54 protein-coding genes and 2 pseudogenes (2 of these 56 only partly in view) are annotated in these 55,917 nt (G+C 70.2%); 27 read left to right on the forward strand and 29 right to left on the reverse strand.

Annotation, left to right across the window (positions count from 1 at the left end; genetic code table 11):
• A protein-coding gene (locus ABZ027_RS06870) for an SDR family oxidoreductase (RefSeq protein WP_356765119.1) crosses the window boundary here: on the forward strand, positions 1-661 show its 3' portion. The gene continues 128 nt to the left of window position 1, outside the view; only the last 661 of its 789 coding nucleotides appear in the window; the start codon falls outside the window, past its left edge; its stop codon occupies positions 659-661.
• A 299-nt stretch (positions 662-960) separates the two neighbouring features.
• Here the strand turns inward: ABZ027_RS06870 and ABZ027_RS06875 are convergent, their stop codons facing one another.
• Positions 961-1,995 (reverse strand): aldo/keto reductase, encoded by a 1,035-nt coding sequence (locus ABZ027_RS06875; protein WP_356765121.1) that lies wholly within the window; start codon positions 1,993-1,995, stop codon positions 961-963.
• 60 nt (positions 1,996-2,055) lie between these two features.
• On the reverse strand, positions 2,056-2,382 hold the full coding sequence (locus tag ABZ027_RS06880) for a nuclear transport factor 2 family protein (RefSeq protein ID WP_356765123.1): 327 nt from the start codon (positions 2,380-2,382) through the stop codon (positions 2,056-2,058).
• Positions 2,383-2,542: 160 nt separating this feature from the next.
• Here ABZ027_RS06880 and ABZ027_RS06885 point away from each other — a divergent pair, with 160 nt between their 5' ends.
• Positions 2,543-2,899, forward strand: a complete 357-nt coding sequence (locus tag ABZ027_RS06885; protein WP_356765125.1) for a MazG-like family protein — start codon at positions 2,543-2,545, stop codon at positions 2,897-2,899.
• Between the two features lie 60 nt (positions 2,900-2,959).
• Here ABZ027_RS06885 and ABZ027_RS06890 read toward each other — a convergent pair whose 3' ends face one another.
• On the reverse strand, positions 2,960-3,160 hold the full coding sequence (locus ABZ027_RS06890; RefSeq protein ID WP_356765386.1) for a hypothetical protein: 201 nt from the start codon (positions 3,158-3,160) through the stop codon (positions 2,960-2,962).
• The gene (locus ABZ027_RS06895) at positions 3,144-4,373 is read right to left on the reverse strand and encodes an RNA-guided endonuclease TnpB family protein (protein WP_356765127.1); all 1,230 of its coding nucleotides are present in this window, start codon (positions 4,371-4,373) and stop codon (positions 3,144-3,146) included. Before ABZ027_RS06895 ends, ABZ027_RS06890 begins: the two co-directional genes overlap by 17 nt.
• Positions 4,374-4,667: 294 nt before the next feature.
• Between ABZ027_RS06895 and ABZ027_RS06900 the strand changes: the two genes are divergently transcribed.
• Both ABZ027_RS06900 and ABZ027_RS06905 read left to right on the forward strand, forming a co-directional pair.
• Positions 4,668-5,111, forward strand: a complete 444-nt coding sequence (locus ABZ027_RS06900) for a hypothetical protein (RefSeq protein ID WP_356765129.1) — start codon at positions 4,668-4,670, stop codon at positions 5,109-5,111.
• A complete protein-coding gene (locus tag ABZ027_RS06905) occupies positions 5,108-6,763 on the forward strand; it encodes a multicopper oxidase domain-containing protein (protein WP_356765131.1) in 1,656 nt (551 codons plus the stop codon). The genes ABZ027_RS06900 and ABZ027_RS06905 overlap by 4 nt, the downstream gene beginning before the upstream one ends.
• 102 nt (positions 6,764-6,865) lie before the next feature.
• Here the strand turns inward: ABZ027_RS06905 and ABZ027_RS06910 are convergent, their stop codons facing one another.
• Positions 6,866-7,681 (reverse strand): AfsR/SARP family transcriptional regulator, encoded by an 816-nt coding sequence (locus ABZ027_RS06910; RefSeq protein ID WP_356765133.1) that lies wholly within the window; start codon positions 7,679-7,681, stop codon positions 6,866-6,868.
• Between the two features lie 268 nt (positions 7,682-7,949).
• Here ABZ027_RS06910 and ABZ027_RS06915 point away from each other — a divergent pair, with 268 nt between their 5' ends.
• The 6 genes from ABZ027_RS06915 (at position 7,950) to ABZ027_RS06940 (ending at position 13,161) form a co-directional block, all read left to right on the forward strand.
• Positions 7,950-8,558 (forward strand): response regulator transcription factor, encoded by a 609-nt coding sequence (locus tag ABZ027_RS06915; protein WP_356765135.1) that lies wholly within the window; start codon positions 7,950-7,952, stop codon positions 8,556-8,558.
• Positions 8,559-8,857: 299 nt separating this feature from the next.
• Complete coding sequence (locus ABZ027_RS06920) at positions 8,858-9,448, forward strand: ABC transporter ATP-binding protein (RefSeq protein WP_356765137.1); 591 nt, start codon at positions 8,858-8,860, stop codon at positions 9,446-9,448.
• Entirely contained in the window at positions 9,445-10,287 is an 843-nt protein-coding gene (locus ABZ027_RS06925; RefSeq protein WP_356765372.1) for an ABC transporter permease, read from the forward strand. Before ABZ027_RS06920 ends, ABZ027_RS06925 begins: the two co-directional genes overlap by 4 nt.
• A gap of 116 nt (positions 10,288-10,403) precedes the next feature.
• Complete coding sequence (locus tag ABZ027_RS06930; protein WP_356765139.1) at positions 10,404-11,297, forward strand: squalene/phytoene synthase family protein; 894 nt, start codon at positions 10,404-10,406, stop codon at positions 11,295-11,297.
• Between the two features lie 18 nt (positions 11,298-11,315).
• Complete coding sequence (locus ABZ027_RS06935; protein ID WP_356765141.1) at positions 11,316-12,290, forward strand: polyprenyl synthetase family protein; 975 nt, start codon at positions 11,316-11,318, stop codon at positions 12,288-12,290.
• A 295-nt stretch (positions 12,291-12,585) separates the two neighbouring features.
• Positions 12,586-13,161 carry a transposase gene (locus ABZ027_RS06940; protein WP_356765374.1) on the forward strand — a complete coding sequence of 192 codons (576 nt, stop codon included), beginning with the start codon at positions 12,586-12,588 and terminating at the stop codon, positions 13,159-13,161.
• Here ABZ027_RS06940 and ABZ027_RS06945 read toward each other — a convergent pair.
• Entirely contained in the window at positions 13,118-13,384 is a 267-nt protein-coding gene (locus tag ABZ027_RS06945; protein WP_356765143.1) for a hypothetical protein, read from the reverse strand. The genes ABZ027_RS06940 and ABZ027_RS06945 overlap by 44 nt on opposite strands.
• 124 nt (positions 13,385-13,508) lie before the next feature.
• On the opposite strand from ABZ027_RS06945, the gene ABZ027_RS06950 reads away from it, so the two are divergent.
• Positions 13,509-14,252, forward strand: a complete 744-nt coding sequence (locus ABZ027_RS06950; protein ID WP_356765145.1) for a hypothetical protein — start codon at positions 13,509-13,511, stop codon at positions 14,250-14,252.
• A 48-nt stretch (positions 14,253-14,300) separates the two neighbouring features.
• Positions 14,301-15,380 carry a hypothetical protein gene (locus tag ABZ027_RS06955; protein WP_356765147.1) on the forward strand — a complete coding sequence of 360 codons (1,080 nt, stop codon included), beginning with the start codon at positions 14,301-14,303 and terminating at the stop codon, positions 15,378-15,380.
• Between the two features lie 59 nt (positions 15,381-15,439).
• Here the strand turns inward: ABZ027_RS06955 and ABZ027_RS06960 are convergent, their stop codons facing one another.
• The 4 genes from ABZ027_RS06960 to ABZ027_RS06975 all read right to left on the reverse strand — a co-directional run bounded on the left by ABZ027_RS06960 (position 15,440) and on the right by ABZ027_RS06975 (position 20,752).
• Positions 15,440-16,627, reverse strand: coding sequence for a histidine kinase (locus tag ABZ027_RS06960; RefSeq protein WP_356765149.1), 1,188 nt, complete (start codon positions 16,625-16,627; stop codon positions 15,440-15,442).
• A 95-nt stretch (positions 16,628-16,722) separates the two neighbouring features.
• A complete protein-coding gene (locus ABZ027_RS06965; protein ID WP_356765151.1) occupies positions 16,723-18,258 on the reverse strand; it encodes a SagB family peptide dehydrogenase in 1,536 nt (511 codons plus the stop codon).
• Positions 18,259-18,287: 29 nt separating this feature from the next.
• Complete coding sequence (locus tag ABZ027_RS06970; protein WP_356765152.1) at positions 18,288-20,567, reverse strand: TOMM precursor leader peptide-binding protein; 2,280 nt, start codon at positions 20,565-20,567, stop codon at positions 18,288-18,290.
• Positions 20,564-20,752 carry a hypothetical protein gene (locus ABZ027_RS06975; protein ID WP_356765154.1) on the reverse strand — a complete coding sequence of 63 codons (189 nt, stop codon included), beginning with the start codon at positions 20,750-20,752 and terminating at the stop codon, positions 20,564-20,566. The genes ABZ027_RS06970 and ABZ027_RS06975 overlap by 4 nt, the downstream gene beginning before the upstream one ends.
• Positions 20,753-20,994: 242 nt before the next feature.
• On the opposite strand from ABZ027_RS06975, the gene ABZ027_RS06980 reads away from it, so the two are divergent.
• From ABZ027_RS06980 to ABZ027_RS06990, 3 genes are all read left to right on the forward strand, one after another.
• Positions 20,995-21,351 carry an SCP2 sterol-binding domain-containing protein gene (locus ABZ027_RS06980; protein ID WP_356765156.1) on the forward strand — a complete coding sequence of 119 codons (357 nt, stop codon included), beginning with the start codon at positions 20,995-20,997 and terminating at the stop codon, positions 21,349-21,351.
• Between the two features lie 53 nt (positions 21,352-21,404).
• Positions 21,405-22,979, forward strand: coding sequence for an acyl-CoA carboxylase subunit beta (locus tag ABZ027_RS06985; protein WP_356765376.1), 1,575 nt, complete (start codon positions 21,405-21,407; stop codon positions 22,977-22,979).
• 102 nt (positions 22,980-23,081) lie between these two features.
• On the forward strand, positions 23,082-23,507 hold the full coding sequence (locus tag ABZ027_RS06990) for a DUF3291 domain-containing protein (RefSeq protein ID WP_356765158.1): 426 nt from the start codon (positions 23,082-23,084) through the stop codon (positions 23,505-23,507).
• 94 nt (positions 23,508-23,601) lie between these two features.
• Here ABZ027_RS06990 and ABZ027_RS06995 read toward each other — a convergent pair whose 3' ends face one another.
• The 9 genes from ABZ027_RS06995 to ABZ027_RS07035 form a co-directional block, all read right to left on the reverse strand.
• Positions 23,602-24,228: a hypothetical protein gene (locus ABZ027_RS06995; RefSeq protein WP_356765160.1), complete on the reverse strand. Its 627-nt coding sequence runs from the start codon at positions 24,226-24,228 to the stop codon at positions 23,602-23,604.
• Positions 24,229-24,230: 2 nt separating this feature from the next.
• Complete coding sequence (locus tag ABZ027_RS07000; protein WP_356765162.1) at positions 24,231-24,977, reverse strand: SDR family oxidoreductase; 747 nt, start codon at positions 24,975-24,977, stop codon at positions 24,231-24,233.
• A gap of 24 nt (positions 24,978-25,001) precedes the next feature.
• Positions 25,002-25,859, reverse strand: a complete 858-nt coding sequence (locus ABZ027_RS07005) for a lysophospholipid acyltransferase family protein (RefSeq protein WP_356765164.1) — start codon at positions 25,857-25,859, stop codon at positions 25,002-25,004.
• 7 nt (positions 25,860-25,866) lie between these two features.
• The gene (locus ABZ027_RS07010) at positions 25,867-26,901 is read right to left on the reverse strand and encodes a hypothetical protein (protein WP_356765166.1); all 1,035 of its coding nucleotides are present in this window, start codon (positions 26,899-26,901) and stop codon (positions 25,867-25,869) included.
• 100 nt (positions 26,902-27,001) lie between these two features.
• On the reverse strand, positions 27,002-27,919 hold the full coding sequence (locus tag ABZ027_RS07015) for a hypothetical protein (protein ID WP_356765168.1): 918 nt from the start codon (positions 27,917-27,919) through the stop codon (positions 27,002-27,004).
• An 8-nt stretch (positions 27,920-27,927) separates the two neighbouring features.
• The gene (locus tag ABZ027_RS07020; protein WP_356765170.1) at positions 27,928-30,819 is read right to left on the reverse strand and encodes a beta-ketoacyl synthase N-terminal-like domain-containing protein; all 2,892 of its coding nucleotides are present in this window, start codon (positions 30,817-30,819) and stop codon (positions 27,928-27,930) included.
• Positions 30,806-31,642 (reverse strand): 4'-phosphopantetheinyl transferase superfamily protein, encoded by an 837-nt coding sequence (locus ABZ027_RS07025; RefSeq protein ID WP_356765172.1) that lies wholly within the window; start codon positions 31,640-31,642, stop codon positions 30,806-30,808. The genes ABZ027_RS07020 and ABZ027_RS07025 overlap by 14 nt, the downstream gene beginning before the upstream one ends.
• A complete protein-coding gene (locus ABZ027_RS07030; RefSeq protein ID WP_356765174.1) occupies positions 31,614-36,617 on the reverse strand; it encodes an SDR family NAD(P)-dependent oxidoreductase in 5,004 nt (1,667 codons plus the stop codon). The genes ABZ027_RS07025 and ABZ027_RS07030 overlap by 29 nt, the downstream gene beginning before the upstream one ends.
• A 16-nt stretch (positions 36,618-36,633) precedes the next feature.
• Complete coding sequence (locus tag ABZ027_RS07035) at positions 36,634-37,824, reverse strand: pyridoxal phosphate-dependent aminotransferase family protein (protein WP_356765176.1); 1,191 nt, start codon at positions 37,822-37,824, stop codon at positions 36,634-36,636.
• Between the two features lie 246 nt (positions 37,825-38,070).
• Between ABZ027_RS07035 and ABZ027_RS07040 the strand changes: the two genes are divergently transcribed.
• The 6 genes from ABZ027_RS07040 (at position 38,071) to ABZ027_RS07065 (ending at position 43,339) form a co-directional block, all read left to right on the forward strand.
• A complete protein-coding gene (locus tag ABZ027_RS07040; protein WP_356765178.1) occupies positions 38,071-38,649 on the forward strand; it encodes a sigma-70 family RNA polymerase sigma factor in 579 nt (192 codons plus the stop codon).
• A gap of 11 nt (positions 38,650-38,660) precedes the next feature.
• On the forward strand, positions 38,661-40,148 hold the full coding sequence (locus ABZ027_RS07045; RefSeq protein WP_356765180.1) for a DHA2 family efflux MFS transporter permease subunit: 1,488 nt from the start codon (positions 38,661-38,663) through the stop codon (positions 40,146-40,148).
• Positions 40,149-40,464: 316 nt separating this feature from the next.
• Positions 40,465-40,677 (forward strand): acyl-CoA carboxylase subunit epsilon, encoded by a 213-nt coding sequence (locus ABZ027_RS07050; protein ID WP_356765182.1) that lies wholly within the window; start codon positions 40,465-40,467, stop codon positions 40,675-40,677.
• 60 nt (positions 40,678-40,737) lie between these two features.
• On the forward strand, positions 40,738-41,223 hold the full coding sequence (locus ABZ027_RS07055; RefSeq protein ID WP_356765184.1) for a MarR family winged helix-turn-helix transcriptional regulator: 486 nt from the start codon (positions 40,738-40,740) through the stop codon (positions 41,221-41,223).
• Between the two features lie 99 nt (positions 41,224-41,322).
• Complete coding sequence (locus ABZ027_RS07060; protein WP_356765186.1) at positions 41,323-42,834, forward strand: MFS transporter; 1,512 nt, start codon at positions 41,323-41,325, stop codon at positions 42,832-42,834.
• 19 nt (positions 42,835-42,853) lie between these two features.
• Entirely contained in the window at positions 42,854-43,339 is a 486-nt protein-coding gene (locus ABZ027_RS07065) for a pyridoxamine 5'-phosphate oxidase family protein (RefSeq protein WP_356765188.1), read from the forward strand.
• A gap of 36 nt (positions 43,340-43,375) precedes the next feature.
• Here the strand turns inward: ABZ027_RS07065 and ABZ027_RS07070 are convergent, their stop codons facing one another.
• Positions 43,376-43,843 (reverse strand): hypothetical protein, encoded by a 468-nt coding sequence (locus ABZ027_RS07070; protein WP_356765378.1) that lies wholly within the window; start codon positions 43,841-43,843, stop codon positions 43,376-43,378.
• 175 nt (positions 43,844-44,018) lie between these two features.
• Between ABZ027_RS07070 and ABZ027_RS07075 the strand changes: the two genes are divergently transcribed.
• Both ABZ027_RS07075 and ABZ027_RS07080 read left to right on the forward strand, forming a co-directional pair.
• Positions 44,019-44,309 carry a type II toxin-antitoxin system prevent-host-death family antitoxin gene (locus ABZ027_RS07075; RefSeq protein ID WP_356765190.1) on the forward strand — a complete coding sequence of 97 codons (291 nt, stop codon included), beginning with the start codon at positions 44,019-44,021 and terminating at the stop codon, positions 44,307-44,309.
• Entirely contained in the window at positions 44,302-44,754 is a 453-nt protein-coding gene (locus ABZ027_RS07080; RefSeq protein WP_356765192.1) for a PIN domain-containing protein, read from the forward strand. The genes ABZ027_RS07075 and ABZ027_RS07080 overlap by 8 nt, the downstream gene beginning before the upstream one ends.
• Before the next feature lie 84 nt (positions 44,755-44,838).
• Here ABZ027_RS07080 and ABZ027_RS07085 read toward each other — a convergent pair whose 3' ends face one another.
• Both ABZ027_RS07085 and ABZ027_RS07090 read right to left on the reverse strand, forming a co-directional pair.
• Entirely contained in the window at positions 44,839-46,308 is a 1,470-nt protein-coding gene (locus tag ABZ027_RS07085) for an APC family permease (protein ID WP_356765194.1), read from the reverse strand.
• Between the two features lie 96 nt (positions 46,309-46,404).
• The gene (locus tag ABZ027_RS07090) at positions 46,405-47,142 is read right to left on the reverse strand and encodes an FCD domain-containing protein (protein ID WP_356765196.1); all 738 of its coding nucleotides are present in this window, start codon (positions 47,140-47,142) and stop codon (positions 46,405-46,407) included.
• A gap of 276 nt (positions 47,143-47,418) precedes the next feature.
• Between ABZ027_RS07090 and ABZ027_RS07095 the strand changes: the two genes are divergently transcribed.
• From ABZ027_RS07095 to ABZ027_RS07105, 3 genes and pseudogenes are all read left to right on the forward strand, one after another.
• Positions 47,419-48,876, forward strand: a complete 1,458-nt coding sequence (locus ABZ027_RS07095; RefSeq protein ID WP_356765198.1) for an amino acid permease — start codon at positions 47,419-47,421, stop codon at positions 48,874-48,876.
• 220 nt (positions 48,877-49,096) lie between these two features.
• Entirely contained in the window at positions 49,097-50,020 is a 924-nt protein-coding gene (locus ABZ027_RS07100; RefSeq protein ID WP_356765200.1) for a hypothetical protein, read from the forward strand.
• A 44-nt stretch (positions 50,021-50,064) separates the two neighbouring features.
• Positions 50,065-50,480, forward strand: a pseudogene (locus tag ABZ027_RS07105) (transposase); the annotation flags it as partial.
• 8 nt (positions 50,481-50,488) lie between these two features.
• Here ABZ027_RS07105 and ABZ027_RS07110 read toward each other — a convergent pair.
• From ABZ027_RS07110 to ABZ027_RS07130, 5 genes and pseudogenes are all read right to left on the reverse strand, one after another.
• Positions 50,489-51,583 carry an alanine racemase gene (locus ABZ027_RS07110; RefSeq protein ID WP_356765202.1) on the reverse strand — a complete coding sequence of 365 codons (1,095 nt, stop codon included), beginning with the start codon at positions 51,581-51,583 and terminating at the stop codon, positions 50,489-50,491.
• 271 nt (positions 51,584-51,854) lie between these two features.
• Positions 51,855-52,849, reverse strand: a pseudogene (locus tag ABZ027_RS07115) (transposase).
• Between the two features lie 125 nt (positions 52,850-52,974).
• Complete coding sequence (locus tag ABZ027_RS07120) at positions 52,975-53,175, reverse strand: type II toxin-antitoxin system VapB family antitoxin (RefSeq protein WP_086800714.1); 201 nt, start codon at positions 53,173-53,175, stop codon at positions 52,975-52,977.
• A gap of 132 nt (positions 53,176-53,307) precedes the next feature.
• On the reverse strand, positions 53,308-53,502 hold the full coding sequence (locus ABZ027_RS07125; RefSeq protein WP_356765204.1) for a DUF397 domain-containing protein: 195 nt from the start codon (positions 53,500-53,502) through the stop codon (positions 53,308-53,310).
• Positions 53,499-54,356, reverse strand: coding sequence for a helix-turn-helix transcriptional regulator (locus ABZ027_RS07130; RefSeq protein ID WP_356765206.1), 858 nt, complete (start codon positions 54,354-54,356; stop codon positions 53,499-53,501). The genes ABZ027_RS07125 and ABZ027_RS07130 overlap by 4 nt, the downstream gene beginning before the upstream one ends.
• A gap of 143 nt (positions 54,357-54,499) precedes the next feature.
• Between ABZ027_RS07130 and ABZ027_RS07135 the strand changes: the two genes are divergently transcribed.
• Positions 54,500-54,922 carry an ATP-binding protein gene (locus tag ABZ027_RS07135; protein WP_356765208.1) on the forward strand — a complete coding sequence of 141 codons (423 nt, stop codon included), beginning with the start codon at positions 54,500-54,502 and terminating at the stop codon, positions 54,920-54,922.
• Between the two features lie 47 nt (positions 54,923-54,969).
• On the opposite strand, the gene ABZ027_RS07140 is transcribed toward ABZ027_RS07135, so the two are convergent.
• Together ABZ027_RS07140 and ABZ027_RS07145 are read right to left on the reverse strand one after the other, a co-directional pair.
• Positions 54,970-55,362 (reverse strand): hypothetical protein, encoded by a 393-nt coding sequence (locus tag ABZ027_RS07140; RefSeq protein ID WP_356765210.1) that lies wholly within the window; start codon positions 55,360-55,362, stop codon positions 54,970-54,972.
• Positions 55,362-55,917 carry the end of a DUF4132 domain-containing protein gene (locus ABZ027_RS07145; protein WP_356765212.1) on the reverse strand. It continues 1,955 nt past the right edge of the window, so the window shows 556 of its 2,511 coding nt (coding positions 1,956-2,511); the start codon falls outside the window, past its right edge; its stop codon occupies positions 55,362-55,364. Before ABZ027_RS07145 ends, ABZ027_RS07140 begins: the two co-directional genes overlap by 1 nt.

Raw genomic sequence — 55,917 nt, forward strand, 5'->3', positions numbered from 1 at the left:
GCCTCAGACCCTGGAGGAGACAGCGGGGCTGGCACTTGCGGCACCCGAGGGCTCCACGGGTGCCTCGATCCCCGTGCGGACGGACGTGTCGCGACCGGAGGAGGTGGCCGCGCTGTTCGCCGCCACCGTGGAACGCTTCGGGCGGGTGGACCTGCTGTTCAACAACGCGGGGACGTTCGGCCCGGGCGGGGTGCCGGTCGAGGAGCTGGCGTACGACGCCTGGCGGCACGTGGTGGACACCAACCTGAACGGGGCGTTCCTGTGCGCGCAGGCCGCCTTCCGGCAGATGAAGGAGCAGGACCCGCAGGGCGGCCGGATCATCAACAACGGGTCGATCTCGGCGCACACGCCCCGGCCGCACTCGGTGGCCTACACCGCGACCAAGCACGCGCTGACCGGCCTGACCAAGTCGCTGTCCCTGGACGGTCGGCCATACCACATCGCGGTCGGGCAGATCGACATCGGCAACGCGGCCACCGACATGACCGCGCGGATGCCGACCGGGGCCCTCCAGGCGAACGGGGAGGTCGTGCCCGAGCCGGTGATGGACGTGGCCGACGTGGCGCGCACGGTGCGGCACATGGCCGAGCTGCCGCTGGAGGCGAATGTGCAGTTCGCGACGGTGATGGCGACGGCGATGCCGTACGTGGGACGCGGCTGAGCCACCCGCGCGGATGGTCACGGGCTCAACTTTTACAAATCTAATTGAACTTTCCACACCCATTCAGGCCAGTCATGCGCCTATGCTCTACACGTCCTCCACGAGAGCTTCACACTTGGAGGAGGCGGCTTCCGCTGCCTGCTCCCGAGGGGGGAGGCGGCAGCCGTTCCACCGAACCGGGTGGGGGTGGACCTCGCGTGGGACCGCGGGGTGCGCACCGGTGCGGAGGAACGGCTGCCGCTTTCAATCGGCTCTGCGGTGTTTCTCACTCTGCGGTGTTTCTCACTCTTCGGCGTTTCTCAGCGCCCGATGATCCGCTCGACCTCGGCCAGCTGCTCCGCGGTGAGTGGCCCCTTCGCCAGCGCGCCAGCGTTCTGCTCGGCCTGCGCGACCGAACGGAAGCCGGGAATCGGTACCGTGCGGGGGCTGCGCGCCCACAGCCAGGCGAGGGAGCCCTGCGCGAGCGTACGGCCGTCGCTGGTGAGGATCTCCCGGAGCGCGTCGACGCGGGCGAGCCAGTCGGGGGCCGCGCCGGAGCCCTCGTCGAACCCCTGGAGCCAGGCCGGCGGCCGGCTGCGGATGTCCCCGGCCTCCAGCGCGCCCTGGCGTTTCCCGGCCAGCAGCCCCATGGCGAGCGGACTGCGGTTGATGCTCGCCAGGTTCGCCTCCTCGCACAGGGCGATCATCTCGGGCGCGTCCTGCAACACGTTCATCGTGTGCTGTACGGCCGTGCAGTGCTCGCCCTCCGCGAAGACCGCCGCCCGGGTCGGATCGTCGGTGCTCCAGGCGTACGCCCTGATCAGTCCTTCGCGTACGAACTCCTCGCAGGCCTCGCGCAGTCGGGCCGCCTGGTCGGGGTCGGCGTCGGAGATGTGCAGCTGGTAGAGGTCCACGTGGTCGGTGCCGAGGCGGGTGAGCGACGCGGTGAGGGCGCTGCGCGCGTGGTCGCTGGAGTCGTCCTGCCCGACCCGGGTTTTGGTGCGCTCGTCGAAGAGGTTGCCCCACTTGGTGGCGAGGACCACGTCGTCCCGGCGCTTGCCGAGGGCTCGGCCGAGGACGCGTTCGCTGTGGCCGGCGCCGTAGGTGTCCGCCGTGTCGAAGAAGGTGACGCCCAGGTCGAGGGCGCGCCGGACCGCCCGCACCGACTCCTCGTCGTCGACCTTGCCCCAGCCCAGCGGCTGTCCGTCCGGCGACTGCCATTCGCCGCCGATCGCCCAGCAGCCGAAGCCGAGGGCGCTGACCTCGAGGCCGCTGCGTCCCAGCGTCCTGCTGGCCCGGGCGATCCCGTCGGAATGAGTGGTTCCGTTGGAATTGATGGTTCCGTTGGTCTCCATGTCCCGGCACGCTAGAAGTTCGAGCGCACACCAACGCAACCCCCGCGTCGCGGGTTTTCTTCAGGCCTGCCCTGTTTCGAAGCGGGAGATCCTGCCGTCGTCCGCCACCGTGAACTGCCACTTGGTGCGCATCTCGCCCCAGGTGTCGTTGCGGTAGCGGGCGAGGATGGCGCGACCGCCCCGGGACTCGTTGTCGACCTCCAGGTGGCCGTGGGAGGAGAAGATCTCCCGGTCGGTCCACTCGTCGAGGTCGCGGTCGAGACCGTCGTCCGCCATGGTCGCCCCAGGGGCGAGAAGCGCCTGGAAGGCGTCGCGGTCATGGGCGTTGACGGCGGCGACGAAGGCCCGGACGGCCGGGTCCCTCAGTCTGGCGGTCTGAATCGTCATGCCAGTCAGCCTCACACCGCTCCCCCGACCCCGCCACCCGAACGGCAGCCCGGGCCCGCCGGACAGGTGTGAGGGTGGGACGTTGGACACCCTTCGACAAGTACCGGCGGTGGGTGAGGGCCGCTGTCGCCGCCGCCCGCCCCCGTGGCAAGCTGCCCGCATGACTGATCAGGCCGATCCGCCGGACGTCCCGGCGGACCTGTGGTCCACCATCGACGACCTGTACGCCTGGCTCGACGCCAACCGCCGGGTCGACGGCCAGGCGGAGCTGCTGCTGCGCGTGCTGAAGCTGTCGGAGGAGGTCGGCGAGGTCTCCGAGGCGGTAATCGGCGCGCTCGGCCAGAACCCCCGTAAGGGCGTCTCGCACACCTGGGAGGACGTCCAGGGCGAGCTGTGCGACGTGGTGATCACCGCCTTGGTGGCCCTGCGCACGCTCACCCCGGACACCCGTGACGTTCTCACCCGGCACGTGGCCCGGGTGCGGGAACGCTCGCTGGGGTCCGCGTCCGCAGTCTGAGGATGGTGCCCTCGCCGTTGGCGGACAGCAGCAAGCGGCTGGGGCGCACCGCCGGGGCGCTCATTCGGCACCGGCCAGTACGTCGTCTATGCCGCCGTCCCGGCGCCAGCGGGCCAGCAGTTCGTGGAAGACGACCGGGCCGTCGCCGAACTGCTCGCTGCACTCCCGGCCCTCATTGTTGTATTGACATGCTCCTCGGGCTGAAGCCCGAGGATTCTGGCCGTCCCCACCCGAACCGGTGCCGCTACGCGGCACAGACACGGGTGGGGGTTCCATGGCTTCCTGTTTCTTCGCGCTGTGCCAGAACTGGTTCTGGTCTTACCGGCGCTCCGCAGGCCGATGCCGCCAGTCCGGCGGCCTGTTTGACGTTGATCGCGGCGTTGTGGTCCCGGTCGTGGAGGGTGCCGCAGGCGCGGCAGGTCCACTCCCTTACGTGCAGGGGTTTGGGCCCGTCCCGGTGGCCGCAGGTGGAGCACACCTGACTGGTGGGCTCGAACCGGCCGATCTTGACGAACGTCCGCCCGTACCGCTGCGCCTTGTACTGAAGCATGGTCACGAACTGTGACCAGCCCGCGTCGTGCACGCTCTTGGCCAACCTTGTGCGCGCCAGTCCCGAGACCGCGAGATCCTCCACCGCGACCGCTTGGTTCTCGCGGATCAACTGGGTGGAGAGTTGGTTGTGGAACTCCTTGCGCGCATCGGCCACGGCCGCGTGAGCACGGGCGACCTTCACGCGGGCCTTGGCCCGGTTCTTCGATCCCTTCTGTTTGCGGGACAGCTCCCGCTGGGCTTTCTTCAGCTTCTTTTCCGCGCGGCGCAGAAACCGTGGGGAGTCGATCTTCGTGCCGTCGGAGAGGACCGCGAAGTGTGTGAGCCCCAGGTCGATGCCGACGGCGCTGCCCGGCTCCGGCTCGTTCCAGCGCGCCCGGTCCGTTTCGGAGTCGGTGTCGATGACGAACGAGGCGAAGTACCGTCCCGCCGAGTCCAGGATCACCGTCACACTGGACGGCACGGCGGGCAGGACCCGCGACCACGTGACCCTCACGTCACCGATCTTCGGCAGGGACAGCCGCCCGCCCTCGGTGATCTTCCAGCGGGCGTTGGCGGTGAACCGGATCGACTGCCGGGTGTCCTTACGCGACTTGAAACGCGGCGCACCCACCCGCTTGCCCTTGCGCTCCCCTTTGAGGGAGGCGAAGAAATTCTTGTAGGCGCCCTCCACATCCCGCAAAGACTGCTGCAGCACCACCGAGGAGACCTCACCAAGCCAGCAGCGCTCTACCGTGTGCCGGGCCTGGGTGATCAGCCGTTTCGACAGCTCGGCCGCGTTCGGGAACGGCAGGCCCCCGGTGCGGGCGTGCTCCCGGGCCCGTACCGCGTCGTTGAACACCACCCGTGCACACCCGAACGCCCTGGCCAACGCGGCCCGTTGACCGGGCTCCGGGTACAGACGGAAGGCATACCGAAGCTGCATTCGGTGATCGTACGAACACACACCACTCGATGTCGCCGGGAACACCCGTTCCCCGTCTCACTCCTATGACCGCAGTGTGTCCGGCTCCGCCCAAGCGACACCGCGACGCTCCGCGCCGCGGTCACGAGTAAGCGTAATTTTCACCGTGTTCGGCCGGATCGGCTCGTTCGAATCCTGCGAACCTTGCGACTCCCGCGGCCCCCTCGGCTCGGTCAAGCCGGTGTCCAGCGGGCGTTGCCAGACTCGGGGCGGCGCGGCGGCTGCGGATGCCGTCGGCGATCCGGAGTGATGCTGATGTTTCCGTCACCCGACACGGAGACCGAAGCCGAGACGCCGACGCGGGTGGCCAGGCGCTGGCCGCTCACCGTGCTGCGGACCTGCACCTGTGTGCTGCTGTTGCTCACACTGGCGCAGCCCGTACTGGCCGGCCTGTTCATCACCGGCGACACCGACCTGCTGGACGTGCACGCGCTCAACGCCACCCTCATCTCCGTCATGAGCTGGCTCACGGTCGGCGCCGCCGTGACGCTGTGGCGCCCGGGCGGCGGCCCCGCGTGGCCGATCGGGCTGACGCTGCTTGTCGCTTCCCTGGTCGAGGCGCAGGGCGGGTTCGGCTACGCCCGGCAGCTGTCCCTGCACATCCCGCTGGGCGTCGCGCTGGTCGCTGGGCTGACCGCGCAGACGTACTGGGTGTTCGCCCACCGGCCGGGCGGCCGTACGGAGAACGGGAGTCGATGACCATGCGGCCGAGCCGACGGACCCTGTTGAAGGCGGCCACCGCCACCGGGCTGGCCGCGGCGGGCCTCGGCACCGCGGGGTGCGGGGCACTCACCCGCGAGGTGTCGGGGGAGCAACTGTCGAGCCGGGCGCGGCTGCCCGCCCCCTTCCGGGTGCCGCTTCCCGTGCCGGTGACGGCGACCCCCACCCGGGGGCCGGACGGCGGCGACCACTACGAACTGGTGCAGCGTGCGGCCCGGGTGGAGATCCTGCCGGGTCTGCGGACCGAGGTGTGGGGCTACGACGGCCGGTTCCCCGGGACCACCCTGGTGGGCCGGTCGGGGCGTACGACGACGGTACGGGTGCGCAATGAGCTTCCCGTGCCGACCTCCACCCATCTGCACGGCGGAGTGCAGGCCCCGGAATCGGACGGCTCCCCACTGGACCTCGTCCTCCCGAAGGGGTACGGCTCCGGCGCGGGCGCTTCGGCGCACGACGGGCATGGGACGCACGGAGCGCACGGGGCGCATGGCTCCATGGGGGCGCACGGTTCTCAGGGGGAGCATGCCGGGCAGATGCGGACCCGGCCGGGCGACTGGACGTACACGTCGGGAGCCAAGACGTACACGTATCCGCTGGAGCAGCCGGCCACGACGCTCTGGTACCACGACCACCGGATGGACTTCAGCGCGCCGCAGGTGTGGCGCGGGCTGGCCGGTCTGTTCCTGGTGCACGACGACGTGGAGGACGCGCTGCCACTCCCCCGGGGCGAGAAGGACATCCCGTTGATGATCTGCGACCGGGCCTTCGAGGAGGACGGCGCGCTGCGCTACCCGTCCCTGGATCCCTCGCTCACCGGTGAACCGGGCGTCGAGGACGCGTACATGGAGGGGGTGACGGGGGATGTGGTGCTCGTCAACGGGGCGCCCTGGCCGGAGTTGGAGGTCTCCGGCACCCGGTACCGGTTCCGGATCCTCAACACCTCCAACGCCCGCCGCTACCGGCTCGCTCTGGAGCCCGGTCCGCGCGAGGGCGGCGCGTTCACGCAAGTGGGCAGTGACGCGGGGCTGTTACGGCGTCCGGTCACGCACGACACGCTGCCGGTGGCGCCCGGGGAGCGCTTCGACGTGGTCGTCGACTTCGCCGCGTATCCGGTCGGCTCGACCGTCACCCTGGTCAACACCCTGGGGGCGGGAGGCACGCGTTCGGTGATGCGGTTCCGGATCGTCCGCCGGGAGCGGGACACCAGCCGGGTTCCCGAGCGGCTCGCCGGCGTGCCGGTGGCGCGGGCCGAACGGGCGGTGGCCGAACGGCGGTTCGACTTCCGGCTCACGTCCGGGAGCGGCGGGGAGCTGTGGACGATCAATGGCCGGCCCTTCGACAGCGGGCGGGTGCTCGCGCGGCCCCGGCTGGGCACCGTCGAGCGGTGGCGGTTCAGCAGTGACTTCCACCATCCGGTCCATGTGCACCTGGCGCACTTCCTGGTGGTCGCCCGGGGCGGCGGGCCGCCGCTGCCGACCGACGCGGGGTGGAAGGACACGGTGGACGTGCGGCCGTACGAAGTGGTGGACGTACTGGTGCGGTTCCGCGGGCACCGGGGGCGGTACATGCTCCACTGCCACAATCTGGAGCACGAGGACATGGCGATGATGGCGAACTTCGAGGTCGTCTGAGCTCCGGCGGGGTGCCGGTACGTAGCGGCGGCCGCGGAACGACGACGGAGCGACGGCTCGTGGCGAAGTCCGGGTGGGGCCGGACCTCCCACGGCCGTCGGCTCACGCGGCGAACATGTCCAGCACCCTGCGGCCCGGCCCGCGCTGCGGGTGGTCGAGCAGCAGGTCCCCGCCGAGGATGGCCCGCTGGAGCCGCTGGAGCCGGGGCGAGGGGTCCAGGCCCAGGTCCTCCACCAGGCGGTGGCGCAGCTTGGTGAAGGTCGCCAGCGCCTCGGAGGGGCGGCCGGAGCGGTAGAGGGCGATCATGTGCTGGGCGTGCAGACCCTCGTGGAGCGGCTGACGTGCCGTCAGCACAATGAGCTCGGTGAGGAGTTCGGCATGCCGACCCAGGTACAGCTCGGCGTCGATACGGCGCTCCAGCACCCCGAGCCGGCTCTCCTCCAGGCGCACCCGCTCGATCTCCAGCAGGGCGCCGCAGCGGATGTCCGCGAGTGCCGGGCCCCGCCACAGGTCGAGCGCCTCGGTGTACACCTTGACCGCGGCCTCGTCCTCGCCGGTGTCGAAGAGGCGCTGCCCCTCGGCCGCGAGGCGGTCGTACTCCAGTACGTCCACGCAGCCGGTGGGCACGATGAGGCAGTACCCGCCGTGCCGGTAGACCAGGATCTCCTTGGCGTTGCAGCGTCCGCGGACCGAGGCGTCGATCAGGCGGCGCAGCCGCAGGATGTAGGTCTGGAGAGTGGTGGAACCGGTCCGCGGAGGGTTGTAGCCCCAGAGCTCCTCCATGAGCATCGACACCGGCACCACTCGGTTGGAGTGCAGCGCCAACAGGGCCAGGATCTGGCGCATCTTGGCTGCTGACGGTAGGACCGGGGCGCCGTCCTTGTCCGCGTTGAGCGGCCCCAGCAGGGTGATATCCATCTGGTCCCCAGGTGGCTAGGAAGGGACGTACGAGCGCCCTCGGCCCCCGTACTTTGCGTAGTACATCGACAGTCCCATGGGCCGGGCCTCGGCCGACAGTGCAGGCGTCCCCGGTCCGCGGTGACCCGGTCAGGGGGCCGACTATGAAGGATTCACGGGTAGTTGGGCAGAGAGGACGGGCGAGTCGGCCCGGATGTCGTGACCGTTCGAATACCATGCGTGCGGGTACGTGCGCGGCATCACGGCCGTCGGACGGGGGAGGTCTGGCTTGATCCGCATCGTTATCGCCGAGGACATGCACATGGTGCGCGGTGCCCTGGTGGCACTGCTGGAGATGGAACCCGATCTCAAGGTGGTGGCGCAGTTCGATTCCGGCGACCGGTTGGTGCCGACCGCGCTGGAGCTGCTGCCGGACGTCGCGATCGTGGACATCGACCTGCCTGGGCTGGACGGGCTCAGCGCGGCCGACCAGTTACGCACGGCGGTGCCGACGTGCCGGGTGCTGATTCTGACCAGCCTCGGTCGTCCCGGTACCTTCCGGCGGGCCATGGCCGCGAAGGTGTCCGGGTTCCTGCTGAAGGACGCGCCGCCGGACCAACTGGCCGACGCGGTACGGAGGGTGGCGGCGGGGGGCCGGGTGATCGACCCCCAACTGGCGCTGGCGGCCTGGGAGGTCGAGGAGAACCCGCTGACGCGGCGCGAGGTCGAGGTGATGAAACTGGCCGCCGACGGAGCGGAGGCGATGGAGATCGCCACCCGTCTCTTCCTCTCCATCGGCACCGTCCGCAACTACCTCACCAGCGCGGTCACCAAGCTCAACGCCCGCAACAGAGTGGACGCGATCAGAATCGCCGAGGACAACGGGTGGCTGACGTGAGGGGGGCGGGCGCGACGGACGAGTGATCCGTCGCGCGCCGAACAGCGGGCAGCCGCGGGGTGAGCCACGGCCGGTTTCGACACTGGCCCTGCCTAAGAAGCTGGTGTCATTCCGATCTTGCCGGGTGGCAAGCGAACGGAGCGCCGTTTACAGCGCGGTCTTCACCCTTATGGGCTAATCAGCGATCACTCCCCGTTTTTGTCCGTACGTGATGCCTAGCCTTGCCCGTGGCGGCGAGTGGTCAGCAGCGAGTACGTGACACCGTTTACGAGTCCGGGGGCGCGGTGGAGGTCAGGGACGTGCGTCATGCGTACGGTCGTCGTGAGGTTCTGCGGGGCTTAGAGCTTGATCTGCGGCCTGGTGTGCTGGCCGGGATCGTCGGGGAGAACGGTGCGGGCAAGTCGACGCTGTTGAAGATTTTTTCTGGTGAGCTGCGTCCGCAGCGTGGCACGGTCCGTCATGGAGCCGGTTTCGGCTACTGCCCACAGGAGGTGGTGGTCAACGATGCCCTCACGGTGCGCCAGCACCTGAACTTCTTCCGCGTCGCACGGGGGCTGCCGGATCTGCGACACGCCGGGGAGGTCATGGAGGCGCTGCGGTTGACGGAGTACGCCGACGAGCGTGCCGGTCTGCTCAGTGGCGGAACCCGTCAGAAGCTGAACCTGACCCTGGCGCTGATGCATGACCCGCAGGTGCTGCTGCTGGACGAGCCCTACCAGGGTTTCGACTGGGAGACCTACCAGCGCTTTTGGGACTTGGCGGCACGGTTACGGGATGCGGGCCGCTCAGTCCTTGTCGTCTCGCATCTGGCCTATGACGCCGAGCGTCTGGACGAGTTGTGGCGGCTTCAGGACGGCGTCCTGCACCCCACCATGGCGGTTCCGGCGTGAGGCGCCAGCTGCATCTGTATGTGACAGCAGCCCGCTTCGACCTGATCGAGCACACCCGTAACCGGCTCGCCATGGTCCTGGTCGCCCTTTTCATCCCCTCCTGGATCAGCCTGGCGTACGCCGTCATCCCCAGCAGGAGCGTGACCTTCACGCTGCGTGCGACCGGCCGACTCCTGGCACCCGCAGGCAACCAGATCACTCAGATCACCGGTGCCATCAACGCCGTGACCCTGATCACCGGTTTCATGATGTTCGCCGTCACGTTCAACGGCGGACGCTTCGACCGCCGTCTGGCCATGGCCGGCTACCCCCGCATCCATCTTGTCCTGGCCAAGACCACCTCTCTGGCCCTGGCCTGCGGCATCATCGCCGCCTATGCCACCGTGGTGATCTGCACTGCCTGGAGCCCGTGCCAGCCTGTGCAGCTCGCCGCGGCCCTGTTCTGCGGAGCGATGACCTACGGGGCGCTCGGCGTCGTCTTCGGCTCCCTGCTGCGCCGGGAAGTGGAGGGCATGTTCGCCCTGGTCATGACCAGCCTCGTCGATGTCGGCCTGCAAAGTCCCCTGGCCAGCGGCGGCACCAAAAGCGCGGCCGTGCAATTCCTGCCCACCTACGGCACCATGCAGGCCGCCACCGCCGCGGGCTTCACCCACACACCTCTGCCCGGCGATCTGGCCGTCCAGATCCTGTGGTTCGCCGGCGCCGCGCTCCTGGGTTTGCTCGCCTTCCACCGCCGCACCAAAGACGCCCTGACCACACGGCCGCCTTTTCGTCTGCCTTGGCCATCCAGGCACCGGCAGCCTGCGCGCCCGGCACGGGCCACGTCGACACCCCGCTGAGCGGCGCCCCGGTGCGACGGCTCGCACAGGGCCCTTCGACGGGATGGTCGCGCCCTCCACCCAGAGCGAAGCACCGGCCCCGAAAAGCGAGCCGGTTGAGTAGAAGGGGTTGAAAGATGCTGGTAAGGCGATGGCTGGACGCGGCGGGTATCACTGATCCCGTCCTTCGGCACTGCTACACGGTGTGCGTGCGGGAGCTGGCCGGCGCCGACGGAGGGACCGCCCGCTGGCATGGCCTGCGCAGCGCTCCCGCAGCGGCCCGGCCTCACGTGGCGGCACTGCTCGCACACGGGTGCCGTGCCGATCTCTACGCCGACAGCGGCCCGGTCAAAGACCGTCAGCGCAGCTTCACCCAATTCGTCGACGCCACCTGGGCAGCCTTCGCCGCCGGCGGCTCCCACGACCCTGTCCTGCACGCCACGGTCCACACTTACCGGACTTACGGTATGCACCTGTCGGTGATCGAGGACATGTTCAGCGCGATGCAGCGGGACCTCGACTTCCGTGACTTCGCCACCTTCGAGGAACTGCGCCAGTGGTGCATGCAGATGACCGGTGGCCCGATGGCCATGGTCTACCAGGCGATGGGCGCCCCGACCGAACCCGCATATGAACTGCTACTAAGCGAGTTCTCCGTGTCCGCACAGTTGACGGATGCGCTGCGCGACCTGTCGGAAGACCTCGACGACGGGCGCCTCTACCTGCCGTTGGAGGACCTCGACCGGTTCAACGTGCGCGCCGAGGACATCAAGGCCAAACGCTGGACACCGGCTATGGCCGACCTCATCGCGTTCGAGGCCGAGCGCGTCACCGAGCAACTACACAAAGCCGGTGATGTGGACCACGGTCCTGCAAGCGGCATCTGGCGCGCCCGCTGTGAGCACCTGGCCCTGCTCATCGCCGCCGTGCTGGCCGCAGGCCAGGACGTCCTCCACCGACCGGTACAGCCTCCCCTGGGCACGCAGCTCAATGTGTGGCGCCCCCTCATGCGCACCGTGATCCCCTGCTGACCTGCGAAAGGACGCGCCATGTCTCTTGCCGTGCCCCCCGCCGGCGACACGTACATTCCGCTCCTGGAGGCCGAACTGCTGCGCTGGGTGGGCAGCGGCGACAGCCTGCTGGAGCTGGCCTGCCTGGACGCGCTGTTCCCCCCGGGCAAGCTCCTGCGCCCCATGCTGTGCATGGAGTCGGCCAAAGCCGTCGGCGGCACCGCCGACCAGGTGCTGGCCTTCGCGGCCGGCATCGAGTGCCTGCACGTCGCCAGCCTCATCCACGACGACATCATCGACCAGGACCCGGTACGCCGCGGGCGGGCCTCCACCGCCGAGCAGTACGGCCTCGCCGAAGCCCTGGCAGCAGGCGATGGACTGTCGATGGCCGGAGTCGCGGCCCTGCTCAGCTCCGGCCCTGCCGAACGCGTGCTGCAGGCAGCACGGGTCACCATCCAGGCCCTGCGCCGCATGTGCCAGGGCATCATGCGCGAAACGGAAATCCGCGGCGACCTGACCTGCGGAGTGCCGACCGTCCTGAACGTCATGCAAGCCAAGACCGCCGCGCTGACCGGCGCCGCGTGCCAGGCCGGGGCGATCCTGGCCGGAGCAACCCCTCAGCAGCACCAGGCCCTGCGCCAGTACGGAGAACAGCTCGGCATGGCCTTCCAGATCCGTGACGACCTGCTCCCCTACACCGCCGAGGACCAGGTCACCGGCAAGACAGCCACCAGCGACGTCGCCAACCTCCAACCCACCCTGCCCGTCCTGCTCGCCTACGAAGCCGCCGACGTAGCTGACCGCAACCGCCTGACCACCGTATTCCGCGGCTGCACCGACCCCGTCACCGCACACCGGGACATCCTCGCTGTGCTGACACGCACCGGCGCTCTCACCAAGGCGACCCGGATGGCATCCTCCTGCTCAGAGCACGCACGCTCCGAACTCGCCGGCCTGCCACACTCCACCCAGCTCGCCGAACTGGCCACAGCAGCAGCCGACCGCCAGCACTGAGCAGGGTCCGGGACTGACGCGGCGGCCAACGGGCGCAGAGGCTGGGCGATCTCTTCAGCGTCGGCGGCCACAGTTCCTTCAGCTCTCTGACTTGCTGGCGCAGCCGCGTCTCGTTGTCCGGCATCTGGTCGCGGGCGCGTACCTGGTCGTAGAAGCCGTTCTTGAGTAGCTGTTGTCGTTACGATCTTGAGGGGTGTGCGTCGAACGGGAGTCTCGATCGGGTGATCGCGGCCGGTGCCGGGCATGACCGTGGGACAGGGGCTACGCGTTCTTTCGCCGCTGGCGTGACCACGGCCTGGTCCAGGAGCTCCACGACCGTCTGCGCGGTCAGGTCCGCGAGAAGCTGGGCCGGGACACGGAGCCGACGGCCGGGGTGATCGACTCGCAGTCGGTCAAGGCGGACGCCGTCATCGGATCGGACGGCCGCGGCTTCGACGGCGGCAAGCTGATCAATGGGCGCAAGCGGCACGTCGTGGTCGACACGCTTGGCTTGCTGTTGGGCGTGATGGTCACCGCCGCGGACACCGGCGACCGCACCGCCGCCCACATTCTCCTCGAGCAGGTGACCGACGCCCGTCACCGCTTGGCGCTGATCTGGGCCGACGGCGGTTACACCGGCAGCCTCGTCGAGCACTGCCTGGACGCGTTCGCCCTGGTCCTGGCGATCGTCAAGCGCAGCGACGACATGCGTGGCTTCGTGGTGCTGCCCGAACGGTGGATCGTTGAACGGTTCTTCGCGCATCTGATGCGCACCCGTCGCCTGGTCCGCGACTTCGAGCGGTGCACCGCCAGCGCCGAGGCGGTGATCTACTGGTCGGTGATCCTCCTCATGAGGCGCCGCCCGGCCCGGTCACGCCCTGCGCAGGCGTGAACCGCCCTGGCTGCCGCTCGGCCAGCCAGCTGTGGCCCTGCTCGGTCTCCTCGACCGGGGCCAGCGCCTCGCCGACCCGTGAGCGGGCGATGGCCCATTCCTTCCAGTCCCGGTCGGCAAGGTCCAGCTCGGCCTGGATGCGGTCGGCCTCCTCCCGCAGCTCGTCCACCCGGCGGCGAGCAGCGAGCCCGCGCTGTTCCAGCAGCCCCACGAGCGCCGCCATCCACGACCTCCACAGGAGCGGCCACACGATGGGCCACCACTCCCACGGGATCGCCGACCTATGCATGACCAGCGAAAACGCAGTTTTCAAGTTCGGAAAGACAACGCCTTCTAAGCTCCCAGCCATGACATCCCAGAACCCCCTGTCTGCCGACGCGTCCGACGCGCATCCGCTGGTCGTCGAACTCCGCGGCCTGCTCGGCACCGCCACCCCCGTACGGGCGCGCAAGGCGATACGTGAACTGCTCACCGTCCACGACGGCGGGGCCGCCCTCGACCTCGCCGCTCGTTTCGCGCCCACCGCCGCCTACTCCGGTGACCTTCTGTTACGCGAACTGCCCCGCGCCGCCGACCCGGACCGCTTCTGCGAACTCCTCCTCGCCCCCGCTTTCGCACGTGAGGGCCGCACCGAGCTGCGTCTGCGCCGGATCAGGTCGCTGCGCGGCCTGCGCCACCTGACCATGCTTCGGGCCCTCCACGTGGACCGGTGCAAGGAGGTCACCGACCTCGGCGACCTTGCCGCGCTGACCTCCCTCGCCGACCTCGACCTCAACGGATGCGCCGGAATATCCGATCTCGCGCCGCTGAGCACCCTGACCGCGCTCACCCGGCTGAATCTGCACCGTTGCCGTCAAGTCACCGACATCCGCCCCCTGCTCACCCTGAGCGGCCTGCGTGAACTCGACCTCAGCATGACCAAGGTGCGCGATGTCACCGGGCTGCCCGCGGCCCTCCCGGACCTGCGCACCCTCACCATGCGCGGCTGCCGTTCCTTCCGCGACGCGCGGCAGCTCGCGGGACTGACCCGCCTGACCACGCTGGACCTCGGCTGGACCGGCCTGCGCGACCTCAAAGGCCTCACGGACTAGCCCGCCCTCGCCCAACTCGACCTCAGCGGGTGCGCCTCGCTGACCACCGTGGAGGGCATCGACGCGCTCACCGGCCTGACCGAGCTGCAGATCACCGACTGCCGCAAGCTGGCCACCCTCGCCGGCCTGGGATCCCACCCGGGCCTGACCGAACTGACGGTGGACGGCTGTTCCGCGCTGCGCGACGCACGCGGCCTGGGGGCTCTGAGGGGCCTCACCTATCTCTGTTTCAAGGACTGCGCGCACCTCACCACCCTCGAGGGGCTGCAGGGCTCACCCATCGACCGGTTCCGCGCGGAGGGCTGCCCGGCCCTGGCCGACTTCTCGGCCCTGGAGCACGCCCCCACGCTCCGCAGCCTCGACGCGCTCCGGCTGGACTCGTTCACAGACTTCTCGCAGCTGCCCGAGATGCCGCTGGTGGACGAGATGCGGTTCATCGGGTGCCCGTCCCTGCGCGCCCTGGACGGCATGCGGGCCTACCCCTCGCTGCGGAAACTGATGATCTGGCGCTGCAACGCCCTGAAGTCGGTGCATGGCATCGGTCACCTGCCTGCCCTGAGCGAGCTGAGGCTATGGGATGTCCCCCTGGTCACGACGCTCGGGGAGCCGGGCGGGCTGCCGGACACCGACCTGCTGGTGCTGACCAACTTTCCGCTGCTGACCGACATCGGCGCGCTCGCCGGACCGCACCTCCCCCGGCTGGAGCTGATCAACCTGCCCCTGGTGCGGAGTCTGGCGTTCCTGGAGGCGAAGCCCGAGCTGCGGAGGCTGAGACTGTCCGACTGCCCCCAGGTGTCGGATCTGCCCGCCCAGCTGACCCACCTGGAGGCGTACGGCCTCCCCTGGCCGGACCTCTCCCCGCTGAAGCGTCTCACCGCCCTGACCACGACGGCCCTGCGGCTGAGGGATCTGACCGACATCGGGGGCATCGGCGCCTTCCCGGAACTGGAGCGGCTCAGCCTCTCGGGCTGCGACCGGCTGGAGGACTGGACGCCCCTGCTGGAGGCCCCCCGGCTGCGGGAGCTGCAACTGGGTCAGGACTACGGCTACGAGCGGCCGTACACCTCCGTGCTCCAGCGACTGCTGGCCGCGGGAGTGACCCAGGTCCCCTGGCACGTGAGCTGGTGACTCCGGTCCCACATGACCCTGACGGTGCGGCGGAGTGACGCGCGTCAACCTGTTCGGGTTCAGGGCTGTGGTTGGTTCGGCCGGGGGGAGTTCGTCGAGGTGCGGGGGACCTCGGCGGTCAGGCGGAACCAGCCGGCGGCGTCCGCTCCCGCCGTGAGCCGGCCGCCTATCTCCTCGACGCGGGTGCGGAGGTTGCCGAGGCCGCTGCCGCCGTCCTGGGAGCCGGTACGGCGGGTCTCGTCGGCGCCGTCGTTGGCCACGACCAGGCGGACCAGGGGGCCGTCCGGGCCGCTGGCCGGGCCGGCCTCTATGACGCAGTGCTGGGCCTTGCTGTGCCGCAGGACGTTGGTGACGCCCTCGCGGACCACGGTGGCCAGCACCGTCCCGGCCCGGGAGGACAGCGGACCGCAGTCCAGCTCGATACGGGCCTCGATGTCGGCCGCGGTCAGCACGTCCTCCGCGGAGGCGGCCTCGGCGTCCAGTGACATCTCGCGGTAGCCGCGGGCCACCGACCGCACGTCGGCGAGGGCCTGGCGGGAGATCTGCAGGATGCCGACCAGCTCCTCGCGGGCACGTTCCGGTCGGGTGGCCACCAGACGGAACGTCAGCTCGCTCTTGAGGGTGATCGCGGACAGCCCGAAGCCCAGCAGGTCGTGCAGGTCCCGGGCGAAGCGGAGGCGTTCGCGGGCCACCGCCATCTCCGCCAACTCCTCGCGTGCCCGGTGCACTTCGGCCACCAGGTTGGACAGCCGGGTGAGCCCGTAGACGATGAGGCCGGTGAGCACGGTGGAGACGACGAGGTAGGAGGAGTCCACCCACCCGGTGCCCTCCACCACCGCGGCCAGTCCCGTCACCGCGACGATCACACCGAACGCCACCCAGCAGGCCGGCGCCGCGATGATCAGCAGGGACGATCCGGCGAGGAACCCGCCCATACCGCCCCAGGTGACACCGAAGAACAACATGGGGACGTACGTGAGGACGGCCTGACCGAGCAGTGTCCAGAGTCCGTAGCGCTCCCTGAACCGCTCGGTGCCCGGATAACTGTGCACGGTCTGGATGGCGAACAGGGCGACGCTGGAGAAGAGGCAGGCCGCCAGCAGCCAGGGCCCCGGATCGCTGCCGATCACGTTGAGCACGGCGATCAGCACGAACCCGCACAGCACCATCAGGACGATGGCGAAGGCCAGTTGCGGAGGAAGGGTGTCGCGCTGCTGTCTATCGGAACGCAGAAATCCGCGCAGCATCCACACACTCCCCCGTTGATGCTCACAATCGTGCCGTCATAGTAGACGGCCCCGGGCCGCGGTGGTGCTCCCCTGCCTGGTCCTTCTCCCCCTGTTCAGCCGCGGCCCACCGCAGCGGAACGTTCCGGCCAGTCCTGGCCGTTGACGGGAATGCGCTCGTCGAGGTGGTGCGCATGGCTCGGCCGCTGCTCGTCGGGCAGCGGCCCGAGGACGAAGGACCCCACCGGCGACTCGCTGCGCCAGTCCAGCCCGAGCGCCCCGGCGCACACGGTGACGTCCTCGCTGCACACCGCGCAGCCGGCCAGCCCCATCGCGGACCCGACCAGGTAGAACGTCTGGATGAGCGCCCCGACGTGCTTGAGCACCAGCGCGTACGCCAGTCCGCTGTACTTCCAACTCAGCCGCTGGAAGCGCGAGGTCAGGGTGATCAGCACGGGCGGCGGGGTGGCCAGCGCCGCGGCCGCCATCGCCCCCGCGGACAGTTCGCCGGCCGCCGCCGGGTCCTCGTTGACCAGCACCAGACAGTGGTCCAGCGGGTCGTAGTAGTGGATGCCGGAAGGCAGTTCGGGGCAGTCCCGGACGGTGAGGTACAGCTCCAGGTCGTAGGTGGCGCCTCCGGTCGGGTACGGGCGGTCGCTGGCCGGGTAGGCGGTCTCGCCCTCGCCGGCCATGCCGATCGAGCGGACCCGTGCCGTCCGGTACAGGAACTCGCCGAGGGTGCGCAGGCTCAGGGCCGACGTCCCGTACCCGCGCACCGAACGCCGTCCCTCCAGCGCGGTCGTGAACGGCGGGTCCCGGTCCAGGAGTTCGTCGAGGTCGGGCCTCGGCAGCCGGACCACCGGACCGCTCGGCGGGTTCTTCACGGCGGGCTGCGGTTTGATCTGCGCGGCGTGCGCGAAGGTCGCGCCGTAGTCGCCGTCGTCGCGGCCCATGACCGAGCGGGAGTGGAAGAGCATGTCGTGCGCGGACCAGGTGCGCAGCACCGGGTCCTGGTCCTCCTCGAAGTCCCCGTCGGTGGTCCGGGCCACCAGCACCATCCCGGTGCCGATGAGGTAGCCGAGGATCTCCCGCACCACCGCACGGGCCAGCGGGACGTCGTCGCCCGCCTTGGCCGCCGAGACGGGCCGGCCGAGCGCGGCGACCACCCACTGGGCCTCGGGCCGGTGCAGCAACACGCGGTGCAGCGACAGCGGGGACTCCAGCTGGAACAGGTCCCCCTCGCGGCGCAGCACCGCGAACCGGGACAGCTTCAACAGGGCGCCCTCGGGCGGGGGTTCGGGGGTGAAACGGGCGGCGTGGGTGAGCGGGACCGCGGACAGCAGCACCTGACCGTTGTCGGCGAAGGCGAGGGAGCGGACGACCAGGTCCTGGAGCCGCAGCAGCGCGCGCTGCCACGACCGGTGGCCGCCGGGGGTGACATTGTCCAGGCTGACCGGCCCCAGGCTCATCCGGCGCAGGGTCTCCACCAGGCCGGGTTCCGGGTTGCGGACCCGCAGGTCCGACCAGCGGCCGTGGAGCTCGACCGCGGTGCCGTCCTCGGCCGTTTCGACACGGACGTCCTCACGCAGCGACCACAGCGTGGTGATCGTCTCCGGATGGTCGTGTTCGTCGATGCGGGGTGACTGCAGCACGGTCGGCTCCTGGGGGGAAGAGGGGAGGATCAGACGAACAGCGGCACGGGGTTCAGGTCGGCACGGGCGACCGGCTCCGGCAGTCGCCCGAGGGCGACGGGGACGTCGTAGAGCCTGCCGGGGGCGAACCGGGTCCAGAACGAACGCAGTCCCGGGACGAGCACCTTGACGACGGGCAGGCCGACGTCGGGGCGGGTCTGGTCGAGGACGAGCAGGTCGAGTCCGCGGGCGCGCACCGCCGAGGTGACGGCGGTGAGGTCGTCGCGCAGATCGGTGCCCGTCGGGAAGGAGAAGTCGGCCAGGGTTCTCGCGGCCGTGGAAGCGGGCCGCAGGTAGGGCTGGTTGCGGGTCGTCGCGCCCCGCCACCAGTGCAGCAGTTCGGGGTCGTTCAGGGCGTAGCCGCCGCCGTCCGCGCGGGCGTCGACCGCGGCCGGGAGCAGCTGGTTGAGCTCGGTCAGCGCCCGGCGCAGGGCGATCCTCGCGTCGAGGTGCGCGCCGAAGCCGAAGACGATGTCCTCGGCGGCCTTGTCGGTACGGCGGGACAGCGCGGCGAACACGGGGATGCCGAAGTCCGAGGTGAGGTCGAGCGCCCACACCTCACGGCCGAGCCCGCGGTGGACGTCGATGAGTTCCTCGGTCCACAGGTCGGCTCCGGTACGCAGATCCAGGGCGGGCCGGGGGGTGCGGTTGTACCACCACAGGGCGACGGCGTCACGCTCGACGAGTTCCAGGAAGCCCTGCAGGACGGCGTCCTCCAGGCTGCTGCCGGCCGCGTTGCCGTTGGAGTCGGCGTGCATGAACCGGCGGCCCGCGACGGGGTCGTGGCGTTCGGCGGCGGTGGCGAAGTAGAGCAGTGCGGTGGGCAGCAGCCGGTGGCGCTGCCCGGTGAGCGACCAGACGGGGGTCCAGTCGACCTCCGCGTCCTCGTCGAAGCGTTCGGGGACGTGGTGGAACCCGGAGTGGGTGGCGTTCCACGCGTCGCGGCCGGCGTACTGCTCGTCGGCGTACAGCTGGCAGGTGTCCGGGTGTACGGCGAGACCGTCGAGGTCCCGGTAGCGGGCCCGGGTGCGGTACTCGTCGCCGTGCAGGCAGCCGGAGTAGCGCTCGACGGCTTCGCACAGCGCGCTGACCTCCGCGTCCAGCGCGGTGACGCCCTTGCCTCCGTTGACCTGGCGCAGGCCGCCCAGCAGGGCGCTCAGGCCGGGGGTACCGGAGACCGGGTTGGGACCGGAGTTGAAGCTGTTGAGGAACGCCGGGCCGCCCTCGATCCGGGTGATGCCGGCGACGACACCGGTGACCGGGCTGACGAGGTGGCCATACGTGTCCAGCATCTGTTGCGCGGAACGGGAGCGGTGGCCCCCGCCGCCGCCCGGAGCCTTGGGCCGGGACCGCGGGACGACGGGGGTCAGGGCGCGCTCGGCGGCCAGGCCCGGGTCGCCGCAGTCGGCGCACTGCGGCCGACGCCGCACCACGTGGTGGCGCGATCCCAGGGTCAGGGTGTCGAAGGTGAGCAGCCGGTCCTGGCCGGAGTGGTGTCCGGCCAGCCACTTGGCGGCCTCGATCGCGGCGAGGTGCAGACCGGCGCCCAGGGTGCAGGGGATGCCCGCGGCGGGTCCCGGTACCGGGCCGGTGCGGCCGAGGGCGGCGCCGACCTGGGACTCGACCCCGCGGTGCAGCCGTACCGGGTGGGCCAGGCACGACCAGCAGGCGCCGGTGCCGGGGCGGAAGACGGGGCCGACCCAGATGGTGGCGCCGCTGGGCTTGGCCAGCAGCCAGGGCCGGCCGCTCGCACGGTGTTCGGCGTCCAGGTCGGCCAGTTCCGGGGCGAGGTAGTCGTCGCAGATGACGACGGTGAGGGCGGCGTCGGGCGCCTGCTCGGTGGTGACGGCGAGCCCGGAGGCCCGCAGCGCGCGGGCGGCGTACGCGGCGTCGATGTCGCCGACGGTGCGCAGCTCCACGACGGTGGACGCGGTCCGCAGTCGGGTCCGGTGTCCTTCGAGGCCCGCGAGTTCCCAGTAGGCCTCGGCGCTGTGGTCGGCCGGCTCGGAGCACTGGTGCTCCCGGTACTCGATGAAGCCGGCATCGGCGAGTTGGGTGAGAAGGGCGGTGAGCCTCTCGGCGGGCAGCGGTTCGGGGCTGTCCCGCAGCAGCGCGGGCAGGTCCCGGCTGCCGTCGAGGAGCGGCGCGACCGCTTCCAGATGGGGTGCCTTGATGGCGGTGATCCCGCGTTCGGAGATCAGGTAGGTGGCGTCGTCCGGCACCACCTCCGCGCGGAGGTGGCGCCGGAACCCGATCAACGTCTGGGTCATGAGGCGTTGTTGCTCGCATAGCAGAGAGTGAACAGCGCGGGCCTGGTGGTGGGTGCCGTCAGCACCTCGATCACCAGGTCCATGGGTTCGTCCTGCCCGGTGTACGGGAGGAACGTCTCCTGGTGCTGCTGGGGTGTGACGGTGGAGCGGCATTCCTGCGTGACGACCTGACTGATGTGCGTCATGGGGAGGCTCCTGCTTCGGTGGTGTGGTGCCCGGTGCGGACAACAACCAGCATGCGGGGCGGGCGGATCCCGGCACAGTCAAGGCGTCACCGGCCCCTTGTGAGGAATTCACACGTCCTCACGGCCACTGATCGGTCCACCGACGGTCCACCCGCCTGCCAGGTCCTGCCTGCATGGTCGACGCAAAGGCTCCAGCCCCAGGACGGCTTCAGCCGCGATACCCGCAGAAGGAGGGAGGACCCATGGTGGCCGCGGACCTGAGAAACGACGCGGAGCGGTCTCTCGACCAGCTCTTCGACTGGTGCTGCGCGGGCACGGAGGCCCGGCCGCCCGGCCGGCCCGGCGTGTTCCGCTTCGTCGTCACGACCCCGACCGGCACCCGCACCCGCTATGTGACCAGCACGGACGAGGGCACGTCGGTGCTCAGGAGCGCGCCGTGCCCGCCCAACTCCACCGTGCAGGTGAGCCAGGAGGACCTGACCCGGCTCGTCCTCGGTGACCTGCGAGGTTCGATGGCCTTCGCCACCGGCGCCCTTCAGATCGAGGGGGACGTCTTCCTCGCGATGACCTGGATCGACCAGCTGAGGAGGGGACTGTGACCGTCCTGTCCCAGGAGAGCGTCCCGGGCACGGGTGAACCGGGCGCCGCTCAAGTGCCCGCGGAGCCCGCCCAGTTGACGGGTGGCAGCGGGCGGCTGGCCGAGCTGCGGCACGTGAAGCAGCAGGCGCTGGCCGGACCCGACTCGAAGGCCACCGAACGGCAGCACGCCCGCGGCAAACTGACCGCGCGTGAGCGCATCGCGCTGCTGCTGGACGAGGGCTCGTTCACCGAGATCGAGGGACTGCGCCGGCACCGGGCCACCGGTTTCGGCCTGGAGGCGAAGAAGCCGTACTCGGACGGTGTGATCACCGGCTGGGGCACGGTCCACGGCCGTACCGTCTTCGTCTACGCCCATGACTTCCGCATCTTCGGCGGCGCGCTCGGCGAGGCGCATGCCCAGAAGATCCACAAGGTGATGGACCTCGCCGCGTCCGCCGGTGCCCCGCTGGTCAGCCTCAACGACGGGGCGGGCGCCCGGATCCAGGAGGGGGTGACGGCGCTGGCCGGGTACGGCGGCATCTTCAGCCGCAACACCCGCTCCTCCGGGGTCATCCCGCAGATCAGCGTGATGCTCGGCCCGTGTGCGGGCGGCGCGGCCTACTCCCCCGCCCTGACCGACTACGTGTTCATGGTCCGGGAGACCTCGCAGATGTTCATCACCGGTCCGGACGTGGTCCGCGCGGTGACGGGTGAGGAGATCAGCCAGAACGGGCTGGGCGGCGCCGACACCCACGCGTCGATCTCGGGTGTGGCGCACTTCGTGTACGACGACGAGGCCTCCTGTCTCGAAGAGGTGCGCTACCTGCTGTCGTTGCTGCCGCAGAACAACCGGGAGCTGCCGCCCGTCGACATGGGCGACGACCCCGACGACCGGGTCTGCGAGGCGCTGCTCGACCTGGTCCCTGAGGACCCGTCGCGGCCGTACGACATCCGCCAGGTGATCGAGGAGATCACCGACAACGGTGAGCACTTCGAGGTGCAGTCCGGGTGGGCCGACAGCGTGGTGTGCACGCTGGCCCGGCTCGGCGGGCAGGTCGTGGGGATCGTCGGGAACCAGCCGCAGTCCCAGGCCGGGGTGCTGGACATCCACTCCTCGGAGAAGGCCGCGCGGTTCGTGCAGACCTGCGACGCGTTCAACATCCCGCTGGTGACGCTGCTGGACGTGCCGGGTTTCCTGCCCGGGGTCGACCAGGAGCACGGCGGCATCATCCGGCACGGCGCCAAGTTGCTGTACGCGTACTGCAACGCCACGGTGCCGAGGATCCAGGTGATCCTGCGCAAGGCGTACGGCGGCGCGTACATCGTGATGGACTCCCGGTCGATCGGCTCGGACCTGTCGTTCGCGTGGCCCACCAACGAGATCGCGGTGATGGGCGCGGAGGGCGCGGCCAACGTGGTCTTCCGTCGGGAGATAGCCGCCGCCGACGACCCGGAGGCGGAGCGGGCCCGGCTGATCGCGTCCTACAAGGACGAGCTGATGCATCCGTACTACGCGGCCGAACGCGGCCTGGTGGACGACGTGATCGACCCCCGGGACACCCGCCGGCTGCTGATCACCTCCCTGCGGATGCTGCGCGCGAAGCACGCCGAGGTACCGGCCCGTAAGCACGGAAACCCGCCGATGTAGGGGCGGTTCGGGTGGGCGGCGCACCGGATGGGTAGGTCCGGTGCGCTGTCCCGTTCGGGGCCCCAGATTTTCCGTAACACCACCACTCACTGAGGAGTTCCGATGAGTCACACCCTCCCCTGGTCCAACGGGCCGGCGGCCGGGGCCGGAGGCGGTCAGGTCGTCGTCATGGCATCCCGGTTGAAACTCAAGTCGCTGGTGCGGGTGCCGCGCTTCTTCATCCTGTCGGGGGGCGTCTACAAGCAGGCGCAGAACTCCCCCGGGAACGTGGGGGTCTCGCTGCGGGCCGACCCCTGGCACAAGACGTTCTGGACGCTCTCGTCCTGGGAGAGCAGGCAGGCGCTGCAGTCCTACATCCAGACCGATCCGCACCTGTCGGTGATGACGAAGCTGAAACCGGCCATGCGCGAGTCGTTGTTCACCTCCTGGAAGCAGGACGCCGCGTTACCGCCGAGCTGGGACGAGGCCGACCGGCGCCTCGCCGAGCAGGAGGCGCGCCGGGCCGCCGCGGATCCGCAGGTCGGGTGACGCGGCACGGCTGACCCGCACACCGGCCGGAACGCGGGTACGCACAAGTACGGGTACGACGGCAGGGGACGCCGTCGTACCCGTACGTCTGTGGTCACACGTACCGCGGCCTGGGGGCCGGCCCGAACAGGTGGCCCACCGCGTCGGCCAGCCGGCCCGCGCCGACGCCGTACCGCTGGGTGCGCAGGACGAACCTCAGGTGCGGGCGGGCCGGATCGAACTCGTCGGTCAGCAGCGGCGGCAGCAGCGCGGCCGGCGTCCGGCGCATCAACTCGGCTCCGGTGCGCAGCAGTTCGACGCCGGGTCGGCGCAGCGGGCCGGGCAGCCAGTCGAGGACCGGGATACGGACGTCGACGGGCTCGTCCGGGTGGTCGGGGCCGGGCACCAGGCGGCGTACCGACGCGGGCGCCGCGGCGAGTTCCTCGGCCAGCAGACTGACGGTGTGTTCCGCCCCGTCGAGGACGACCAGCACGTTGCGCCGGGCGGCGAGGTGGGCGGTGAGCGCGGCGGCGTCGGCGGCCTGGGGCCAGATGCCCACCGGACGCCAGCGGCCGGGTGCGGGCCTGCTCCACAGCATGCGGCGGCTGCCCTCGAAGACGACCAGGGTGCCGCCGTGCCGTTCGGTGGCGAGGGTCTGCGCGGGCTGTTCCGTCTGCGGCTCCTGGGGCGTCTGCCCTGCCTGCTCTGCCTGCTCTGCCCGCACTGCCTGTGCGGCCGTCATGCTCACACCGACCTCGCGACGAGGGCGAGCGGCAGATGCCGCAGCACCGCGCCGGCCGGCGCCCACGGCCACGCGGGCACATACGCCTTGGCCGGTTCGCGTTCCATCGCGCGTACGAGGAGTGCGCAGCCCTTGTCGGTGTCCATGATGAACGGTGTCTTCTCCAGGTTCGCGTTCATCTCGGTGCGGATGTAGCCGGGGAACAGCGCGGTGACCTTCAGCGGGGTGCCGAGGACGTCGGCTCGGATCCCGTCGGCGAGGGTGGCGAGGCCGGCTTTCGAGGCGGCGTACGCCGTCAGGTGCCGGGGCATGCCGCGGGCCGCGCTGACCGAGGACACCACCACGAGGTGACCGGAGCCCTGGTCCCGGAAGGTCTCCATGGCGGCCTCGCACTGGGCCAGACCGGCGAGGAAGTTGGTCTCGGCGGTGGCCCGGTTGACCTCGAACCGTCCGGTGCCGACGGATGCGCCCGTGCCGAGGCCGGCGTTGACGACGATCCGGTCCAGGCTGCCGAACTCCCGCCGCACGGACCGAAAGGCGGCCGCGGTGGCCTCGTAGTCGCGGACGTCGAGTTGACGCATCGTCACCTGGATGCCGGGGTAGGCGCGGGTGAGTTCCTCGCGCACCTCCTCCAGCTTGTCGGCGCGGCGGGCACACAGGGCCAGGTTCCGTCCCCGCGCCGCCAGTTGGCGGGCCATGCCGCGGCCGAGGCCCGAACTCGCCCCGGTGATCAGGATGTTCTTGCGCATGTCTCCTCGTTCCTCGGGCCGGGATCAGCCCGTCGCTGCGGCGGGTGCGGGTGCGGGAGCGTCGAGGGCCGGCCGCGGGCGGGGGGCGGCCGAGGCCCGGGCGAGGCTGTGCAGGACGGCGATCCGGCGCCGTTCGGTGCGGTCGAGGCCGTGTCCTCGTACGCAGGCCGCGACGGCGATCTCGTCGGCGCGGCGCCGGATGAGGCGGGCGCTCTCCTCGTCGGGGCGGCCGTAGGTGCGGCCGGCCCGTTCGCCGAGCAACTCCATGCGGGCCCGGGCCCGGCCGCGCAGGTCGGCGATCTGGGCGCTGCGGGTCCGTCCGCCGGGCGCGCTGGTCAGCCGGGCGCCGAACACCAGGCGCGCGGTGGCCCGGTGCGGGACGACCTCGCCCTTGGGCAGGATCCGGTCGGCGCCGTGGATCATCACGGGGACGACCGGGACGCCGGTGCGGACGGCGAAGTAGAACGGGCCGTCGTTGAACGGGGCCAGGCCGCCGCCGGTCCAGCGGGTGCCCTCCGGGTACATGCACAGCACGTCGCCGCCGTCGAGGACCTCCGTCATGGCGGCCAGGGCGTTGCGGTCCGGTGTGTCGCTGTCGAGGGGGATGCAGCCGACGCTGAGCCTCACCAGCCGTTTGACGGGGTGGTGGAAGTTCGCGGCCTTGGCCGGGAAGTAGACGTGCCGGCCGCGGGCGCCGTAGAGGACGGTCTCCAGCAGGTAGTGGTCGAAGAAGCTCAGGTGGTTGGAGACCACGATGAAGGGTCCCTCGGCGGGGATGTGGCCGATGCCCTCCACCCCGTCGACGTGGTGTCTGGCGACCCAGTGGCGGAAGGACGTGGACAGCGTGTCGTTGATCTTGAAGCTTCCCTTGTGCGGGTCCATCGACGGGTCATCCCTTTCCTCGGGCCCCTGCGGCGGTCACGCCGTGCGGGGCCTGTTCTTGCTGGAGGGCGCGGCTCATCCGGATCGCGGACTGGCGGCGCCGCTGGGTGCGCGGGTGGTCGGCGGGGGCCTCGATGACGCGTTCCAGGGCGGACAGCGCGGCAGTGGGCCGGTCGGCGGCCAGCAGGGCTTCCGCGTGGCCGAGGACGTAGCGGGTGTCACCCCGGCCGAGCCGGTCGGCGGCCTCCAGGTGGGCGACGGCGAGTTCGCGGCGGCCGCCCAGCAGGACGGGCGCGGACAGGTGCCAGCGGCCGAGCAGGTAGTTGGCCATGAGGTGGTCGGGGTCCCGGCGCAGCGCCTCCTCGGCGCCGGCCCGCAGCCGCCACAGCGCGGCGGCCTTGACGGGCAGCGGACGGGTCTCGTTGCGCAGCGCGGTCAGCCGCAGCCGTCCGACCCGCAGGTCGATGTTGTGCGGGTCACCGAGCCGTCCCAGGTCGAGCAGGAGCGCGGCCTGCTCGTACAGGGTGCTGTCGGGCAGCGGGTCGGTGCGGCTGAGGAGCGCCTCGAAGACCCGGTCGAGATGGTGGGCGGCAGCTCGCGCGGCGCAGGGCCCGGCGGACCACTCGGGGTTCCTGGCCCGCCCGACGAGGGCGGCGAGGGCGGCGTGCCCGGCCCTGACCCGGTCCCGGACCGAGTGTTCGACCGGGTCCTGGGGCAGCGCGGGTCCGAAGACGACCCGGGCGCGGCGGCCGTCCGGCCACAGCGCGACGGGCAGGACGGGCGCCGTGGCCCGGTCCCCCGCCGACACGGCCTGAGCCACGCCCCGCACCACCACGGTCTCGTCGTAGGCGAGGGCGCTGAGCGCGTCGGTGCCCTCCAGCCGTCGGGTGGGCCTGCCGCGCACCGCGAACAGGGCGGTGTCCAGCGGACGTTCGCCGTCGCCGCCGGCCAACACCACCAGGGGGCCGTGCGCGGGGACGTGCTCCAGCCCCTCGACGGTCGCCGGTAATCCTCGTACGGCGTGCTTGTTCTGCTTGAGCATGGCCGACCTCCCTGGTCCGCGCGGTCCTACGGTGGTGAAGTGCGGGTGGGTGCGGTGCGTCGGCCGCCGGGGCCTGCTCCGGGCCCCGGCGGCCGGGTCGTCAGGCGCGTACGGGCTCCTCCTCACGCGCCTTCCGCTCCGCCTCAAGCGCCTCCGGCAGCGCCATGTAGCGGCCCGTGAGGCCGGCCACCAGCAGGCCGACCAGCACGACGATGTAGACCCAGGTGAGCGCGTTGCCCCAGCGGACGTCGTCGGCGTAGATGCCGAGCGCGGCCATCGACAGGATGCTGAGGGTGACGTCGGTGAGGAAGCCGGCCCGCATCCGGTGCAGGTCGTGCTCCCACAGGGCCTGCCAGGCGCCGGCACCGAAGGCGAAGAACCAGGCGCCGAGCATCCGGGCGTCCAGCGGGTCCAGCTGCCAGGCCCAGTGGTCGCCGACGGCCTCGGGGGCGATCCACAGGGCGAAGGCGAGGCCCCACAGGACGGCGCCCATGATCGCGGTCGGGATACTGACGTCGGCCCTCATCGGGGCCGGGCCACGCGGGTCGGCGACCTTGGGGCCGGTGTTGTGGACCTTGTATACGAGGAAGCAGGTCACCTGGAACACCGCCAGCGAGGCCAGCCACAGCCAGGCGAAGGCACGGGCGAGCGCCGGGCCCTCGGTGAAGTGGAGCTGGTCGGCGTACACACCGGCCAGGACCAGCGCGGACAGCAGCAGGGTGATGGGGGCGAAGACGGTGCCGCGGGCGCTCGTCCAGTCCTTCTCCGGCAGAGTCAGCAGGAACATCGTGCAGGCGCCCGCGTAACCGGCGCCCAGCGCGGCGGCGCTCAGCGAGTTACCGGTCTCCCAGGCGAAGAAGTCGCCGGTGCGGGAGCTGAGGAAGTACAGCGGGACGAAGGAGAGCGCGCAGTGGATGAGCACCGGCCAGAAGAACAGGCTGCGCAGCCAGGGGTGGACGGGCCGGGCGATCCTCTCCTCGGCGCTTTCGGCACGGATCGGTTCGACGGTGGTTGCCATGGAAGAGGTCACCTCGTGACGGTGGGAGGGGTGGACGGGGCGGCGGAGCTGTCGGGACGGAGCAGACGCAGGGTCAGCTGGGCCTTGCGCGCGAGGTCGACCCACGACGCGTAGCTGAACCCGAGCCGGTAGTCGCCCGAGGAGGGGGAGTTGATGCGGTCGAGCGGGACGAGTTCGCCCCGGGCCAGCTGCTCCAGCTGGGTCAGCAGACGCTCGTAGGTGGGGGCGGTGAGGAAGCCGGTGCCGGGGTCGTCGGGCGACGCGGCGACGGGCTGCGCGCTCGTCTCGCGCTCCTCCGGTACGGCGGGCTCGTCGTCGTCGACGATGGAGTCGTCCCGGCGGATGCGCAGCGAGTAGCCCCAACCGCTCTCGATCTGCGGGAGTTTGACCCGGACCAGGTCCAGCCGGGCGGCGTCCTCGTTCTCCTGGGCGGCCGCCTCGGCCCGCATCCGGGCGATCACCTCGACCGAGCGGATCGCGCCGTCGGCGCCGTAGAAGAAGGGGACGCCGGGCCGGGCGACCGGGATGTCGGCGTCGGCGCAGCCGACCCCGTCGATCACCGCTAGGACCTTCTCGTCCTCGGTGACCTTGTCGAGCGGCTTGACGACCAGGAAGGCGGCGCCCTCGGCGGGCGTCAGCCCGTCGATGTCGTGGCCGGCCTCCTTGAGCCTGCGCTCGAAGAGGTGGGTGAACTCCGGGGTGAGGTTGGCGTGCACGCCGCCGACGAGGGCGACGTCGCACTCCCCCTGTTCCAGGTTGCGCTTGGCGAGGCCGAGGGCGGTGCCGAAGGAGCACAGGTCGTCGTCGATGACGACACCCGGGCCGCGCAGGTCGAAGATGTTCTGGATGCGGCCCGCGGTGATGTTGTCCATGTAGCCGGGCAGCGCGTTCTCCCGGGTGAGCGGGATGTAGCGGTGCACCTCACGGGTGTAGCTCTCGACCAGCTCGGCGCGGGTCTTCTCGTCGAGCGCCCGGTACTCCGGTACGTCCTCCAGCGCCCGCTCGAACTCCACCAGGCGGATCCGGAAGTTGCGGGTCAGGCCGGATTCGAGGCCGCAGGTCGCGCCGACGAAGACACCCGCGTTGACCCGGTCGGCGGCGGGCGCCCCGTACTCCTCGAGGGCCTGCCCGGCCGCCATCACCGACAGCAGCTGCGCCCGGTCCAGGTCCTCCAGGACGTTTGGCGGGATGCGGTACGTCTTCCACGGGAAGTCCAGGTCGGTGACGACTCCGCCGCGCCAGGTGCCCTCGGGGTCGTAGATCGCGGCGGCGTCCGGGTGCCAGCGGTCCGCGGGGAAGCCGGTGACGCCGGCGCCCGGTGCCCGCTCGCCGACCAGGCCCTCGGTGTCCCGGGAGAACGGGGCGACGCAGCCGATGCCGAGCACCGCGAGCGGGGCGTTGGCCGTGGAGCGGCTGCTGTCGGTGTGGCCCTGCTGCTCCAGGGCGGCGTCGGCGTGGTGCACGGGGTCGTACTGCTCCACGATGACGCTGGTGTTGACGCCGCCGAACCCGAAGGCGTTGGTCAGCGCCCGGCGCGGCCGGCACTCCTCGGGCGTCTGCCACGGCTCGGAGGCGACCGGCACCCGGAACGGTGAGCCGTCCAGCTTCATCGCCTCGGGGGCCCGGGTGAAGGCGTGGGTGGGCGGCACGGTCTCGTGCTGGAAGGCGAGCAGGATCTTCAGCAGGTTGGCCATGCCGGCCGCCGAGAAGGTGTGCCCGATCTGGGCCTTGACCGAGCCGAGCCGGATGGAACCGGGCTCAGCTCCGGAATCCGCGTACAACTGCTGGAGGGAGCTGACCTCGACGAGGTCGCCGGTGGAGGTGGCGGTGGCGTGGGTCTCGATGTAGTCGAGCTCCCCCGGCTGCGCGTCGGCGAGTTCCAGGGCGCGGCGCATGGCGGCGACCTGGCCGCGTGAGGACGGGGCGTAGATCGCCTTGCCCTTGCCGTCGCAGCGGGTGGCGACGCCGCGGATCACTCCGGCGATGGTGTCGCCGTCGCGGACCGCGTCGCTGAGCCGCTTCAGCAGGACGGTGCCGGAGCCCTCGCCGTTGATCAGGCCGCTGGCGCCCTCGTCGAGCGGGGTGGAGCGGGTGGCTGACAGGCCGCCGATCTTGGCGAAGCAGACGTTGCCGGTGATGTTCATGTTGCCCTGCACACCGGTCGCCAGGACCATGTCGTGGCTGCCGTCCTGGAGGTACTTGACGGCGGTGTCGATCACGGTGAGCCCGGAGGCGCAGGCCGCGTCGCCGATCGCCGCCGGACCGGGCAGCCCGATCACCCGGGCGACCGCCTTGGCGACGCTGACCTGGAAGACGTGCGCGGCGGGCCCGGAGTCGGCGTCGTACAGGCGGTTCTTCACCGCGGCCGGGAAGCCGTTCTCCAGGGCCGTCTGCTGCCCGCTCTCCAGCGCCTGGAAGGCCTCGCTGCCTCGCAGGTGGTGCAGTACCTCGGTGGCGCGGAAGGTGAGCGAGGACTCCATGACCTGTTCGTCGCCCAGCATGTTGCCGACGAACAGCGCGGTGTCGGTGGTGCTCAGCCGGCTCGGGCTGTACCCGGACATCCTCAGGGTCTGCAGGACGGTGTCGAGCACCATCAGCTGGGTGCGGTTGAGTTCGCCGACGGCCTCCCGGCCGATCCGGGTCAGTTCCTCCAGGCCGGACGGGCCGGCGTAGTCGTCGAGGAAGCCGCCCCAGCGGCAGTACGTCTTGTCGACGACACCTTTGTCCTCGTTGTGGTAGTCCTCCCAGTTCCAGCGGTGTTTCGGCGGCGAGTCGATGCCGATCCGGCCGCCCAGGATGTTCTGCCAGAACGTGTCGGCGTCGTACGAGTTCGGTGGGAAGACGCAGCCGTATCCCACCACGGCGATCGGGTCGAAGCCCTCGAAGTCAGTCCCAGGCACGGAGCTGCCCTTTCTGCTGGTGGCCGTCCGGCGGCCGGGGGGCCACGGAGGCGATGGCGAAGATGTGGTCGGTGACCCGGCCGTAGCGGACGGCGACCCGGTGACCCGGGTCCGCCCCCGCGGGGAGGGTGATGTCGAAAACGCCGGCGCCGGTGTCGGCCGAGCGCAGCCGGGCGGTTCCCCAGCCGTACGCGAAGCCGATGCCGTACGCCTTGAGCAGTGCTTCCTTGACCACCCACAGCGCGGTACCGCGGTGGCCGGAGTCGAAGGCCTGGAACGCGGTCTCGGCCAGGGCGACCTCGTGGTCGGTGAAGACGGTGCGCCGCAGCGCGGGGCTGAAGCTGCGCAGCGGTTCCACGTCGACGCCGACCCGGCCGCCGTGGGCCAGGGCGCACACCGCGAACCGGAGGGTGTGCGCGAGCGATATGTCCGTGACGTGCCGGCCGACGGTTCCGGCCAACTCGGGTGTACGGGAGGACAGTTCGGGTTTGCCCGCCCGGCCGCCCGGCTTGTTGCCGAGGACGGCGAGTTCGCTGGGTGTGACGGGCAGTCCGGCCCGTTCCAGGGCCAGACACACCAGCCGCTTGGCCGCGACCCTCCCGGCCAGCCACTCCACCCGCCGTTTCGGTACGGCGATGCGGGTGAGGACCGGGAGTTCGGCCGGAGCCAGGTAGTGCGCCCGGTAGGCCGCGGGGGCCGCCTCGTAGTCCCCGCGGACCTGCGCGATGGGGAGCCACTCGATGGTCACGGCGCCGCCCCCGGGCAGCGGGGTCCCGCTGCCCGGCAGGGCGGTCTCAGTCCAGGAGACGCGTATCGCCCTCATCACGCCCCACCTGTGTCACGACTAGGTCCTGGATCTCGCACAGCGGGTGGCCCGCCGCGTCGAGGATCCGGGTGCTGATGCGCAGGTCTCCGGGTTTTCCTCCTTGATCGGGTCCGACGGGCGCGACGGTCGAGTCGGTGTGCACGGTCTCGCCGGGCAGCGGCACGCGGTGGAAGCGCATCGCCGCGATGGAGACCGGCACCACATGGCTGCCGAGGTGGTGGTACGCCCACAGCAGGGTGGAGCGCCAGGCGTTGTCGATGACGATGGGCAGGGTCCGCAGCCGGGGTGTCGGGGCGGCGGAGAACAGTCCGCGGCCGGCGTCGACCACGATCTCGCTCACCATCCGCCCGTCCTCGATGTCCCCGACGAACCCGATCCGCCGGACTTGCCGGAAGCGCGGGCCGAAGGTGATCTGCCGGGCGGCCCGTTCGTAGAACCGGTCGATGTCCAACTCGGTGGATTTCTCGACGAGTTCGGCGAGTTCCGGGTCGGGTGCCGGCACGTCGCCCGGGCGCGGTGGCTGTGCTGCGAAGACGTAGGTGCCGCGTGAGTGCACCCGGTCGGCCTCCAGGACCCGGCCGTCGGCGGTGACCAGGTCGGAGCGGATCTCGGCGCGGATCCGGCGAGTGCCGTCCGCCTCCGCTTTTGATTCCGTTTCCGTTTCCGCTTCCGCCTCGAAGCGCAGGTCGAGGGGGAAGTTCGGCAGGTGTTTGACGAACTTCAGGAACTCGATGTTCTCCGCCGCGACGACCGTGTGCCCGGGGACCAGGAGCCCGGACGCCTGCACCTGGCCCTCGATGTGCAGCACCCCGGGGAAGGTGCCCGCTCCCTTGACCCGGTGGTCGTCGAGGTAGCGGTCGGCCCGGGGATCGAGCCGTTTGACGGCCCGCACCCTGGTGTCGGTCACCTCCGACACGCGGTCGAGCAGGGGCAGTTCGACACGGTCCCGGACGCTGCCGTCGGGGCCGAGGGGGACGGCGACCTGGGTGTGCGTGGCGTCCATCGACGCGTCCTGGCCGCCGTAGCTGTTCTTGCCGATCTCGCCGAAGACCAGCACCTCGGGGTCGTCGCCGCCCTGGAAGACCTCCCGGGCGAAGTGCTGCACACCCTCCTCGACGCCCAGGTAGCGCAGTCCGCGCACCTCCTCCTGGACCTTCCGTACCGCCTCTGTGGCGGCCATGCCGACGTCGGCCCAGCCGGTCCAGCACAGGGTGAAGACCCGCATGTCGGGGTTGCGGCGGGCGAGCAGCGCGGAGAGCTTGGAGACGAGGTCGGCGCCGGCCGTGTAGTCGACCTGGCCGTCCATGCCGAAGCGGCCGAGGAAGGACCCGAAGAAGCCGAAGAACTTCAGCTGGTCGTGCTTGACGGCGTGCCAGAGGTGGTGGGAGCCGTCGGCCTTGACCCGGACCACGTGCCGGGCGTGGTCCAGGGACTTCTTCGGCACGGTGGCGACCGAGTCGAGACCGGCGGCGTGCACGACACCGTCGATCCGCCCGTACCGCTGCCGTACCGCGTCCATCGCCGCGGTGACCTGCTCGCCGTCGGAGACGTCACAGACCTCGTACACCGACAGCGGGTTGACGGCGTGCAGTTCCTTGATGTTCCGGTACAGCTCACGGGCGTTGGCGAGGGCCGCGAACTGCTTCTTCGCCTCGACCGGGGTGATGGCCGGGTTCTTCTTCTTGGCCTGCGGGAACCAGCCCTTGCCCAGGCGGGCGAAGGCCTCGTCGTCCAGCGCCATCCAGTCCTCGGTGCCCTCCGCCGGGCGGGTGCGGCCGAGGATGACGACGCGCACGCCCTCCAGCCGGGCGAGTTCCTTCGCGCATTCGTACGTGATCCCGCGCGAGCCCCCGGAGAAGACGACGACGCTGCCCGGGTCGAGACGCAGGGGTTGTTGCCGTTCGTTGGTCGTGATCTCGTGCGGGATAACTTGGACGATCTTGCGCAGTCCCCGGACGTGACCCACCTCGACGGTGCGTTCCGCGTCGGTGGTGATCTCCGCGAGCAGGATGTCCGCCGTGCCGGCCGCGTCGCCCTCGGTGAAGTCGACGACCTTGACGCGGGTGTCCGGGAGTTCGAGGTCGAGGCTCTTGGCGAAGCCCGCGGTGAGGCCGCCCAGGGGGTCCATCGCTCCGTCGGACTCCAGGCCGAACACCCCGCCGACCGCGGTGGCCGCGAAGTAGCCGCCGTCCGCGCCGGTCTGCGTGAGGTCGGCGAAGTAGGCCTTGGCGGCGAGCAGGTTGACGGTGAAGTGCTGGTCGGCGGCAGAGCTCCAGTCGGCGGCGGGCCGGTCGAAGGAGGTGGTCGCGGCGACCGGGTCGGGGCCGGGGCCGTAGGGGTGCAGGTTGACGACGACCTGGACTCCGCTGTCGGTACGGGCTGTTGCCAGTGCCTGGGCCAGCGAATCGGGGTCGGTGAAGTCGGCGCGTGCGGTGGGCCAGTCGTCGGGGACGGCTGCCTGCTCCGGTGCGACGACGTACGGCCGTGCGCCGCGCTCGGTGAGGCGTGGGAGCACCTCACGGGCGAGGGCCGTGTCCTGTCCGGTGATCACCACGACCGCCTTGCCGTCCAGGGAGAACGGTGTGGCGTCGGGGTGGTCGAGAGGGCTCTCGACCGCGAGGGGGACGTACCGTCCGGCGATGCGGTCGATCGTGCGCTCCAGGACAGGCGGCAGCACCGGCCGAGCGGGTGCCGCCTCGGGTATGTGGCTGTCGTCGGTGCCGTCGCCGCCCGTGCCGGCGGTGCTGCCGCCGCGCGGGCTGCGTCCGGTGGCGGCCTGGAGACCGGCGACGAACTCGGCGATCCGGTTGAGGGTGTTCAACGCCGACGAGTCGACGTCCTCCACCACCGGAAGCCCCAACACCTCCCGCACCTCACCGAGGATCTCCGCCTGCTTCACGGAGTCGATCCCCAGATCCGCCTCCAGATCCAGATCCGCCTCCAGCAAGTCAGCCGGATAACCCGTCTTGGCCTCCGCCACCTCCCACACCACACGCTCCGCCTCGGCCAACTCAGCGGCCGTCGCCTGCGCGGGCTCTTCCGGTACGGGGGTTTCCTGTACGGGGCTTTCCTGTACGGCGCTTTGCTGAGCCGCTGCCGCCGGTGCGGGCCGGGTGGCGGCCTGGAGGCCGGCGACGAACTCGGCGATCCGGTTGAGGGTGTTCAACGCCGACGAGTCCACGTCCTCCACCACCGGAAGCCCCAACACCTCCCGCACCTCACCGAGGATCTCCGCCTGCTTCACCGAGTCGATCCCCAGATCCGCCTCCAGATCCAGATCCGCCTCCAGCAAATCGGCCGGATAACCCGTCTTGGCCTCCGCCACCTCCCACACCACACGCTCCGCCTGGGCCAGGTCCTCCGCCGTCGCCTCAGCGGGCTCGGCGGACTGGACGGACGCGGCGGACTGGACGGGCTCGGCGGACGCGGCGGACTGGATCGCCTCCGCGGCCCCCGAGGCCTCCTGGACCGTGGCGGACACGGGCCCCGCGGCGGTCTCCCGGCCCGTCGCGACAGGAGTGCCGGTGCCAGCACCGTCACCGGTGCCGGTGCCGGTGCCACGGGACGCGTCCGCCAGCTGGTCGAGCAGATGGCCGAGCGGGGCGTCCGCCTCGGTGGAGACGGTCGTGTCCGTCAGGCCCAGGTGCGCGGCGAGCGCGGCCGCCAGCTCCTCGCGGACCCGGGTACTCAGCCCGAGGCCCGCGCCCATCAGCTGGGCGGGGTCGAGGAGTCGTACCGGATAACCGGTGTAGCGGGCGGCGACCTTGAGGAGCTCCTCGCGCAGGTGCGCGGTGGTCGGGACGCTCTCGGCGGCCGGCTCCTGCGCGACGGCCGTCAGCTCCTCGGTCTCGCCGCCGGTCAGTCCGTGCACCTCGGCGAAGGCACTGAAGCGGCGCATGCTCTCCACCGCGCCCAGCGACTGGATGTTGGTCGGGGTGACCAGGGCTTCCTTGTCGGAGTCGGCGAGGATCCGCTCGGTCAGCCCGGACAGGATCGACTTGGGACCGACCTCGACGAAGCTGTTGTGGCCGTCCGCGTGCAGCCGGCCGACCAGCGCCTGGAAACTGAACGGCGTGACCAGCTGACGGGCGAGCAGCAGCGGCAGGTCCTGGACGTCCTGCTCGGTGTAGTAGTCGCCGATCACCGTGGACAGCACGGGGATCTTCGGGGCGTGCCAGTCGAGCGCGGCGAGGGTCCGCTCCAGATGCGGTACGGCCTCCTCCAGGAGGTCGGAGTGGAAGCCGTGCGAGACCCTGAGCCGGGTGGCCTTGATACCGCGTTCGCTGCACAGCGCGGCGGCCCTGTCGATGGCCTCGGAGTCACCCGAGAGCACCGTCTGGTCGGGCGAGTTGGTGAGGCTCTGGACGAGGTAGCCGTTGCCGCCCCCGCGCAGCAACAGCAGCAGTCGGGAGAGCTGTTCGCGGCTGCGGTCGCTGTCGGTCTGCAGGCTCAGCATCCCGCCGCGCCGGGCCTCGGGGATGACCTTGACGGCCACGCCCCGCCCGTACACCGCGCGGACGCCGTCCTCCAGGGAGAGCGCCCCGGCCGCGACGAGGGCGCTGATCTCGCCCAGGCTGTGCCCGATGTGGGTCTCTGCGGTGATGCCCTGGCTCTCCAGCAGCCGGTGCGCGACCATGCTGCCGGCGAAGATCGCGGGCTGCATGACGACCGGGTCCTGGAGTTCCTTCGCCAGGTCGTTGCCGCCGGAGCTGAACATCCGGCTGGTCAGGGTGTGCCCGGCCAGCGAGCGGTAGGTCTCGTCGATCCGCTCGAACGTCTCCGCGGCGACCGGGTTCTCGGCGGCGAGGTCGGCGAACATGTCGGGGTACTGCGCCCCGTGGCCGGGGAACAGGAAGGCGGTGCGCAGGTCGGCACCCGTGGTGCCCAGGTAGACACCCTGGGCCTGGAGGGCCCGTCGGCTGGCGGCGGAGATCTTCTCCCCGCTGCGGGCTTCGGTCGGTGTGATGGTCACTTTTCTCTACGTCCCCTCAGGCCAGTACGTTGTGCCGCCGGGCGGCGTCAGCGAGCAGTTCGACGGCGCGGTCCACGTCCTCGGTGGTCATGGCGGCGGTGACGGTCGCCCGGAAGCGGGCGCGGCCCTTGGGCACCGCCGGGAAGATCGCGCCGGAGATGTAGAGGCCGTCCGCCATCAGTTCCTTGGACATGCGCAGCGCGGCGATGTCGTCACCGACGAGGATCGGGATGACGGGCGTGACGCTGCCCAGCACCTCGAAGCCGGCGCGGATGAGCCCGGAGCGGAAGCGCATGGTGTTCTCCCAGAGCTTCTCGGTGCGCCACGGTTCGCGGCGCATCAGCTCCAGGGCCTTGAGCACGCCGGCCACGGTCGGCGCGGGCAGGCTCGCGTTGAACATGTAGGCGTGCGCCGAGTGGCGCAGGAACTCGACGATGTCGTGGCTGGCGGTGACGAATCCGCCCACCCCGCCGAGGGTCTTGCTGAAGGTGCCCATCGTGATGTCGGGGATGATCCCGTAGTGCTCCCCGGCGCCCCGTCCGTTCTCGCCGAGGAATCCGGTGCCGTGGGCCTCGTCGACCATCAGCATCGCGCCGTACTGCTCGGTGAGCCGGTGGATGTCGTCCAGCGGCGCGATCTCGCCGTCCATGGAGTAGACGCCGTCGACGACCACGAACTTCTTCTTGGCGTCGGCGTTGCGCTTGAGGACGTACTCCAGTTTCTCCATGGAGTTGTGGGCGAAGATCTTCACGGCGCCCTCGGCCAGCCGGCAGCCGTCGAGGATGCTCATGTGGTTGATCTGGTCGGTGATGACGATCGTGTCGCTGTCGCACAGCGCGGAGATCGTGCCGAGGTTGGCCATGTATCCCGAGCTGTAGGTGATGGCCGCCTCGGTGCCCATCCAGTCGGCGAGCTTCTCCTCCAGCTCCAGGTGGAGCACGGTGGTGCCGTTGTTCAGGCGGGCGCCGCAGGCTCCCGAACCGTAGGTGTCCAGGGCGTCCTTGACCGCCTTGTTGATCTCCGGGTGTCCGGCCAGACCGAGGTAGTTGCCGCTGGTCAGCATGATGACCTCGCGGTGGTCTATCTCCGACCGGCCGCCGGGAGCGGCGGTGAAGGGCATTTCGAAGGTGTAGAAGCCGCTGTCCTTGAGGTCCCGGATCCGGTCGTTGACGGACGCGAGGGTCCGGGCGTACTCATCCGTGATCATTAGTGATTTCCCCTCTCGGTGCGTCGCGCGCCACCTCCGGCCGAGCCGGACGGGCGGGGCGACCGTCACCCGACAGAGGGCCCGAATCGGCGTACGGATACCGGCCGTACGAGCCGTTCCACTCCCACCCGCCGGGCCGCTACCCCGGATGCAGAGCCCGGCGACCGGGGGTCCAGTGGCCTGCGACTCGCTTATGGGACAAGGGAGTTCAACAGGTCCCTACGGGGAGGACCGAAGGAGGTTGACGTGGCCGGTACGACGACCGTCCGGGCTCAAGTGCCCGAGTCCGCCGTTCAGTTGGTGGAAGCCTGCCGCGCGGGCGATCAGACGGCCTGGGGGCGCCTCATCCAGAGGTTCCGCCCGATCGTCTGGACGGTCGCCCGTTCGCACGGGCTGCGCCCCGCCGACTGCGAGGACGTCTGCCAGGTCACCTGGCTGCGCGTCATCGAGAACATCGGCGCGCTCAACGACCCGTCCAGGCTCGGCGCCTGGATCGTCACCACGGCTCGCCGTGAGGCGCTCAAGGTGTCGGGCAACGGCGTCAAGTACCACCTGGTCGACGACCTCTCGGAGTTCACCCACGAGACCGGGCACCACCAGGCCACTCCGGAAGAGACCGTCCTCAGCAGGGCGGAGGGCGATCTCGCCCGGAAGGCCATCCGGCATCTGCCGGCTCAGCACCAGGCTCTGCTGGGACTGCTGCTCCGCGATCCCCCCATGAGCTACGACGCGATCAGCGCGGCTCTCGCCATGCCGCGCGGCTCCATCGGCCCCACCCGCAACCGCATTCTCCGGCAAGCCAGGGATTTCCTGCGCGACATGTGAGAGGACGAACCATGAGTGCCCAGACACAGGGCCATCCCGTCCGTACGTTCGTCATCGCCGCCGTGGCGATGTTCATCACCTCCCTCGACAACCTCGTCGTCACCACCGCGCTGCCCGCGATCCGTGACGACCTCAACGCAGGGCTCGACGAACTGGAGTGGACGGTCAACGCGTTCACCCTGACGTTCGCCGTCTTCCTGATGACGGGCTCCGCACTGGGCGACCGCTTCGGCCGTCGCCGACTGTTCATGATCGGTACCGCGATCTTCACCCTGGCCTCGGCCGGGGCCGCCATGTCGGACACGGCGAACGAGCTGATCCTCGCGCGCGCCGTGCAGGGCATCGGCGGAGCGATCGTCGTCCCGCTGACCCTGACCCTTCTCTCCGCGGCCGTACCGCCCGCCAAGCGCGGTGCCGCGCTGGGCGCCTGGGGCGCGGTCGCCGGTCTCGCGATCGCGCTCGGCCCGGTGGTCGGCGGCGCGATCGTGGAGGGCGCGTCCTGGCAGTGGATCTTCTGGGTCAACGTGCCGCTCGGCCTCGTCCTGCTCCCCCTGTCCAAGATCTGGCTCGCCGAGAGCCGGGGCGCCAGCGCCAAGCTCGACCTGGTCGGCACGGCTCTGCTCAGCCTCGGTCTGTTCGGTGTGGTTCTCGGCCTTGTCCGGGGTGGCGCCATCGGCTGGACCTCGGGCGAGGTGCTGGCCGGCTTCGTCGCGGGCGGCGCGCTGATCCTGGCCTTCCTGGCCTGGGAGAACCGCGTCGAGCACCCGATGCTGCCGCTGAGCCTGTTCAGCGGCCGGGCGTTCTCGATGACCAACCTGGCCTCGGTCCTGATGTACTTCGGCATGTTCGGCGCGATCTTCCTGGTGGCGCAGTTCCTCCAGACTGCCCAGGGCTACTCGCCGCTGGAGGCGGGCCTGCGCACCCTCCCCTGGACGGCGATGCCGATGCTGGTGGCCCCGGTGGCCGGCGTCCTGTCGGACCGCCTCGGCGGCCGCACCATCCTCGCGATCGGCTTCGTCCTCCAGTCCATCGGCCTGGGCTGGTTCGCCCTGGTCGCCACCCCGACCGTCGGCTACGGCTCCCTGGTGGCCCCCTTCGCCATCCTCGGCGTCGGCATGTCCCTGTTCTACGCCCCCGTCGTCAACATGGTCTTCTCCTCGGTCCGCCGCGACCAGGAGGGCATCGCGTCCGGCGTGAACAACGCGGGCCGTGAACTGGGCGGCGTGCTGGGCGTGGCCGTCCTGGCGGCGGTGTTCGCGGCGCAGGGCGGCTACGAGACCCCGCAGCACTTCGTCGACGGCATGATCCCCGCGGTGTGGGTCGGCGCGGCGGTGGTCCTGGCCGCGGCGGTCGCGTCGATGCTGATCCCGAGCGGGCTTCGGCCGGTGGGTGCGGCGGCGGAGGCGGCAGAAGCCGCGGCGGCCGCCGCGACGACCGACGCCAAGCGGGCCGTCCCGGAGACCGGCGGCAAGGCGTCGCAGGTCACGGTGGCGTCCTGAACGGCGCCCGCCGACGGGGGTTGAGTTCTTGAGCCGCGTCGGGCGCGCCCATGGCTACGTGCCGCAGGGCACGCCCGGCGGGCTCCTGAACACTCACCCGCACCTCGCTCGTCCGGGGGGTCCCCGCCGACCACCCACCACAGGGGCCCGCGGCTCCCCGAGCCCCGCGCCCACCCGAGCCGGGCGGCCGGCCCACATCCCCCGGGGGCCGGCCGCCCACGCACAACCCCTGCCCCAGGCCCCTCCCCCTCCCCCTGCCCTCTGTCGAAAGCGCACGTTCCTTTCCCGATCGGAGAATCCTGTGTCAGCAGACTCGATGTCCGTAGAAGAGAGCCTGTGGAAAGTCGTCTCGGGCTCACCGACCCCGGAGGAACTGGCGGCCGTGACCGTCGTCCTCTCAATGCTCTTCCGTCAGGCCGAGACCGACGCGGCACCCCCCGCCCCCGTCATCCCGCTCGCCCGCTGGAGGCACGCCACCGCCCCGCGCACCGCGGGTTCCTGGCGCGCGCCGGAGCGCATCGCTTCGTAGCCGTGGGTTGGTCTCTTCTGGATAATCCGCATCAGATCGAACTGCCCTACGCTGGCAGGCATGACCGCCATGACGCCCGCGCGCACCGAACCGGATCTGTCGTTCCTCCTCGACCACACCAGTCACGTCCTGCGCAGCAAGATGTCCGCCGCCCTCGCCGAGATCGGCCTGACCGCCCGGATGCATTGCGTGCTCGTGCACGCCCTGGAGGAGGAGCGCACCCAGATCCAGCTCGCCGAGATCGGCGACATGGACAAGACCACGATGGTGGTGACGGTGGACGCCCTGGAGGAGGCCGGTCTGGCCGAGCGCCGCCCGTCCAGTACGGACCGGCGCGCCCGGATCATCGCCGTCACCGACGAGGGGGCCCGCGTCGCCGAACAGAGCCAGAAGATCGTCGACCGCGTGCACCGCGACGCCCTGGCCGCGCTTCCCGGCAAGGACAGGGATGTCCTCTTGCGAGCCCTGAACCACCTGGTCGGAGACAGCCTGGCGAACCCTGTCGAGACCCCACGCACCGCCCGCCGGGCGCGCCAGTCCAGGTGATCGAGGACGCGAACCCCAAAGTAAGACCGAAAAAAATAGTCTGCAACAAAACCATCTGTTACGGTCTCTCCTGTCGCCCCAACTGACAGGAGAGACCGCATGCTTGCCGAATCCGGCGCCGCGCCATCCCCCGCTTCTTCCGCCGCTCCTCGTTCACCCGCCGCCCCTCGTTCACGCCGGCTCGCCCTGGGAGTCATCGCCACGGGGATGCTGATGATCGTCCTCGACGGCTCCATCGTCACCGTGGCGATGCCGGCCATCCAGAACGACGTGGGGTTCACCCCCGCAGGCCTCAGCTGGGTCGTCAACGCCTACCTCATCGCATTCGGCAGCCTGCTCCTCCTGGCCGGCCGGCTCGGCGACCTGATCGGCCGCAGGCGCATGTTCCTGGCCGGTACCACCGCCTTCACCGCGGCCTCGCTGCTGGCCGGCGTGGCCACCTCGCCCGCCGTACTGATCGCCGCTCGCTTCCTCCAGGGCATCGGCAGCGCGATGGCCTCCGCCGTCGGCCTGGGCATCCTCGTGACGCTGTTCACCGAGCCCAGGGAACGCGCCAGGGCCATCGCCGTCTTCAGCTTCACCGGTGCGGCGGGCGCGTCCATCGGCCAGGTCCTCGGCGGCGTACTCACCGACGCGCTCACCTGGCACTGGATCTTCTTCATCAACCTGCCGATCGGCATCGCCGTCCTCGCGATCGCCCTACGCGTCCTGCCCCGTGACGTCGGCCTGGGCCTCAAAGCGGGCGCGGACGTATTCGGCGCTGTGGTGGTCACGGCCGGTCTAATGCTCGGCATCTACACCGTCGTGAAGGTCGAGGCATACGGCTGGACCTCGGGCCGCACCCTCGGCTTCGGCGCCCTCGCCGCCGTACTGCTCGCCGCGTTCCTCGTCCGTCAGGCCACCGCGAGGAACCCCCTGATGCCGCTGCGGATCCTCCGCTCGCGCAGCGTCTCGGCCGCCAACCTGGTGCAGATCCTGATGGTCGCGGCGCTCTTCTCCTTCCAGATCCTCGTCGCCCTGTACCTCCAGAAGGTGCTCGGATACGGCGCCGCCGAGACCGGCCTCGCGATGCTCCCGGCAGCCGCCGTCATCGGTGCCGTCTCCCTGGCAGCCTCCGCCCCTCTCAACGCCCGCTTCGGTGAACGCAACGTCCTGCTGGCGGGCATCGCGCTCCTCGTCGGCGTCCTCGCCCTCCTCGCCCGCGTTCCCGTACAGGCCGGTTACGCCGTCGACCTCCTCCCCGTCATGCTGCTCGCCGGGGGCTTCGGCCTCGCGCTGCCGGCGCTGACGACACTCGGTATGTCCGGCGCGAACGAGGAGGACGCCGGTCTCGCGTCCGGCCTGTTCAACACCACCCAGCAGATCGGCATGGCCCTGGGCGTCGCGGTTCTCTCCACCCTGGCCGCCTCCCGCACCGAGCGCCTCACGGCGGACGGCCGGACGGCAGCCGAAGCACTGACCGGCGGCTACCGGCTCGCCTTCGCGGTGGGCGCGGGTCTCCTCGTCACCGCCTTCACCGTCGCCCTCACGATGCTGCGCCGCCCCGAGCGCCAGACCGCCGAGGAGCCTGCCGTCGACACGCAGGCTCCCACCCACGCCGCCGCCGTCTGACCCTGAAAGGTTGATCCCCGTGAGCGAGAACACCGCCACCGAAACGACCACAGGCACCACCGGCACCACCGGCACCACCGGTGTCACCGGCACTACCGGCACCACAAAGAACGACGGCCCGGCCCCCCGGACGCTCACCGACCAGGAGCTCTCCCAGTTACTGCGGCAGCAGCAGTTCGGCGTACTCGCGAGCGTCAGGAGCACCGGCCACCCGCACCTGTCGACCGTCCTCTACGACTGGAACGCCGAGGAACGCGTCCTACGCGTCTCCTCCACCGCCGACCGCCTCAAGGTCCGCCAACTGCGCCGCGACCCGCACACCTCACTGCACGTCAGCGGCCCGGACGTCTGGTCGTTCGCGGTGGCGGAGGGCGTGGCGCAGATAGTCGACCCGGCCGACGGCGCGGCCCCCGGCGAGCAGCCGCTGCCCGACCGGCGCGTGGTGATCCAGATCCGAGTGTCCCGCCTGTACGGGACCGCCCTGGACATCCCTGCCCAGGACTGAGAAATCAGGGTGCACGCACTGCCGCACCTCACAGCACTAGGACGCGCTCGGAGCCGGATTCGCCGGGCCCACGCCACGCAACGACTGAATGGTCCCACCCAGCTTGGGACGCAGCCGCTCCAGCACCTCCGGCTTGGCGCCCACGGCCCACTGCGGGCCGACCAGGTACTTGCCCCCGTACACGGAAGCAGCATCAAGCCAGGTCAGCTTGAGCTTCTCCTCGGGGAAGGTGGTGATGCGGTAGTTCCCCTGCTTGGTCTTGCACTGCCCCTCGCGCAGCTCGTCCGCCTCGATACGGATCTCGACCTTGCACCCGGTCAGAGCGGCGATCACCTCGACCTTGGCGGGCGCGACGACACCGGCCACGGGAGCGGAGGACCGTTCAGACGCCTTGGCATCCGCCGCCTTACCCCCCTCGGCACCCCCGCACGCCGCGATCAACGGCAGCAGAGCCAGCCCCCCGACCAGCGCGGCACCCCGCGTCAACAGCCGGGCATGGTCCACTGCGAGGCCGCCCCGCCCTCGCTGCGACTGCTGTGGCACGTCCCTCTCCGTATCCGGTCGACACCGCTACGGGAAGGGGTACGGGCGAGCGGCGGCAAGTGTTCACCCGTGCCCGCGCTCAGGGGCGATCACCCGGCCGCTCGCCGCCATGTAGAACGAGTAGTACGGTAGAGGCATGAGTGACAACGCGGAGGTACCGCTGAGGGAGCTCAACCAGCAGACCTCGCGGGTCCTGGCCCGTGTGGCGGCCGGGGAGACAGTGACCATCACCAAGGACGGCGTACCCATAGGGGACATCGTGCCCCGCGGTGCGCTGACGGGCCGGCCCGCCTACCCGTTCCGGACCGACCCCATGGGCGAGCTGGATCTTCCGGACCTGGGCGGCCCCGTACTGGACGACGACGAGATCGAGGCGACGCTGCGCGGTATGGGCGCAGCCGCCGACGACGCGGGGACCGATGGCTGACATTCCGGTCGCCATCGCCGACACAAACGCCCTGTACCGGCTGTTCACACCCAAGGACCCCCGCCACGTGGCCCACCGCGAAGCCCTGGCCCGCACAGGCCACCTCGTGGTGTCCTCCATGGTGCTCGCCGAGCTCGACTCTCTGCTGACCACGAGGATCGGCCCCGTGGCGGCCATGAACGCGCTTGACTTCATCGCCGGACAGGCGGAGGCCCGCCGGTTCGAGATCCCCGACACCGCACCACATCTCCGGAGCGCCATGGCCGTGATGCGGGGGTACGCAGACGCGGACGGCGGAGCGGGCGTGGGGCTCGCCGACGCCATGAACGTGGCCCTGGCCTCGGCCTTCCAGACGGCGGACATCTTCACCACGGACAGCCACTTCCGCATGATGCGACCACTCACGGGCCAGCCCGCCTTTCGGCTGCTCCCCGATGATCTGTGACGCCTCCCCACGAGCCTCCAGGCGGTCCGGTCCGGTCCGGGCAGAAACAGCGCCCCGTCCACCCCGGAGACGACCAGGCCGCGCTCACTCCGCGTCCGCGACGACCGACCCCACCCGCTCGGCCAGCCCCGGGTCGCGTCGGACCAGGAGGGTCGCGTAGCAGACGGCGGCGACGAGGGTGGCCAGGGCCGCGTACGGGAACCAGCTGTACGGGGCGGGCTGGCCGGGCTTGGCGAGGTAGTACAGGGGGACCAGGACGGCGAGGGCGCCGACCGCGGGCAGCGCCACGTGCCGCACGATCCGGAACTCCTGCGGCCGGTACCTGCGGTAGTACAGCGGCAGCGCGATGTTGGACGCGAGGTAGACCAGCAGGATCAGGATGGCGCCCAAACTGGAGGACTCGGCGAAGAAGACCACTGGGTTCATCTGACCCCCGTCCCCGAGCAGATGCCCCAGACCCCAGCCCGCGATGATCAGCAGCGCGGTGACGGTGAAGGTGACGATCGCGTTGTTCGGCGTACGGCGGGTGGGGTGGACGTACCCGAAGAAGGACGGCAACAGCCCCTCGCGTCCGGCGTTGAATACCAGCCTGGCCTGGGAGTTGATGCCCGCGATCAGCACGCCGAGGGTGGAGGTCAGGCCGCCGACGTAGGCGAGGATCGCCAGCGCCCCGAGGGTGTGCCGCGCGACGTCGACGAACGGGATCGGGGAGTCGCCGAGCCGCTGCACGTCGTAGCCGAAACCGGTCACCGTGGCGTAGGAGAAGAGGATGTAGCTGACCGTCATGATCGCGACGGAGGAGAACACGGCACGGCCGACGTTGCGCCGCGGGTTCTCCGTCTCCTCGGCCAGTGCCGCCGAGTTCTCCCAGCCGATGAACAGGTACACGGCCAGCGGGAAGCCCGCCGCGAGGCCCTTGACGCCGTGGGTGAGGTGGGAGGGCAGGAACGGGGCCACCGAGAGGTTGCCCCGGTGCTCGACGATCGCCGCGACCGAGACCACGACCAGCACCAGCATCTCCACGCCGAAGAAGTAGCCGGCCCACTTGGTGGACACCACGATCCCGCGCAGCATCAGCACCACCGCCAGCCCGGTCAGCAGCAGCGTCCAGAGGATCCACGGCAGGTCGACGCCGGTGTAGTGGTGCAGGGTGATCTGCATGAACCCGCCCGAGATCGCGATGACGGAGGCCATCGCGATGATGTAGCCGAGTCCGGCGAGCAGAGCCGTGGTCACCGCGCTGACCGGGCCGAAAGTCTTGCCCACGAAGGTGGTGAAGCTGCCCGCCGAGGGGTGCGCACGGGAGAACTCGGCCAGCGTGTTGCCGAACAACGCGACCGCAACCCCCGCCGCCACGATGGTCAGCGGTGACGCGACGCCCGCCGTGGTGGCCAGAAACGCGAAACCGAAGAAGAAGCTCATGGCCGGGCCGACGTTGGCCATCGTGGCGGCGGCGATGTCCGCCATGCCGAGGACGCCACCGCGCAGCCGCTCGGGCGCGCCGCCGACGGGGCCCGGCGTCGACGACGGTCCGAGAGGTCCGGGGTCAGACATGGCGACAGCTCCTTCTGGAAGAGCGTTTTGAGAGGCGGCGGCCTTGAGAGGAACGAGGAGGGAGGGGAGGGGACGGGAGGGAGGGGACGGGGAGGGTCAGTCCGGCGTACCGGCATGCCGGTGCGCTTTCACCGCCCGTACCGCCGGGTCCATCGCTCCCCGGGCCAGTTCGTCGAGCAGGTCGGCGTGGCAGCGGTTACGGGCCCGTACCACCGCGGGGTCGGGAGCGGGCCGCAGCAGACACTGCTTGCCGAGCAGGTCGGCGGCGAACTCCCGGATCCCGGCGCCGCCGAGCGCCTGAGCCAGGTCGAGGTGGAAGCGGATCTCCAGTTCGAGCAGTCGTGCCGGGTCGTCGGCCAGGTCCATCTCCTCGACCAGTGCCCGCAGCCCGTCGAGTCGGCCCTCCGGGAGCTCACCCGCGGTGTGCGCCACCAGCCCGCACTCGATCAGCAGATGGAAGGCGTCCAGTGAGTCCGCCTCGTCGGTGTCGTGCAGCACGGCGACGACCGCGTCCCAGTCCGCCGCGACGAAGGTGCCGCCCGCCCGGCCGCGACGCCGGTCGAGCAGGCCGTCCTGGCACATGGCCTCCAGCGCGCGGCGCACGGTGATCTCACTGATCCCGAGCTCCTCGGCGAGAACACCCGCGTCCGGGAGCCGGTCCCCCGGCGACACGGCCCTCAGCCGCACCCGCAGGGCGATCCGGGACCGGACGAGTTCCGCTCCCGTGGGGCCCCGACCGGCCAGGACACGCGTGTCCCAGGGGCCGCCGACCGGCGCGGGCCGCGCGGGAACCGGCTGGTTGTAGGGGCCGAACTTGCCCGCTGCATTCACCACGACGCCACCCTAACGGCCTGCGAAAAGAGGGCAGGGCGCACAAAGTGGGCAGGGCCCACGGCGACGGCGTCCGCACGGAGGGTTCTCGCGACGGCGCCGCCCTGGCGGGCGCGGTGTGGTGCATGGGGGCTCCGCGGGGGAGTGGGACCGGACGGAACCCGAAAAATAGAGCAAGATGAACAGTTAAACAAGACTGTTCTTTCTGATCGTACTGAACTAATTTCCAGACGTCCCTGGTCCCGCCCTCCCCACTCCCACTCCCCTACGGATGTCGAGATGACCACACGTCCCCCTGCCCCAGCCCCCTCCGCCACGGATCCGCAGGCCACCCCTGCGGCCGACCCCGGCCTGAAGGCCGGCCTGAAGAGCCGCCACCTGTCGATGATCGCGATCGGCGGCGTCATCGGCGCCGGCCTGTTCGTCGGCTCCGGTTCCGGCATCGCCGCCGCGGGCCCCGGCATCCTCATCTCCTACGCGCTCGTCGGCGTCCTCGTCGTCCTCGTGATGCGGATGCTCGGCGAGATGGCCGCGGCCAACCCCACCTCCGGTTCGTTCTCCGCCTACGCGGACCGCGCCCTCGGCAGCTGGGCCGGCTTCACCATCGGCTGGCTGTACTGGTTCTTCTGGGTCGTGGTGCTCGCCGTGGAGGCGACCGCCGGCGCCAAGATCCTCGCGGGCTGGATCCCCGCCGTCCCGCAATGGGGCTGGGCCCTGATCGTCATGATCGTCCTCACCGCCACCAACCTGGTCTCGGTCAGCTCCTACGGCGAGTTCGAGTTCTGGTTCGCCGGCATCAAGGTCGTCGCCATCGCCGCGTTCATCGTGATCGGCGGCCTCGCCCTCTTCGGTCTGCTGCCCGGCTCCGACCACCCCGCCAGCGGCTTCACCAACCTCACCGCACACGGCGGCTTCCTGCCGAACGGGCCCGGCGCCATCCTCACCGGCGTCCTGATGGTCGTCTTCTCCTTCATGGGCAGCGAGATCGTCACCCTGGCGGCGGGCGAGACCGCCGACCCGCGGGGCGCAGTCACCAAGGCCACCAACAGCGTGATCTGGCGGATCGCGGTGTTCTACCTGGGCTCGATCCTGGTCGTGGTGTCGCTGCTGCGCTGGGACGACCCGGCCATCCTCAAGGACGGCTCGTACGTCGCCGCCCTCAGCTCCATCGGCATCCCGCACGCCGCGCAGATCATGAACACCATCGTGCTGACCTCCGTGCTGTCCTGTCTCAACTCCGGCCTGTACACCGCCTCACGCATGGCCTTCTCCCTCGGCCGCCGCAGCGACGCCCCCGCCGCCTTCGGCCAGACCACGAACCGCGGCGTCCCCCGCGCGGCCATCCTCGCCTCAGTCGTCTTCGGCTTCGTCGCCGTCGCCTTCAACTACCTCTGGCCGGACACCGTCTTCCAGTTCCTCCTCAACGCCTCCGGCGCGATCGCCCTGTTCGTCTGGCTGGTGATCTGCTTCTCCCAGCTGCGCATGCGCAAGATCATCGAACGCGAGTCCCCGGAGAAGCTGGTCGTCCGGATGTGGCTCTACCCGTACCTGACCTGGGCCACCATCGCCCTCATCACCTTCGTCCTGGGCTACATGCTGACCGACACGGCCGACGGCGGCGGCCGCGACCAAGTGGTCCTGTCCACCCTGGCGGCCGTCGGCGTGGTGGCCTTCGCGCTGATCCGCGAACGGCTGTCGGGCAAGCACAAGACACAGGACACCGCGCCCCTGTCCTGACTGTCCTGACTCCACCGCACCGGTAAGCCGTTCCGGAAACCAGAAACCGGACCGGCCACCGAAAACTGAAACCGGGAACTCCCAAGAATCCGCCGCAATCCGCTGTCAACCGCACAGCGTGCACGGGCAACTCTTGCGTGTTCCCGGTTTTCGGCGTGCCCCTGGCGCCGCCCCGCCCGCTCCCCTCCCCCGGACTGCCATGCTGCGACGCCGAACACCCTTGCTCACAGGCCCCGAGCTGGACGACCGCCAACTGCACCGAACCCTCGCCGAGTTGCGCCCCTCGCAGCAGATGCACGGCCTCGGAACCGGCGCGACCCGCCCCCTGTGGACACCCGCGGCCGAACTCCTACGCGCCACGGGCCGCGACTGGGACCGACGAGTGCACCGCATCTCCGTACTGGCACACACCCTCCCACCGGTCGTCACGGACCGCTGGGCCAAGGACTGCCCACGCGACCCCGACGCCCTGGTCGTAGCGGCATGCACCCGGGTCGCCCAGGTGAAGCAGCACACCGACTGGTCCAACGTATGGGATGTGTACGGCGACTGCAGACGAGCGGCGGACGCCGCCCCGGAGGACCCCACCCCGTGGCTGGCCGTGCTCCGACTGATGTACGCCTGCGGATCCCCACCCCAAGCAGCCGTCCCGATGTGGACCGAGGCAGTCACCCGCGACCCCTGGAACCGCACCGCCCACCACCAAATGCTCCGCCACCTCTCCCCCCGCGGCCACGGAACGCTCGTGCAGATGCTCGACTTCGCAGACCGCTGCACCAGCCAGGCACCTCACGGATCACCATTGGCCCTACTCCCTCTCGCAGCCCGGGTCGAACTCGTCGCCCACCGAACGACCAACGCCTCCACAGGCTCCTTCGCAGCCGACGGCCACTGGTACGAACCCAAGGCGGCCACCGAGGCAAACACCGCACTGACCAACTGGTTCCACACGGACACCTCACCCCACGCCGAGTCCCTGTACGACCTCAACCTCCTCGCCTTCGCCCTGACCCGAATGAAGCGCACAGCGGACGCCACCCCCGTCTTCCGCCGCATCGGCCGCCACATGACGAGCCACCCCTGGGACCTCCTCCCCGACGCAGCCAGAACCTTCCGGTACTGGCAGGAGCGGGCACGACGGTGACCTGACGTCCCGTCGGGAGCAGCGGGGTACGGGGCGTGCACGTAGATCGCGGCGAGAAAGGCTCGAAGGTCCACCTGCTCACCGACGGTCCGGTCTGCCCCTCTCGATCGGCATCTCTGCTGCGAACACACATGACAGCCTGGGACTGGAACCCCTGGTACGGGGTATCTCGCCGTGGACCGCGTCGGCGACAGCCTGCCAAGCTCCACGCCGACAAGGGGTACGCCTAACTACGACTGCCTGCGACGGTGGCTCCGCAGCCGGAACATCGTCCCGCGCATCGCGCGCCAGGGGATCGAGTCCTCGCAGCGGCTGGGGCCGCCACCGGGTGGAGCGGGCGGTGGACTGGCTGGCCGGCTGCCATCACCTTCATCGTCGATACGAGCGCAAGGCTGAACACTTCCTTGCCTTCGCCGGGACAGCCGCAACTCTGATCTGCTACCGCCGGCTCCCGGCCTGAGACGATGCTCAGGTATTGGCACCTCGTGCCGTTACCTGCCAGCGGTCGATCACCTCGCGGTCTCGGACGACCAGCAGCTCATCGGCGAGATTCACCGGCGTACATATGTGGTTGGGGATCACAGCGACCACCGACCCGAGGCATGGCCCCCGCACCCCTTCGGGAAGCCGGACTACGGCGTGGTGCTCCCACAATCCGGTGATGGTTCCCTGCGGGAACTGGGGCAGGTAGCCGTGGCCCGTCACCCAAGACGACCGGTCGGAGCCGAGGACCTTGCTACCGACATCAAGCACAAAGCGGTCCGGGGCGGGCACGCTGATCACCGTCGCCGCGGCAACCAGTGCGAGATCCTCCACCCCGCAGGTGCCGATGGCCAGCTGGGTGGCGTCATTGAAGACGTAGACACCGGGCCGCAACTCGTTCACCGCACCCGGCTGCCACTGCCCCACAGTCGGAGTCGACCCGCCGCTGACCACACGGACTTCGATCCCAAGGTCCCGCAGCGCCTGTGCGGCCTCGCCCAAAGTTCGCTCCTCGTCCCGTGCGGCACGCTCGCGCGCCTGCGCGCCGTGTCCGTAGCCGTGTCCCGGGAACGTGAACACGCCGGCAACATCCAGTCCCGCGTCGGCCGCAGCCTTCCCGACCTCACCAGCAGCGTGAGGCTGTACTCCCGTGCGATGACTCCCGCTGTCAACCTCGACCAGCACCTCGACCGGCCGGGCGCTGCCGCGCACGGCTCTTCCCAGCCGCTGCGCGCCCTCGACCGACTCGACACCGATTCTCAGGGCAACGTCGTCCGCCAACCGGCGCAGCCGCTGCGTCTTGTCGCCATCGAGCCACACGGGATAAGCGATGAACAGGTCATCCACGCCGACCCGGGCGAATGCCTCGGCCTCGCTGATCGTGGCTACGGACAGCCCGCGCGCGCCAGCCCGAAGCTGACGGTCGGCGACCTGCGCGCACTTGTGGCTCTTGGCATGCGGGCGCAGAGCGAACCCTTGAGACCGCGAAGCCTCAGCCATCCGCGAGATGTTTCTGTCCAGAACGTCCGGATCGACCAAGAGTGCTGGCGTAGCCAGCCCATCGGGCAGCGGGGTCACCATCTCTTGCCTCCCACCATGCAACATGTTGAGATGATCATGGCAGGTCGGCGGACCAGGGCCACAGAGCCATCACCCCAGGCCCCACGCCAATCGACAGGACCTCTAGACCGGAACACCGTCGACTACCGGCTAGTGAGCGCTTTACCAGAGTCCTAACGTGCGCACACGACTCCGGAGACCCTGACTGCATCCCCTTCCGCGCCGCGGACGGTCGCGGTGAGTCCAACACGCTCGGCTGAACTCGGGGCGGGGAATGCGAACTAGTGCCGGATCAGGCAACGTTTGCCCTGTTGACGACGGCGCGTAGGCGTTGGTCGTCGGCGTGGCGGTTTCGCCAGATGATGTAGTGGCGGATCATGCTGCCCTGTTCCTTGTGGCTGGCATGGTCGGTGCCGTCGAGGGTGAAGGAGCGCAGGGCCGTGAACTGGGCCTCGATCCGGTTGAGCCACGAGGAGTTCGTCGGGGTGTAGGCGATCTCGACGTTGTTAGCCGCGGCCCAGGTGCCGACTCGTTGGCACCTCTTCGTGGTCAGATGCGGGGAGTTGTCGCAGACGATCGCGATCCGCACCGTCGACGGGTAGAGAGTGCGCAGGTAGCGGCAGAACTCGAGGAACTGTGTCCGCCTCTTGATCGGCTTGATGTGGCCGTAGAGCTTGTCCTTGGCCAGGTCCAGGGCGGCGAACAGGTGCCGCACTCCGCCGTAGCGGTTATAGGTCGCCCGCCGCCTGCGGCGTGGTTCACGGTCGGGGCTCTTGTGCTTGCCGCCGCGTTCAGCCCATTGCCGGCCCGGGTGGGGCACCAGGTTGAGCGGCCCGAACTCGTCCATGCAGAAGATGACTTCAGGTTCACCGTCTTCGGGTATGACCTCGCCGTCGGCGATCGCGTAGAGGTGCTCGACGCGCGCTTTCTTCACCGCGTAGTCCGGACCACGGGAGGTCTTCCAGGTCTTCAGGCGTTGAAAGGCTTCGCGATCTTCTTGATCTCGCGCCGCTCGGGCAACGTGAACGTCTTGGGCCGGCCGCCCTTGTACTTCGGGTACAGCGACTCGAAGCCGTCGGCGTTGAAGTTGTGGATCACATCCCGGACCCGGTCCTCGCTGGTCAACGACACCTCGGCAATCCTCGCCACCGGCATGCCCTGCGCGGACAGCAGCACCATCTGGGCCCGCCGCCAGGACACCACCGACCCGGTGCCTCTACGAATGATCCGCAGCAGCCGCTGCCCCTCATCATCGTCGATCTCGCGTACGTGTACTCGAATCGTCACTCGCACAGTCTGGTGGCCATGCCTCCCGGAACGGATCCCGAGAGGCTCGTCACTTGCCACTGCCCTGTCCTCGAGCCTTGGACGCGTGCCAACGGAGCAGGAGCGACGTCACGCGATCACAGTGGTCAGCCTTGAGGCTCCTGCGGTTTGACCTCGACCTCGCGCAGGCTCTGGTCTTTGAGCTCGGTGCGTGCCTCGGTTCGGTGTCCCCGGGCGATGTAGTCACGCACGACCGCTTCGACGGCGTCCTGGGGCGAGCCGACCCCGGCCAGGACCATCACTTCCACCACCAGTTCGGCATCGAGACTGATGTTGACCTTGGCCACGAGCGGCCCCCCTTCATCGGTCCGGGACTCTAACAGCCGCACAGCAGCGACTCGTTCCCGCTGCGGTTCAATGGCACGGGACCAACAACAGGGCGAACGTTGCCTGATACGGCACTAGCGAATCCGTGTGCGTCAGCGTCCGGCAGCGAAGGCCACGAACGCGACCCACTCCGGGCTGCGGAAGGCGAGTTGGGCTCGGACGGGGGCTTTGGAGTCGCGGACGTGGACGGTGCCGACCGATGCGGCGACCTCCAAGCACTCGCCGCCCTCGTTGCCGCTGTAGCTGCTCTTGAACCAGGCGAGGCGCTCGGGTGCCGCAGTACTCATCGTTCTCCCAGCATGCTCTCGATCAGGGTGAGGGACTCCCGCATGGTGAGTGCCTGTGCCCTGATGCTGCCGTACCGTGCGGCCAGGATACGTACTTCCTCGGGGTCCGTGGTGAGCCGGCTGGAGTTCTGTGCCTCGGTGTATCCCATCTGCGGTTTCCCCTTCGGGGTGAGGAGAACGAACGAACCGCCCATCCCCGCGTGCTCCCAACGGTCCGTCGGCATGACCTGGAGTTCCACGTTGCGCAGCCGTCCGAGCTTGAGCAGTTGTTCCATCTGCTCCCTGTGAATCTCCTGCCCGCCAAGAGGACGCCGCAGCACCGTCTCCTCGATGACCGCAGTGATCATCGGTGAAGGCCAGTGCGTGAGGATCTCCTGCCGGTCCATCCGTGCAGCCACCCTCTGTTCGATGGTCTCGCCGTCCAGCAGCGGCTTGCGCATCTCATACAGCGCGCGTGTTCGACGCTCGGTCTGCAACAGGCCGGGGACATCGTGGTTGTTGTAGAAGTTGATCTCGACCGCTTCTCGCTCCAGACGCGCGTAGTCCCGAAACCAAGCCGGATGCCGAACCCTCGCCTTGGCCTTGGCCTTCTCCACGTCCTCAACGGCGACCGCCAACAGCCCGCCCGCGCTGAGCAGTTCATCCGCCGCCCGCAGGAACTCAGCCTGCGGCGTCCGCCTCCCCCTCTCCAGCGAGGAGATCAGATCCTCGCTGTACCCGAGCCGATCCCCCAACTCCTTCTGCGTGCACCCGGCCCGCTCCCGAAGGACCTTGACCTGCTTGCCGATTGCTCGGTTCAGGTCGCTCGCCTGGTCGCCTTCGTCGTACGTCTCCTGCGGCTCCGTGGCCGTCATCCCAGCACCCGCCCTGCTGTCGCACTCACTTCACGAGGTCACGGCCGACGCCCCGTACAGGGCACCGTCCGTACCGGTACGCGCACCCTGCGTACCGAGAGACTGCCTGGTCAGGGTAGAGCGGTACGGCCACGCTCAGTGACATGAAGTCAGAAATCTCCACCCGGCGGTTCACCCAGCTGTTCAGCGCCTCGCCTCGCGGCGCTCGCCTCGCCCGGCTCCTGGCTGTGCATCAGCTCAGCGAGTGGGGGTGGCCGCCGAGCTGCGAGGTGAGCGAGTCCGTGGCGCTGGTCGTCGCCGAGTTGGCGGCGAATGCGGTCACGCACGGGTGCGTGAAGGGACGCGGGTTCAGACTCAGCCTCACTGTCGAACCCTCGGGCACGCTCCGTATCGAGGTCGCAGATCCGCGAGGCGACCGCCGGCCCCTCCCCCGTCGTACCGCCAACCCCTGCGGCGAGGGAGGCCGCGGGCTGCTCCTCGTCGATGCGCTGGCCGCTCGGTGGGGCAGCGAGCCATGGCCGCCGTCGGGCAAGGTCGTGTGGGCGGAGATCGCTCTGCCCTTCTGATTCCGGCGCCGGACCGGCTCGGCCTCGTCGGCTGAGAAGTGCCCCCCTCAGCCCCCGACAAGCGCGACGAGCTTGATGAAGACCATGTCAGGATCGACCGTGAGATCCACGACTTCGTCGAGGTCCTCGACCTGGCGCTCGCCGGCCAGCACGAAGAACCCGTTGGCCAGGAAGGCGCGCTCGGCGATCTCGGCCTGGCGCTGCCAGTCGATGCGGCGGGGCTCGCGCAGGCGGTAGCCGTTCAGGTCCGTCTCGGCGTCGTCGGGGCGGACGAGGCCGTTGTAGCGGTCGCTCGGGCGGGCGTTGTGGCGGGCGGCCTCCTCGCGGATCCGGAGTCTGATCAGCTCCCGTACGGTCATCTGGTCGGGCAGCCCGGCGACCTCCCAGTCGGTGAGGGGCTTGCCCGCCGCGGTCTCGTCCCGGAACGTCACGGTGGCCATCAGGCACCTCGCTTGATCTGCGTGAGGATGGTCGCGTCGGTGATCTTGGTGTCGGCGGCCAGCAGGAGTGCCTTGCTGAGGATCAGGGAGAGCCGGTCGTCCTCGAACGGCAGGAACACCTTGCCCTTGCCGTTGCCCTTGCCGGGTGACGGGACGATGCACAGGTAGGCGTCGTCGGGCTCCATGAGGATGTTGGCCGAGCCGAGGTGGATCCGGTACGTCGTCAGGTCCCCGCGGACCACCAGGAAGCGGCCGTCGAGCGTGCACCGGTGGGCGATCTTCAGGCGCGGCAGGATTCGTTCCAGCGCCGCGCGGCGGACCTCGGCGCTCGCCGTCAGCGCGCCGAACGTGGCCGTACGCCAGTACACGGCATGGCGGTCCTCGCCCCGGTCCGTCCAGTCGGGATCGGCGGCGATCGAGGTCACGCCCACGAAGAGATCGACGTCCCGCATCGCCTCGCTGAACACCAGCGGGGGTACCTCCGCCAGCGGTATCTCCCGCCAGCGTCTGCCGTCCCGGCGCTCGAAGCGGACCTGGTCCGTCGCGGCGTGGTCG

Source organism: Streptomyces sp. NPDC006332, assembly GCF_040612855.1.
Classification (GTDB): domain Bacteria; phylum Actinomycetota; class Actinomycetes; order Streptomycetales; family Streptomycetaceae; genus Streptomyces.

Coding starts and splice junctions, on each gene's coding strand:
- ABZ027_RS06875 (WP_356765121.1), bottom strand. CDS start 1,995: ATGGAGACCAACGGAACCATCAATTCCAACGGAACCACTCATTCCGAC.
- ABZ027_RS06880 (WP_356765123.1), bottom strand. CDS start 2,382: ATGACGATTCAGACCGCCAGACTGAGGGACCCGGCCGTCCGGGCCTTC.
- ABZ027_RS06885 (WP_356765125.1), top strand. CDS start 2,543: ATGACTGATCAGGCCGATCCGCCGGACGTCCCGGCGGACCTGTGGTCC.
- ABZ027_RS06895 (WP_356765127.1), bottom strand. CDS start 4,373: ATGCAGCTTCGGTATGCCTTCCGTCTGTACCCGGAGCCCGGTCAACGG.
- ABZ027_RS06900 (WP_356765129.1), top strand. CDS start 4,668: ATGTTTCCGTCACCCGACACGGAGACCGAAGCCGAGACGCCGACGCGG.
- ABZ027_RS06905 (WP_356765131.1), top strand. CDS start 5,108: ATGACCATGCGGCCGAGCCGACGGACCCTGTTGAAGGCGGCCACCGCC.
- ABZ027_RS06910 (WP_356765133.1), bottom strand. CDS start 7,681: ATGGATATCACCCTGCTGGGGCCGCTCAACGCGGACAAGGACGGCGCC.
- ABZ027_RS06930 (WP_356765139.1), top strand. CDS start 10,404: ATGCTGGTAAGGCGATGGCTGGACGCGGCGGGTATCACTGATCCCGTC.
- ABZ027_RS06935 (WP_356765141.1), top strand. CDS start 11,316: ATGTCTCTTGCCGTGCCCCCCGCCGGCGACACGTACATTCCGCTCCTG.
- ABZ027_RS06945 (WP_356765143.1), bottom strand. CDS start 13,384: ATGGCGGCGCTCGTGGGGCTGCTGGAACAGCGCGGGCTCGCTGCTCGC.
- ABZ027_RS06950 (WP_356765145.1), top strand. CDS start 13,509: ATGACATCCCAGAACCCCCTGTCTGCCGACGCGTCCGACGCGCATCCG.
- ABZ027_RS06960 (WP_356765149.1), bottom strand. CDS start 16,627: ATGCTGCGCGGATTTCTGCGTTCCGATAGACAGCAGCGCGACACCCTT.
- ABZ027_RS06970 (WP_356765152.1), bottom strand. CDS start 20,567: ATGACCCAGACGTTGATCGGGTTCCGGCGCCACCTCCGCGCGGAGGTG.
- ABZ027_RS06975 (WP_356765154.1), bottom strand. CDS start 20,752: ATGACGCACATCAGTCAGGTCGTCACGCAGGAATGCCGCTCCACCGTC.
- ABZ027_RS06980 (WP_356765156.1), top strand. CDS start 20,995: ATGGTGGCCGCGGACCTGAGAAACGACGCGGAGCGGTCTCTCGACCAG.
- ABZ027_RS06990 (WP_356765158.1), top strand. CDS start 23,082: ATGAGTCACACCCTCCCCTGGTCCAACGGGCCGGCGGCCGGGGCCGGA.
- ABZ027_RS06995 (WP_356765160.1), bottom strand. CDS start 24,228: ATGACGGCCGCACAGGCAGTGCGGGCAGAGCAGGCAGAGCAGGCAGGG.
- ABZ027_RS07000 (WP_356765162.1), bottom strand. CDS start 24,977: ATGCGCAAGAACATCCTGATCACCGGGGCGAGTTCGGGCCTCGGCCGC.
- ABZ027_RS07005 (WP_356765164.1), bottom strand. CDS start 25,859: ATGGACCCGCACAAGGGAAGCTTCAAGATCAACGACACGCTGTCCACG.
- ABZ027_RS07010 (WP_356765166.1), bottom strand. CDS start 26,901: ATGCTCAAGCAGAACAAGCACGCCGTACGAGGATTACCGGCGACCGTC.
- ABZ027_RS07015 (WP_356765168.1), bottom strand. CDS start 27,919: ATGGCAACCACCGTCGAACCGATCCGTGCCGAAAGCGCCGAGGAGAGG.
- ABZ027_RS07025 (WP_356765172.1), bottom strand. CDS start 31,642: ATGAGGGCGATACGCGTCTCCTGGACTGAGACCGCCCTGCCGGGCAGC.
- ABZ027_RS07035 (WP_356765176.1), bottom strand. CDS start 37,824: ATGATCACGGATGAGTACGCCCGGACCCTCGCGTCCGTCAACGACCGG.
- ABZ027_RS07045 (WP_356765180.1), top strand. CDS start 38,661: ATGAGTGCCCAGACACAGGGCCATCCCGTCCGTACGTTCGTCATCGCC.
- ABZ027_RS07050 (WP_356765182.1), top strand. CDS start 40,465: ATGTCCGTAGAAGAGAGCCTGTGGAAAGTCGTCTCGGGCTCACCGACC.
- ABZ027_RS07055 (WP_356765184.1), top strand. CDS start 40,738: ATGACCGCCATGACGCCCGCGCGCACCGAACCGGATCTGTCGTTCCTC.
- ABZ027_RS07060 (WP_356765186.1), top strand. CDS start 41,323: ATGCTTGCCGAATCCGGCGCCGCGCCATCCCCCGCTTCTTCCGCCGCT.
- ABZ027_RS07075 (WP_356765190.1), top strand. CDS start 44,019: ATGAGTGACAACGCGGAGGTACCGCTGAGGGAGCTCAACCAGCAGACC.
- ABZ027_RS07080 (WP_356765192.1), top strand. CDS start 44,302: ATGGCTGACATTCCGGTCGCCATCGCCGACACAAACGCCCTGTACCGG.
- ABZ027_RS07085 (WP_356765194.1), bottom strand. CDS start 46,308: ATGTCTGACCCCGGACCTCTCGGACCGTCGTCGACGCCGGGCCCCGTC.
- ABZ027_RS07095 (WP_356765198.1), top strand. CDS start 47,419: ATGACCACACGTCCCCCTGCCCCAGCCCCCTCCGCCACGGATCCGCAG.
- ABZ027_RS07110 (WP_356765202.1), bottom strand. CDS start 51,583: ATGGTGACCCCGCTGCCCGATGGGCTGGCTACGCCAGCACTCTTGGTC.
- ABZ027_RS07125 (WP_356765204.1), bottom strand. CDS start 53,502: ATGAGTACTGCGGCACCCGAGCGCCTCGCCTGGTTCAAGAGCAGCTAC.
- ABZ027_RS07130 (WP_356765206.1), bottom strand. CDS start 54,356: ATGACGGCCACGGAGCCGCAGGAGACGTACGACGAAGGCGACCAGGCG.
- ABZ027_RS07135 (WP_356765208.1), top strand. CDS start 54,500: ATGAAGTCAGAAATCTCCACCCGGCGGTTCACCCAGCTGTTCAGCGCC.
- ABZ027_RS07140 (WP_356765210.1), bottom strand. CDS start 55,362: ATGGCCACCGTGACGTTCCGGGACGAGACCGCGGCGGGCAAGCCCCTC.